Origin of the sequence: Nitrosococcus halophilus Nc 4, from assembly GCF_000024725.1 — a bacterium.
GTDB lineage: Bacteria > Pseudomonadota > Gammaproteobacteria > Nitrosococcales > Nitrosococcaceae > Nitrosococcus > Nitrosococcus halophilus.
Genome location: NC_013960.1, coordinates 967,800 through 1,022,630, shown reverse-complemented (window position 1 = coordinate 1,022,630; position 54,831 = coordinate 967,800). Strand labels below are relative to the sequence as shown.

Sequence of the window (54,831 nt, the reverse complement as noted above, 5' to 3'; positions counted from 1 at the left end):
GAGCGGATCCACAAAGAGGAGGAACGCCAAGCTCCAACAATGGCGCAGCTTGCTGAACTCTACCTTGAGCGCTACGCTAAGGCAAAGAAGCGCTCCTGGCGCGAGGACGAGCGCCTACTCAAGAAAGATGTCCTTCCCCGCTGGGGCCATCGCAAAGCGAAGGATATTGTCCGGCGTGATGTGGTCGCGTTGCTGGATGACATCATCGACCGGGGCTCTCCCATTGTCGCCAATCGAACGCTTGCCTGCGTACGTAAGATGTTTAATTATGCCCTTGAGCGCAGTCTCATTGAGATGAATCCCTGCTCTGCCGTCAAAATGCCCGGTAAGGAACGAAAACGTGATCGGGTATTAAATGAAGAGGAGATTCGAACCTTTTGGCATGGACTCAAGGAAGCTCGAATATCACTCCCGATCCGGCTTGCGCTGCAGCTGCAGCTTGTCACTGCACAGTGCAAAGGAGAGCTTATCAGGGCGGAGTGGTCACATTTTGATTTTGCCTTAGGCTGGTGGACGATCTCCGCCGAGAGAACGAAAAATCACCTGGCACACCGAGTACCACTCTCCCCCCTCGCCCTTGAATCGATCGAGGGACTCCGGGGATTCCATTCTCTTTTCCTATTTCCCTCCAGAAATGGAGAGAAGCCTCTCTTGGATACCTCTATTGACCATGCGGTTCGTAAAAACCTTGATGTGCTCGGGATCGCTCCCTTTACCCCTCACGATCTACGCCGCACTGCCGCCAGCCACATGACCGGGATGGGCATTTCGCGTCTAGTCGTCTCCAAGATCCTCAACCATGCGGAAAGCGGCGTCACAGCGGTCTATGATCGCCATAGCTACGATTCGGAAAAGCGGCACGCGCTGGAAGCTTGGGGGAAAAAGTTAGAAGCCATTATCAGGGGTAAGGAAAGCAATCCTACCTCACTCGCCGCAGTGCGATGAATAATTGGTACAGTCATCGGTTCCGGCGCCAAGTATGGTTAACTAACCATGCCATTGAATCCATGGCCAAGCGCGATGTTGTACTTGATACGGTGCTTGATTTGATAGAAACGGGAGAGATTAAGCCTCAGGAGGGTGCCCACGCTTGGATATTCAAAGGCTATCCAGAGCGTACTGATAATTTGATCTGTGCTGCCGTAATCGTGGAACAAGCAGTCATTGTGAAAACCATCATGGTGAATTGGACGTTAAGAGAGAAAGCCCCATGAAGATTACCTACTACGAGGATGATGATATCCTTTTTATTGAGTTAAGCAAGGGGAAGATCATTAGAGATGAATCCGTAAACTGGAATGTCAATATTGGTTATACCCGAGACGGCATCGGTGAGATTACTATTTTGGAAGCCCGCAAGGCAGGCTACTATCCTGTCCAGTTTGATAAGGTCGACACGCACATCGCTTAGAGTCTTTTATCTAACCTATGTGCTCCTGAAAAGCCGCTTTTTCTGGTTTTTTCACTGATGTGGTGAAGAGATACCGCCGTTCAATTATGCCATGTTCTTAAAAATCGTAAACTTTTGCCGATATCTCCATCCACATGAACCATCTTTAATCCCATCTCCAAGATTGGCCTAATGCAAGAAAAATCGACCTTCCACTCTTCCGCCGATACCCTTTGGCGTAACGAGTCCCAATCGCTATCAGACCAAACTTTCTCTATTAAGCGAATCGTCGAAGCATGGGCTCGCGAGGTTCAGGGAGAGGCAGATATCATGACGGTCATACTATATCTAGATGCTCGGGGGGACTTTATCGAATACGACCCTAATGTGGCGCGCTTTTTTACTCCCATGAATAGGCCCGAATCGAATGCTCGCGTCAGGGGGCTTCATGAGACCGAGTTTTATTCTGCAAGACTCCTCCCAGATGGGTTCGCTCAACATGAAATCGCTCTAGAGCAGGTCCTCGATTTTTGCGAGCGCCACCAGGTGCCTTATCCGGCCTGTCTCCCTTCCAAAAGCACCTTCGAACGACAGGTACAGTGCCAGACTACACAGCCTCGAACCGGTTCGCCTCGCAATGCCGCCGCGCTTCAGGCCAAGCGAAGCATTAAGGCTGAGCGTAGACAACGGCTCAGAGAGTTCCTTGAGGAAGCCCAAAAGCGGGCTGAAAAGGAAGGATATTCTCTATTTCGAATAGATGCTATTCCCGTCACTAAGAGAGACTTCCATAAAGTATTCTTCCGTATCTACAAAGACATTCCTGGTTGTGCAGCCGCCACCCTCGCCGACGATTTACGTGAAATTGGCGCGCGCTTTCGGCGCGGCACACGATCCCGAAAAAACAATGTCTTAGAGCAACTTTTTCCCCGTTGAAAATAGGGGTAATCGGGCTACGATTTCCCCCTATTTTGCGCTCTATTTACCTGAATTTACCCCCATTTTCTTTTCTGCGGGCTCCTGTATTCTTATGGTTGTAGCTGATTGAAACAGCTGCAAACAACAGGACATCTATTGAAAAGGAGCTTCATATGCAACGATATCTTCGATTCCCGGAAGTCTCGAAACGGACCGCCCGCAGCCGCACCTCCATCTGGCGAGATGTGAGGGCCAACCGCTTTCCGGCGCCTCGGAAAATTGGACCCAATGCGGTGGCGTGGCTAGAGGAAGAAATCGAGGCCTGGTGCGCCTCTCGACCTATCGTCTCTTATCATAGTGAAGAGACGGTTCCCTTAAAATGTAATCAAAAGTAACACGGAGGTTTTTTCGTATGGATACGAAACTTAGTCATGCTATTACCTATGCTCAACAGGGCTATCGCCTGTTACCTGTGACGCCTAACGGCAAGGTGCCTCTCCTGAAGGAGTGGACGAAAAAAGCCACGCGGGATCCAGCCATTCTTGAAGACTATTGGCGACGGTGGCCCAAAGCTAATATTGGTCTGGCTACTGGGGAAGACAGTGGTTGCTTCGTCCTGGATGTGGACGTCAAGAAAGGTGCACCGGGGGAGCAATCTCTCGAGGAACTAGAATCGGAATATGGAGTACTCCCCGAAACGTTAAAAGCCAAAACACCGAGCGGGGGCTTCCATTACTTTTTCCAGCATCCGGGCGGGCGGCTCGGCAACCGCGCCAATTTTCGTCCGGGCCTTGATATTCGGGGTGATGGGGGATATGTGCTGGTGGCGCCCTCCGTGGTGGAAGGGAAAGCCTATAACTGGTTGAATGAAGGCACCCCCCCCGCAGAGGCCCCGGATTGGCTGCTGGAACTCCTCCACGAGGGGCCGAAGCCGACAGTACCAGGGGGCGCCGCCCAGGCCCTTAAAGGAGTCGCTGAGGGACAGCGGAATGACAGCGTATTCCGCTATGCGGCAAGCCTCCTTCACCGGGGGCTACGCTATGAAGAGGCCCAGACTCTAATTGGCAAGGCGGCGGGGAAATGTAACCCGCCCCTGCCAGAGGACGAGGCCCTTCGGTGCCTCGACTCGGCCTATGGGCGCTACTCTCCCACACCCCAAAGGCCACTGACGGAGTTAGGCAATGCGGAGCGGCTGGTGGACCGCTTTGGGGAGGTGGTTCGCTATCTGCCCGCCTACCACCACTGGCTCCTATGGAATGGTACCCACTGGCAAATATCCGAAAAGGGAGAAATTGAACAGTTGGTCCACGCCGTGGTCCGAGGGATCAAAGTGGAAGCCGACGCTGAGACCGACACCACCCGGAAAGAAAATCTGATAAAGCACGGGCGGAATTCAGAGCGCAAGACGGCGATCAGTAATATGCTCAGCCTAGCCGCTACCTTGGAGGGCATCGCCCTCGCGCCCCACCAGTTGGATGCGGACCCCTACGCTTTTGGTGTAGAGAACGGCGTAGTGGACCTCAGAACGGGGCAGCTGCGCCCGCCCAATACGGTCGATTACCTAACGAAATTCGGGCACGTGGGCTTCCAACCCGGGGCCCAATGCCCCCGGTGGGAGCACTTCGTTCTGGAAGTCATGGGCGGGGATAAGGACCTGGTGTCATTCCTGCAACGGGCAGTCGGGGCGACCCTGGTGGGCGGCAATAGCGACCAGGTCATCTTTATTCTGCATGGAGGGGGGGCCAACGGGAAATCCACCCTCCTTAGGATTATCCAGACCTTGATGGGCTCCTATGCGCGAGCAGCGGGGAACGCCCTGTTTACCGTCAACCGGTTCCAAAATCAGGGAGGCCCCCGGGAGGATATTGTCCGGCTCAAGGACGCCCGCATGGTGTTGACCTCCGAACTGGGGGAAGGCGAAATCCTCAATGAGGACCTGGTCAAGCGGATGACCGGCGATGATACCCTCACGGGACGGGTGCCCTATGGCAAAGCGAGCATTGAGTTTCGGCCTCAATTCACCCCCTGGATGGCGACCAACCATAAGCCCATTATTCGCGGGGATGACCATGCCATCTGGCGGCGAGTCAAGCTGATTCCCTTTGAGCAGACGTTTGCGGGAAAAAAGCAGGACAAGGGACTTAGCCATGCCCTGCTGCAGGAATTACCCGGGATTCTGAACTGGGCCATCCAGGGGTGCCTCGCCTGGCAGAAGGGCGGTCTTACCCCCCCGCAGGTGGTTGAGGAAGCGACGCGGGAGTACCGGAGCGAGATGGACCTCTTGGGAGAGTGGTTAGAGGAGCGTTGTGTGCAGGGAGCGGAGCATAAAGCCAAAAACGCTGACCTCTATCAGGATTACTTAGATTGGAGCGAGGCTCAATATGGGATTAGAGGGAAAAAACACTGCCTTGACCCTCGGGTCTTTGGGCGAAAACTCGCGGCCAAGGGGTTTACCCGCATTAAGATCCAAGGGGGGCGCGGCTTTCAAGGCATCGCCTGCAAAAACGTAGACCCCGGGGGGAGGAGCTTTTTCCGCAACGCCCGGAAGGAGGCGGCCTAGCCTCTTTAAGTTGTCCAGTCGGGGGGTTATTGCCCCCCATTGGACATTAAGGACATTAAACCCTCTAATTTAAAAACTTTCTCAAGTAAAATTAAAAAAGAAAAGTTCTAAAAAAGGTCCTTTTGATGTCCTTAATGTCCACAACCCCCAAAAGTAAAAGGCAAAATAACGGAATCCAATAGGGAAAAACACCGAACAGCATATCCCCCACCTAAGTCCAAGCAATTGGATTTAAGCACAGGCACACGCTGAGAATTCTGCTCTCTAGGATTGGGAGAAAATCTCCCTATTGGGCATGAGGGAATGCGCCCCAAGTGCTTCCCTAACTACTTTAAGAATTTCTTTTTATAAATTTTCTGTACCCAAAAAAGAAGAATAGTGCTAAAACTAATGTATGCGGCAAGGCTGCAGTAATGCAATATGGCGCAAAGCAGGCACCAAATATGAAAATTTGATTAGCAATAATTATTGCTGTCCAAAGCCATAAAAAATTTACTACGTTTTCAGACATATTCTTCTCCTTATTTTAGTATTTCAGATAATTCTAGAAAAGTTTATTGCCTAGCAATCAAAAATTACCAATTAATTTAAGAACGTTTCTAGATTTGCATTTAATTGGGTTCTAAAGGCAATTCTCTAATTTATTTCTTACATATAAAAATATTCTAATTTTGATAGATAACGGCACCTACATAGATAACTTAAGGGTACCTCTAAAATTTTTAAAATTTTTATACTCATTAAACCCATAAAAAAGCCTCCGAATTTTTGAATTTTTAGAGGTACCCTTAATTTTATCTACAATATTTTTATAAAAATTGAGTCTCCCACCGCCTCTGGGCCCCTCCCCCCGGCCTCCCAGAAAACCACCCCCCCTTCGGATTTTGCTTTTCAGATCTACGCCGGGGGGCCCCCAAGCGCCGCAAATTTTTCCAATTTTTCGCCAACCTCCCCCAGGCCACTCGTCCCTCGCCGCCCCATAGAAAAATACACCTAATCCAAACCAGAGGAGAGAGGAGATGAGGACCCATGTGCGTCGCGCGAAGTGCTTTAATCTCAGCATTCAAGACCTGGCACCCTGCCGCTCAAACCAACCTTTTTTCCCAAAGCAATAGCCCTTGTGGGTGTTCCAAGGAACTTCGCCCCTCGTACTCCGCCCTTGGCACTGGATACCGAATGACTTCGCTGCAAAGCACGAAGTGATCTCCCCTCTTTTTTCCATGGGCAATATAATTCGGTGGCTAGGAGGCGCAGGGCGATGTTCGATGTGATGTGACAACGTGGTAAGGTTGTCAAGAGTGCAGTCGTTTTGTCACTGGGCAAGAGTTATTGTTTACGAGGCACGCAGTGGCTTCGCTCAATGGCATGAAATGGCTAGGTACGGTGCGGCTTGGCAACGCGGTTCGCGGGGGCTTCGTTCAAGGGGCGTGGGAGCGAAGGACAGCTTGGCACGGTGATAAGCCGCGCTATTTATATTTGAATAAATATATTATGTTAATTTTTATGTAAAAAGATGGTGAATATATATATAAAATGGTGCTATTAATGATGCTATTCATAGGTGGTGGTTGCGCCAGAGAAATGGCAAGGAATCTGTCTGCTAAGGAAAGCACATGAGAATGCGAGGTGTTGGCCGGAGGACTCTCCTTTAATGTTATCTCTTAAAAAGGTAATCCAATTCTTCGTATACAATCTCTTTATTTGCGAGTTACTGGTTATATTTTAAAGTGACGGATTACGTTCTCTTCAAGTTTAAGAAGATTGATAAGACTCTACTCAAGTCCCTTGTGCACGGTGAAATCTATTTCGCGCAACCGGAGCGACTCAATGATCCCTTCGATTGCAGTGTGGATATCTTCAACGCCTTAGAGAAGGCCATTTCAAGATCTCAGTCCACTATTCGAACGAGACTGGAACAACTCCGCGCTATGAATTGTTTCATTGATAAGGTTCAGGCAGATTTACGGCATGTTGGGGTATGCTCATTTTCGCTCGAATTGATTAATCCGTTGATGTGGTCGCATTATGCGGATGGGCATCGCGGCGTCTGCCTAACCTATGCTTTCCCGGAGTCATTTTTTTACGTTGAGCCCATTATCGGGATAGACCAAGTCGACTATGGTCTTAACCCTTTGTCCAAGTGGTTTATCGAGGAAGCAGCAAATATTAATTCTTTCGAGCAACTGAGTATCGCTTTGATTAAAAAAGTGCTGACTGTGAAGTCCTTATCGTGGGGCTATGAAAAGGAAGTTCGGATAATACGCAGAAGCGATGGAGTCCAGCGACTCGATAGACGACATCTGAAACAGATCTGCTTTGGCATGAGTACTTCCGAGTCAGATATTCAATTGGTCAAAGAGCTGATAGAGAACTGTGGTTATGAAGTGACTCTGTGCAAGATAGTAAGGGATGAGTCCATGGATTTTGGTCTCAAGACAGTAGAATTATAATAAAGCCGTAAAACCCGCCAATCTAGCACGCTGCGTCCCTAGCAGTATGGTTTGCGGATGGTGTGAGCAGTTTAAGAACGAAAAGAAGAATCGAGCACAATGCCCCTATTTGAAATTACTGGCAATAGCCTCATTCCTGTTGAGCAGACGAATTTCTCCATCGAGAAGGAACTGCAAATTCTCATTGAGAAAAACCTTGCAGCTGTCTTCAATTGTCGCTTTGTGGCCTCAGAGTTTTCCACCGGCGCCCTGCATGCGGGACGCATCGATAGCCTTGCGTTATCCGAGGATAATAACCCCGTGATTATTGAATACAAGAAGGTCGAATCCTCTGAGCTCATTAACCAGAGCCTATTCTATTTACATTGGATTGAAGACCACAAGGGAGACTTTGAGATTGCAGTCCAGCGGGAATTAGGCAATGGTGTTGAGGTGGATTGGTCGGATGTCCGGGTTATCTGTATCGCCCCCAACTACAAGAAATATGACCTTCATGCCGTTCAAGTGATGGGGGCAAACATCGAGTTATGGAAATACCGCTTGTTTAAGAATGGTTCTTTGTATTTTGAAGAGGTGTTCCAGGCCGCCAAGATTCCTACCTCAGTGCAGGCGAACAGCAAAAACTCGGTCATGGTGGAAGCCGGCAAGAAGGCCGCTCAGGTGCGGGCAACGGCCACCTACACCTTTGAAGAACACTTGGAAAGAAAATCCAAAGCTATTCAGTCGCTCATACATAGCATTCGCGAATATATTCTGGGCCTTGATCCCGCAGTGGAAGAAGTACCCAAGAAATTTTATGTCGCTTATAAGATATCCCAGAATATTGTTTGCATGGAGCCCCAAAACAAAAATATTAAGCTTTTTGTCAAATTAAGGGCGAGCGATGTAGAGGCACCGCCAAAATCGTATCGTGATGTGACGAATGTGGGCCATTACGGGACCGGAGATACAGAATTTACGCTCTCCACGGAGACGGAGTTTGAGCAGGTTAAGCCTTTTATCGAACTGGCATACAATAAAGTGGGTGGATAACGCTTCCAAGCGTAAGCAGATTGCCAGCGGATTCTTTCTTCCGGCGCCCCAGTACTCTGGGTACAAACCCACACGGGGCATTTTCTCAGCGTTTTAAAGAACAAGGATAACCGCCTTCAAAACAGGTGATGGCAACTTACCGATAGGACTACTTTAATAGTCAGGTAAAAGTCGGCAAAGCCCCCGTTTGACAGAACAGGGTTGAAATGAAAGTAGAGGAGGTCATTCAAATGCTTGAGTACGAGGGTGGGTATCTCGTTCGGGTACGAGGTAGCCACTGCCAGTTCAAGCATCCCGAAAAGCCCGGAAAAGTCACCGTGGCGGGCAAACCCAGCGTGGATGTTCCGCCGGGGACGCTCAATAATATTCTGAAGCAGGCGGGTCTAAAGTGAGGTGCAGAGGATGAGATATAGGGTCGTGATTGAGCGAGGCCCCAAGAGCTGGGGCGCGTATGTGCCCGATCTTCCCGGCTGTGCCGCTGTAGGGGAGACGAAAGAGGAGGTTTTAGAGCTTATCCAGGGGGCAATTGAGCTTCACTTGGAAGAGCTTAGAGCGGACGGCGAACCCCTCCCCGAGCCCCATTCGGAGGTGGACTATGTGGAGGTATCCGCCATCTAGTGCTTTCCGTCCACCAGGAAACGGGAACCTCTTCTGTTTTCGCGGGCAGGTCAATCGAATTAAAGGGGCCAATAAATTCATTCTAGCCGCGATGTAGCGCTGCCCGTGAACGCTCTGTTCCATCACCTCTACTGAAGAAGCACCGTGTCCGTTAGGGGCGCGGGACCCAGCTCCTTCTAGTGGCAGAAGCTGTCAGCACCGAAAAGGCGCAACAAGGTAACCGAAGCCCTTCGCCGCGAAGCCGCGACGCTCCCAACACTAGGCAAGTGAGTACCTGGTGTAGCAAAGTAACCCACCTGCTCGATTCAGCTCGGTGCTGGTGCCGAGAAGCAAAATAGCGTAACGGCTCCACCCGCCGTGCTTCTCAACAGCAAACGCCCATCAACAAATCATAACGAAGATTGGCTACCGCCTTGAGACAAGGTGGTGACTGTCATTTCTATTGCCTATTCAAAGGCAATCCCCCAAAGACGCACCACGGCGTGCATCGAACGGCGCAGCGAAGTCGCGCGACTTCATGCTGCCCGAATGTACAAAGGTCTCCCGGGTGAAACAGCCAATGCCTCGGAAGGCTTTCTATTTTTTTACTCCCCAATGCCTGCCTTGCCCCCGATGGGCACTTCTCCAGTGCCTCTCGGGAGAATCGCGGCATTAACTCTGTTCCACCGTGATTTAGCACCTGAGGTGCATCCCTTTATTTTCATTCAACCAAAGGAAAAAACCATGTTAGTACTGACCCGCAGATCCCTAGAAAGCATTGTCATTGGCCAGGATATCCAACTTACCGTCCTGGAGATCCATGGCGGACAAGTGAGGATAGGGATTAAAGCCCCCAAAACGACTCCGATCGTGCGGGAAGAAGCGAAAAACAAACATCCCAAGAATCGATCCCGTTCCCCAGTGGCGGGGGCGATCCATTCCCCTCGTCCCCTGAAGAGGTCGAGAGCATGAGAGAGCCTCCATCAATGCTTGCTTTACACACCGACTCCCCCATTACGGGGGAAGTCGGCGTCGCTCATTCCCTATGGTCTAAAAACCACGATGAGGTCAATCCACTATGGCACGTCAGCCACTGATAATTAATAGTATCCCCTTTCATTCACAACAAGACGCCATCACCTATTTCCGCGCGATGCTGGGAAGGTATCGAGACGGGGAAGAGATCCTCGGCGAGGACTTTGAAATGTTGCTTGCCCTGCTTGAGCGGCATCCCCGGGCAGTGACCAAAATAGGCGGTGGGGTCAAGCGGCTTTATAAAGATAAAACTGCGAAGACCACGAGCTGCTTTTGGATAGAACGCCAGGATGGCAGCGTGACCGATTTCTCCTACCGAGAAGCAATTCGAGCCAAAGAGAAATCCTTGTACCAGGAGTTTGCTGAGGCTTGCCGCCAAGCGGTGGATGAAGACTTGCGCCTCATGAAGAAAAACCATTTTGCTATCCATGCCGATGCCGAGGGGAAAGTGAAATGTGATATCACCGGGGAGCGTGTCGCCTTCCATGAAAGTCACCTGGACCATAAAAAGCCGTTGACTTTTCAAACCTTGGTCCAAACGTTTATGGGGGCCCATGAGATTGAAATCACGCGGGAGATGCTGTCCATGCATCAAGACGGGCAGTTTCAAACAGCCTTCGTTGATGTCGACCTCAAGGAGAAATTTAGACGCTTTCATCACAAAATAGCGGACCTGAGAATCATTAAAGCAGGATTAAACCTCAGCCTGGGAGGCGCGGAGAGAATCACGCCCTCGCGCCGCCCCGTGGTGATTCTTCCTGAATTACTCTCCCCCGTACACTCTGGTAATACTACTCAGGAGGATGCAGAGAGATAAAAGGGGCCGTGTGCCAATGAAGGTTGATGCATACTGCCAAAGTAGAGGTCAGCCTTTGATGCCATGAAGTAGCGCAATACGCAGGGGGTCTCAAACGAGGCTCCCTGCTTTTTTCCCGCCTGGGTAAGTTAGCCAGTAGGTAGCTAATGCCAAGGAGCAACGGGACTGTGCCCTACACCATAACTTCACCCGCCGTCAGGCGCTTCTCAAGGCCGCATCGTCTTCACTCCAGTAAGGGACTGATTGGCGTCGGCTTTCCGCGCAAAGCTCTCAAACAGGAGCTCCAGGGAGGAAACCGCTACGCTCTGCACACCCCGGACCGCACTGAGACCGACCTCCCTCTCGGCTGGGAAGGCATTAAAGATCTCCCCAAAGGGGCCGTCAGAAAGACGTTTATGGACGATGCGCTGCCCGGCGGCCCGATGGAGAGAACCATTGCACGCGCCTTTCTACTGTCCGGACAGGGAAAACGACTATCGCATTGCCTGGACTTTTTCTTAAGGACAGTCCGAGAATTTTTTGAGGAGCATATATGTATAACTTGGGAGGAATGATCGAGGAGCAATTACGCCAGTGGTCTGCGCCCTTGGTGACCGATGGTGTTCTCTTCGTTCTGAACACTATATTTATAATCGCCTTCATCATTTTGATTGCTAACCGATTCAGGGTTGGGCTTGGGGGCGTTGGGTTTGTGCATTACACGCCAAACCTGTTGACCTCACTCGGTATCCTCGGCACCTTCGCGGGCATTGTCATTGGCCTGCTGAATTTCAATGTCAGCAACATCGACGGTAGTATCGACCCCCTGCTCGAAGGCCTCAAGACTGCCTTTATTACCAGCTTGTGGGGTATGCTGCTCGCCATATCTTTCAAAATGCTGGATAGCATCATTCCTCGGATGAGGAAAAAGAAGGAGGGCTCTGTTGAACAGGTGGGCCCTGGGGAAATTTATGCTGAATTACAGGCCCAGCGGGAATCCATGGAGCGGCTGGGCCGAGCCATCTCTGGCGATGAAGATTCCACCCTGATTAGCCAGATCCGCCTCTTGCGGAGTGACGGCCAGGAGCAGTCCAAGAGCGCATTGGAGCAGCTTCGCAAACAAAGTGACCGGCAGGAAGTTATTGCCGAGGCCATTGCCTCTCAACACGAGCAGTTCAACCAGTTCAGCACCGATCTGTGGAAGAAATTAGATGAGTTCGCGGAGATGCTTTCCAAGTCGGCCACCGAGCAGGTGGTTAATGCGCTGAAGGAGGTCATCGCCGACTTCAATCGGAATCTTACCGAGCAGTTTGGTGAGAACTTCAAGGCACTAAACGCCGCCGTGGAGAAGCTGGTCCAGTGGCAGGAGAACTACCGAGAGCAAATCGGCCAGATGATCGACCAGTACGACCAGGGCGTGCGGGCCATCACCCAAACCGAAACTGCCGTGACCCGCATCAGCGAGGAGTCCAAACAAATCCCGGTGGCCATGGGCGAACTCAAAACCGTGCTCGACACTACCCAGCATCAGCTCACCGAGCTTGAACGGCACCTGGAGGCCTTCCGGGATATGCGCGACCGTGCAGTAGAAGCCGTCCCCCAGATCCGCGAGCAAATGGACACCATGGTCAATGAGGTCTCCTCGGCGGTCAAAGGCGCGGGCGAGCAAATCGTGACCGCCAGCCAGGTGGTCAACCAGGCCATCGTGGAAGGCGCCAAGGAGTTCGAGGACCGGGTGCACCGAACCAACGAAGGCCTCACAAGCGCCTCGGACCAACTGGCTAACAATAGCGAACGCATCCGCGAACAGTTGGAGGACACGGTCAAGGAAATCAATGACCAGGTTCGGAACATGGCGGCGGGAGTAACAGAAAACACCAAGACGGTCGGTGACACCCTGGTGAATGCTAACAAGGCGTTAGAGACCAGCATCAAAGAGGTGCAACACCAAGTTACCGATTCGATGGAAACGATGCAAAAGCGTTTGGAAGAATCGGTTCAGAGTACCAATCAGCATGTTCGGGACACGATGGCAGGCGCGGCAGAAAACGTCAAAGAGATCACCACTACCCTGGGGAACGCCCACAAGGACCTCCAATCTAGCCTCAAGGAGTCACAGCGCCAGGTTACCGATTCTATGGAAACGATGCAGAAGCGCCTAGAGGGCGCACTAGAAGAGATCTTCCAGAAACAGCTCGAGGCCATCGATAGGACTATGCAACAAGAGGTGGAGCGGGTCATGAATGAGATGGGTAAAGCCCTGGCGGCGATCAGTAACCAGTTCACGGACGACTATTCCCGGCTCACCGACCAGATGGTCCAAGTGGTCTCCCAAGCGCGGGCTTTTAGCAATCAGCAAAGATTGAGTAACTGAGGCAAGCAATGGAAACCATATTCGGCAAACCACGGGTCAGTGGCGAGGGCGAGGGGGCTCACTGGCTCTCGGTCTCCGATTTGATGGCCGGGCTGATGATAGTGTTCATGTTCATTGCTATTGCCCTGATGCGAAATGCTTTTCTGGAGCGCGACCGGATCAAGGAGATCGCGGTGGCCTATCAGGAAAACCAGGTTGCTATCTATGAGGCGCTGATGAAGGAGTTCGAAAAGGATCTCGAGCGCTGGGACGCCCGAATCGATTCCGATACTCTGGCCTTTGAGTTCCAGTCCCCGGAGGTCCTTTTCGCCACGGGGTCGACGGAAATACGGCAGCGCTTCAAGGAAATCCTTGCAGACTTCTTCCCTCGCTATCTGGTCATTCTAAAACATTACAAGGACTCCATTGACGAGATCCGCATCGAGGGTCATACCAGCAGTGTCTGGAATAACCAAGTTAGCGAAACTGAGGCTTATTTCCTCAATATGTTGCTGTCTCAGGGCAGAACGCGGTCGGTGCTGCACTACGTGTATGAGCTACCAAAGGTGGAAAGCGATCGGGGCTGGGTCAAGCGGCACTTTGCCGCTGTCGGCTTCTCCTCTTCACGACTGGTGCTGGATGATCAAGGCAACGAAGACCGCGCCCGCTCCCGCCGGGTTAGCTTCCGGGTGATCACCAATGCCGAGATGCAAATCCGCAAAATTATCGAGGAGCCGTCATAGTGCGCTTGAATGTGGACTTGAGCGCTCTGCATGCTGCCGTTCGGCGCATGGGCGCGGAGCCTGTAGCATTTTCACTGGAGCATCAAGCCGAACCCCTGGACCCGATTGATATAAAGCTGGAAGAAGGTATTGAGCTACTCAACCTTAAGGAAGTTGAAAGCAATAACGGCCTGCTTAGCTACAAGGGACGGCAGATACTGTTATATATCCAAGACCAAGGCAATTCGATAAAGAAGGTACTAGAGGATGGTTCGCAAGGAAGAAAATTTCATGTCGCCGATTGCAAAACGCTTAAAAATATGAGGGCAAAAGGTAGATTCGAACGCTACGTGGTAACACATAGACTTAATGGCCAATTTTATATCGTCGGACGTGATTGGCACACTAGGCAGAACATGGAGGGGTACGTCCGGCTTCAGGTTTGTCAGAACTGTCTTGAGGCACTGAATTACAAGGGCGCTCAGCACAGGAGGAAAATCGAGATTGCCCAAAGCTTCGATATCCAAGAATTTTATTCGACCTACAGTTCATTCTTCAGCCACTTGCCGCGGCGTTGGGCTGGGCGGAAAGAGGAAGAAGATTACACTGCTGATTGGCCTCAAGTGACGGCTCGCTACAAGGACAGCAAAAAATTCACCTGCGAGTCCTGCGGCGTCAACTTAAGATCGTGCAAGGAGCTTCTCCATAGTCATCACCGCAACGGCGTCAAAAGTGATAACCGAGAAAGCAACCTTATGGCGCTGTGTGCGGCCTGCCATCGGCAACAGCCCCATCATGGGCATTTGTGTGTATCCCATGAGGGTATGCAAACGATCAATCGTCTGCGCCGAGAGCAAGGTTTGCTGCATAACGTCGGATGGAACAAAATATTTGAGCTTTGTGACCCTGGCCTGAGGGGGGTGCTGGATGCCTGCTGCCATTGGAAAACGAATGTCCCGGAGGTGGGCTTCGATGTACAGGATACCAAGGATGCAGTAGTGGCTAACCTTGAGCTCGCATGGCCTCAAAAGCGGGTGGGGCTCGCCATTTCAGACGAAGATAGAGACACTGCACGGAAAGCCGGATGGCGCATTTGGCGGATGCACGAGACGCTCGAAGACATAGGGCGGTTCGCCGCTGAGATCGAAGATTGAGTGATGACCTGTAGAACATGTAAAAATCAGTATTTAATTTATCAGGCAGTACCGGCAATGCCTGGATGAGATTTTCTATGTAAACCAATAATTGCCCACTGTTCCCAACGGTTGAGCCAACACACTACCATATCCCGGTACACCGCATAAGTCTGCGCAATCTCATCGATTTTAAAGCCCCGATGGCTCAAAAATAACCCGTGGGCATGCATCCGCCACCAGGCATGATTCTGTGAGGATCGTTACATCTACCCCTTTCTAACATCCTAGCAAAATCTACCAAAGTATACCCAAAAGTATACCCAAAAAATAAAAAAGGCCTACCAAATTATGGTAAGCCTTTGATTTCTTTGGTGGGCCATCAAGGACTCGAACCTTGAACCTACTGATTAAGAGGCTGTGAGTAAAGCGTTATAAATCAATAGCTTAAAGTCTTTTTTGCCAAATATCCAATATTTATGAATGCTTTATAAATCAATCGCTTAAAAATGAGTTTGGCGCGATATTTGGCAGATTTTTGGCCTGCTTGAGTGGCGATGGTTGACAGGCTCCACCCTTTCCGCTAGCGTTGAGTAACGGAGCTTGGAAACTCCCAAGGCGGATACGCCACCCGATAGTCATGGCGTTTTTTTATGCCCGCAGTTTTTAACAATTTGTTATCATTAACAAGGCTGTGGGAGTGTGCGTGAATACCCAATAGCGCGCGCCTGTCCTTGCAGGTTCCAAGCTCCTACAGCCGCCCATTAGGGTAAATATTTACTTGGAAAATCAAGGAGCCCGCCTATGAACGCCATTACCGTTCCCTTCCACGGCACCGATCTGTTTGTCGTCGAATACCAAGGCCAGCCCTACACGCCCATGAAGCCCATCGTTGAGGGTATGGGATTGGACTGGAAAAGCCAGCACGCAAAACTACAAGAAAATCAATCGCGTTGGTCAACCATGGTGATTTCCACCATAGTTGCAGGAGATGGAAAAATAAGGGAAATGCTCTGCATGCCCTTGCGCAAGCTTGTGGGCTGGCTGATGACGATTTACCCAAATAAAGTCAAGCCAGAAATCCGCGACAATATCATCCGGTATCAAAACGAGTGCGATGATGTGCTGTGGCGATACTGGACTGAAGGGCAGGTAACACGCGAAGCCACCCAACCCGAACCACTCCGCCTCACCACCAAAGAACAACGCGAACCCCTCATCAAAGCCGTGCGCCGTTTGGTCAGCGTCTCCCACGCCAAGGGCAGGCCCCTGACCTATGAGGACGCCCACAGCATCATCAACCTGAAAATGGGTGTGGATAGCGTGGAGGCCCTGACGCTTGAGCAAATCCCAAAGGCCATGACCCTGGTGGGCGAAATCCTGGAGCGGGTGGTCCTGGAAGGCGAGTACATCGGCAAGGATGATGCCCCTTACTATGAACCCGAACCGCGCATCTCCCACGACCAACGCCGGAAACTCCATGAAGCCATCGTCCGGGCACTAGGCGGGGCGCACCGTGAATGCGGCGAGAGCGGCCAACAATGGGTCCACAACCGCCTGCGGGTGAAACTCAACCTTCGCCACATCGAGGACATGCACCCGGACCAGTTTCCCGAGGCCATGGCGGAGATAGAACAGTTAGACCAAGACCTCGGCGGCTACTTCAAATTGCGCGCCGAGCTGCGGCAATTTGTTTGCCGGGAGATCATCGGCGCGGGCACCCCGTGGACTCCTCACCTGGCCAAGCAATGGGAGGCGGAGCTGAAGCAGGCCGTACCGCCCCGCCCGGATTGGTTGGTGATGCGCGAAAAACTGTTGAGCCAATAATCCTCATCGGGGTGCCTGGCTCATGGGCGCCCCGTTTCCTTCATTTTCCAGCCATGCTGCCGAATAGTCGGTGTACTACTGAACAACAAAATGAGGGTACAACAATGGGTAAAAAATCCCTTATCATCATTGGGTTATTTATTCCCGCCTTGGCGGTGGCCGACATTTACAAATGCATCGTCAACGGCAAAACCGTTTTCAGCGGCTCTCCTTGCGCCCAGGATGCGGAAAAGATCGAGCTTAAGGTCAACAAGCCCAGCACCGAAGATCGCGCCCTGATGGAACAGCAGGTGGATAAGTGGGGAAAGGGTATCGCCAGGCAGAAGCTCATCCAAAAGCGGGATGCCGTCTTGAGGGAAATCAGGCGGAACCAATTCCGGCTTGATTCTCTCAATGACGAGATGGAGGCGGAACTAAAAGCATTACGCTATGAAAAACGCTTCGCCAATAATAACCTGGCCGGGGCGACGTGGGAGCAAAGCATCTCGGAGGAGATGAATTCCATCACCCGGAAATATCAGATCAAACTCGATGGTCTTCATCGGGATATGGACCGGCTTCAACGCCAGGCGGATAGACTGGCCGAGAAGATACGAAAATTTGAAGAGCTATAATACTTTTATGGAGGACACGCCCATGCGTTACGCATTATTTGTTATCACCGCGATGATCCTGATGGAGCCTGCCATGGCTAGGGACTACAGCTACCAAATCCGGCAGGCGCAGCGCTCCTGCGAGATCGAGAAAACTTCCATGCTGAGGGATCGGCACGGCACGCCGAGCTGTCAACGGGTCAGGGATTTGATCGAGCTACAGCGGCTGGAGACCGAGGCCCGGGTGTCCCGGCAGACGGGGCAGCCGATGCCGGATCGAACCACGGTGATTATCAACCCACCCCGACACGACCGGGATAGGCTTCATCATCGGCGTTAAAATCAACTTTTTGCCAGTGCTCTCTCGCGAAATCTGAGTCAATTTGCTGGGGCTTGGTCCGCTACTTTTCGCGAGAGAGCGAGGCTAAACCGTAATATTCACCACCGTTAGATTAGGGGCCTGGCTGCGGATCTCGCCGCCTTGAATAAAAGCCTTTTCCCCCACCGCCACGGATTGCCCCCGCACCCGGATTTCCCGCCCGTCAGGAAGAGTTATCGTGCTGGTGCCATCCCCGTTATGGAGAATCACGTCCCCCACTAGCAGGGGATTGTTGGGCAGGAGCTGTTCCAGGCGCTTCCAGGGATTGGTCATGTGTGGGTCTCCAGGCTAATTGTTTGGCGCACGCTGCCGCTGCGGACCTCGATGCGGGTGGCGCGGACCATCCCGCGCAGGGGGTTGGGGCCGTATTCGATGAGCATGGTGGGAGTCATGAGTCCAATCCCGTAGGTCGCCGGGTCGAAGGGCATGGATAGCTCAAGCCGTTGCTGCTTGCCGGTATCCGCCAGGATGAAGAGGCCCCGCTGACGGGCGGCGGCCTGGGCGGTCACCAGGGGATGCACCACCATCTGGGCGGCGATGTCCCCCGCTGTGCCGCTGCGGGTGACGTGCCCTAGGATTCCCAGGCTCTCCCCGGAGACGAATACGGCGTTATAGGGCGGTTTTTCCAGCCACTCCACGCCCTCGGTGGTGACGATGGATTCCGGCACCACATAGGCGGGACCGGCGCTGCTCCAATCCCAGGGCGCGACCGGGTAGCGATGGAGAAGATGCAAGGTTTGGCCGGTGCGATCCGCTTGAATAATAGCGCCCGCCGCTTCGGCCACGGTCTTGACGCCTTCCAAATAGGTGCCCGCATGGGCCCAAGCGCCGGCGGTCACCAGCCAGTCCGACAACTGCCAATTAATGTTCCAGCCGATGGGAACGCCGTTTTCGGTGAGCAGGTCATCGAGGATTTGGGTGGCGTTGAGATCAATGGTGTTCTTGCGATTGACCGGCCCCACATAGGGGGCATCGAGGCGGGCGGCGAGGCTCCGGCCGGAAATGTTGATCCGGGAGCGTCCAAAGGAACGGGTGCGGCGAATTTGCTCGACGAGAAAACGCCAGGTGATGGTGTTGATCTGGGCTTCCACTTCCACCGGCTCGGCAACCGGCTGGACATTGGCCAATTGATCGGCGGGCAGCTCCGCCGAGAACTCCCAACCCCAGTTATCGGCATCGATGGCCACGCTCATGGCGAAAGTGGGCAACTCCAGACTGTCGGCAACGCGGATTAAATGAACGTCGTTACTCACAAAGTACACCTTGAGACGGGGAATATAACGGGTGCGGCTGCCGGGTTGATGCAGGCACTCCCGCAAAATGAGGGTGGAGGTGTCCCGAAACTGACGTAATACCAGATCGGCCTGGCCCACATTGCGGCACGGGTCCGGCGGTGGTGGCGGCGGCGGGATGATGATGAGTCCGCCCCAGCCATACTGGATGCGGCCCGTTTCCCAAATTCCACAATAGTCCAGCCGGGTTCTCAGGGCGTCGGTGTAGTCGCCACACCAGTCCTGAACCAACAGCACCGCTTCCTGGTAAGGGTTGCACTTGGCGGGTCTTTCGGTGCGCAGGAGGTCGATCCAGTCCAGGCAAGCAACCGTCAGGAGGGATCTGGCGGGTTCGTAAGCTGCGCAGCGGCCCAGATGCTGGCGGGTGAGATCGGCGAAGGTCCCACAAAGGCCGGTCATCAGCGGTGCCCCCGCCTCCGCTACCGCGCAGGTGCTGCCGGGCAAAGGCGACAAGGGACCAAAAGCAGACGCCGTTTCCCCTCGTATTTTTTCCCCGAGCCGCCAGGGAAAGCAGGCCTCTGTCCGGAGTTTCTCGGTCTGGGCGAATGTGGTGCATGTGGAGGGGGACTCTCCTAGGCCCGGCTGCCATACCCCGCAAGCCGGGGACTCGATCCCCCGCCAGACGGCATTGTCGTAGACGGCTTCCATGTTGCTGGCCAGAGCCGGTAGATTGCCGTGCAGCTTCCCATCCGCCGCATAGATTGCCGCGATTTGGGATTGAAGCTCCGGCAGTTTCCCATGCAGCTCGGCATTGTGGACCCCCTCGACCTGGGCGCTGATCTGGGATTGAAGTGGGGGCAGAAAGCCCTGGAGCGCGAGAGTCCGATCCGGCGGTCTCGCCAGGCGCAAATCCCCAAGGGCGCGATCTTGCAGCCATAAATCCGCGCCGGTCCGATCCCGCGCCAGGCGCAGGTCTCCCGGGGAGCGGTCGAGAAGCTTGAGATCGGCAGGCACCCACTACTCGCTCAAAGTTTTGGTGGTGAAGTTAATCAGTCCCCCGGTGAAGACGCTGGCGGGGGATATCGACAAATCGGCATTGGGATCATCGGCCGCATCCATGTCCATGATCCAATTGCCGTCCTTGTCGGTGATTCGGGCCCAGGTGACGGTGCCATCGGCGGCGGCGTTGATGCTGTCCGGCAGGGCCAGGGTTAGGACATTACCCGAGACCGTACCGGCGGGGCTGCCCAAGTCGACGATACCCAAGGCGTTGGTGGCGGCCCCACCGGCAGCGGGCCGGACACCGTCGTAGAGCGTGAGTTGCGCCGTGCCCGCGCCGGTGTCGATGGCGTCCCGCAGGGCAGTGAGGCGGGCGGTTTTGGCGCTGACGGTCACGGCAATGGTCATGGCATGGGCTCCGAATCCACGCGGACGATATCCGGGTGAAAATTGGTCTGGAGATCCTGCCCGGCCACGAGAAACGTCCCGGAGGCGATGTGCTCGAAGGCGTAAGTGCCCTCTTGGGCGGTGAAGGTCTGGGCGATGACATGGAAATTTCGTTTATCCAGCAGCAGCACCCGCCGGGTATCCGCCGGCGTGGCCTCCAGGCGCACCGTGCCGTGGATGCGGTGGTTGCCGGCATATTGATCGGTCCGCTTGACGATCAATTGCCCGCTGAGGACAACCGAGCTCACCGCCAGGCTCCGGTGAGGTTGAAGGCGGGTTGGTTCAGTGGAATATTAAAATTTAATTCTTTTACCACAAAAAAAACGTCAGAGGAGTTACTGGCGTCATCAATGATGTGAAATCCTACTCCCAGATCATTATGGGCCATCCCCAGGCCCGGCAGCATGCCCCGCAGATCGTTGTCGGCCGCAACCAAAATTGGGCTCTCGTTAATATAAAACTGGCCATCGGAAAGATTAGGGTCGGCGACTAATAGTTTTGGGCCATGCAAACTAACCTGAAAATTAAGGTTGCCGATATTAGAACTTCGCGCGATCCGCCAAACACTAGAACCATCATTCATTTTGGACGATGGGGTATGATTATGGGGTTGCGCGTTTGAATTATTTCCATTAGCGATCAAAACGCAATGATAGGCATCGGCGGGCTTGAAGCTCTGGATGTCGCCAAAGACAGCTATTCCCGTTTTATTCGTTCCCGCTTCAAAATACACATAAAACAACCGGCTGTCCCCCACCACCGCCCATTTTATGGGCGAATTTACCCCCGCGGCGAAATAACACGAATTGTCAAAGGGATTGGTGCCGGTATCCACATCGGTCATGGATTCATAACCGGAAACGGCCTTGGAACGAGCCGTTGTGCTGTCATCCAAACGCAAATAAAAGCCGGTGGCGAGCGGGTCGGTGCTGCGATAGGCGGCCTTATCCGTGCCCGAAAAGGCCTTTTCCCATTGGCCAATGGGCGCGGCCTTGGCGGTGATGGTTCCCGTAGCGGTAGCGGGCGGCGTTCCGCTGGGCGTAAACTTAAAAGTGGTAGAGTCTACAAAGGTCACCCGCTGCTCGCCATTAAATTCGGACTCATTGGCACCCTCGATGAGCGCCACTTGATATTTTAGAAAGCCATGCCCACCGGATACGGTAGCGGTGGCCTCGCCCGTCCCGGAGTCATAGGTGAGGCTATCCAGCCCCTGGGTATTGAAGCCGTTAAGCAAGCAGGCATCCAGTACGCTGATCATTTCGCCTGGGGCCACATCGTTCCCGCTAATTTGCGGCGCGCCCACCATATCACTATGAAACCATTTCACCGGGATGGTCATGCGTCAATGTCTCCTCTGATTTGAATACAGAATTTATCCGAGCCGCTGGAGCCCTCCGATTGCTGAATGGAACGGGCGATCCAGAGGGGATAATTGGCTCCGATGGTGTTAAACCTGAGCACATTGCCGGTGGCCCAGCCCGCGCCCCAACCGGCGGCGGGAATGGTGAAATAGGGCTCGTTGGTGGCCGGATTCACCGGCGCGATATCGCCGGCGATGGCCCAGCGGTTTTCCCCCGCCAGCAATAGCCCGCCGACGTTTTCCCCGAAGATTTCTACTTCGGTGGTATTTAAAAACCGGCAATACCAGCGCTCGGTCAAGGCCCCGTCGTTAGTGACGACAATGGGATTTTGCACCTCGTTGAAAGTGGCGGTGGCCTCGGAGCCAATCACGGTATCCGACCACTCGCCGGTCCAGGAGGCCTGATCGAACAGGTTGGTGAACCGGGCCTGCATATCCCCGATAAGCAGCGTGCTGGAGGCCAGGGACTCATCCACCGGGAAATCATGGGTCAACTGCCGGGTCAGGGTCAGGGTGCCGTCGATTTGCACATCGGAGACCATGGCCATGTCGGCGATGGTGTGGAAAATCGTCAGGGGCGCGGTATAGGGGGCCACATTCACCAGAGTCACCGTCCCGGCATCCAAATCGGCGGAGAAATCCGCTTCCGCCATCACTTGCCCGTTATCATCCTCAATGCGCACTTTGGTCAGCCGATTTCTCAAAGTGTCGATGACCTGCCCGTTGGTGGGTGAGTTTTCGATGATTTGCCCTGTGTGATGGACCACCACCACCCCGCCGGGGCGGTAAATGGGCACCCGGCCATCGGAGGGCAGGCGCACCGGGTCCAGCCCCAGAATATCCGCATCCAGGGGCAGGAACTTGAACACCACTTCGTTATGGCGGACGGTGTTGGGAAAGACAAACGTGGGCTTCCAAATGTTGCCGTCCCCGTCCACATTGGCGGGGTCGTACCAAGGTTCCGACTTTTCCTCCGTGGTCAGGCTGCTATCCGCCACCAGCGCCCCAAACCGGATTTGCACCACGCCCATTTCCTGTTCCACTTGACCCTCGGCGGTGGCGCTGGACATCAACCCATTGGGGTCCGAGCTTTCAGTCAGGGCGGTGCCGTCCAGGGTGGTGGCGTTAACGATGAGGGAGCCGGGCTGGAGGGGGCTGCCGGAGGTGCGGAAGAAAAATTCATCGTCATACCAATCCCCAAAAACCGAAACCAGGGAATTGATGGTGAGGGTCGCCCCGGCGTTGAAGACGCTCAGGGTCACCATCCCCGCGTCGTACTCCACTTCCCCCGCCACCGTGCCATCGTCCAGGTACAACACGCCGCCGCCGGCCCGGTCCGAGTAATTCTGGCCGCCATAGCTAAAGCGCAAGGTACCGGGAATAATGGAGTCCGACACGTTCGGGAGCAAATCAAATTGCAAGGAAGGCAGGGACACCGGAGTGCTGTGGGTCACGGGAGTCCCCGAGTCCTGGGCGTAGGTGGCGACGATTTGGCCTTGAAAGCGAATGATAGTGGAAGAGCGGGTCCAATCCCCTTCCGCGCTTTGATAGAAACTGGACTCGGCGGTAATGGTGTCGGCGGTGTTGAAGATGACCGCGCCGGTGCCGTAGTTGATGCCCCCGTTGAGGGCAAGAGAGCCTTTATTGTCCACGTCCGGGTTGGCGTGATCCACCAAAAGGTAGCCCTTCTCGTTCTTCTCCAGGCTTTCGATATTCACCGGTGGGCTCCAGCCCAGCGCCTTCTGCCGGTTGATATCGTCCACAATGAAAAAGAAGTGATAGCCCTTTTTCACCCGCTCGAAGGATTTCTGGGATTTGAGGCGGATGGAGATCTCCACCGAGCCGGGCTTGACCGGGGGATTGGCTAGATTAAATTGGACCTGGGGGCCGCCCGTATCGGGGTTGAAGGTCTCGTGAAAAAGATTGGGCGCCTCGTCCCAGTCCACGGTGATCTGGGTGCCGTTGTCCGGGTACTCGGTAAACTCGATGTAGCCTTCCCCGGTGGCATGGACGAAGTTGCCGCTGGCATCGCCGCTAATCACCCCATCATTGGCCACGGTGGCGGACTTGGCCAGTCCTCCCGCCGTCCAGGAGAGGGTGACGCTTCCAGGCACCGCGCCGCCATTGAGCTGGATGGGCGCGATGGGCAGATCGTTGATGGTGGTCCCGGCCCGATTGACGTAGTGGACCGTGGTGCTCCAGGTAAAGACCACCGAGCTGCCCACATCCGGCAGGGCCTGGAGGGTGACGCTCACCGAGCCCGTCTGGAAATTCACCGAGCCGGAGCCGGCCCCGTCGAGAATGCCCGTGCCGTCGTCTTCCAGCCGTTGCCACTGCCCCAAGGCCCGGTATTCCACCACCAATCGGCCTGGGGAGGGAATCGGCTTGAGGGAGGCCACGTAACTAAAAGCCCGGTTGCCCAAAGTCACCTCGATGGCGTGGGTATGGCTCGGGCCGATGATGTCGAAGGTCTCCGCCCCGGAAGTGATGCTCACGGGTTTGGTGGGCAGGGGCGTATCCACCACCGGCGTCTCGGAACGGGCCGAGGGCACCAACTGCCCGTAAACGGAGTCCACGGTCAATTGGGTCGCGCCGGTCAGGGCTTGCTGGGCCAAGGGCTTAACCCCGAAATATTGGCTGGCGTCCGCCACTAAAGTGGTGCGCACCCTGGCGTCCGGGTTGATCACATCCTCCCGGCTGATATTGGGGCCGTGGTAAGTGTCCCGGAGCGGGTCGGAAATCTGACAGGTAAACACCTGGCGGTGGAAGGTCCCCTGGGTATCGGTGAAAGTCTGGTCCTCGCTACTGACCTCCGTCACCCGCACAAACTGGCTATATTCATCCACCTGATCTTCATTTTCGATGAGATAGAGCACATCGCCCACATTGGGCAAGCCATCTCCGACCCGGGCGAACATCAATAGCTGCTTTTGCCCCTCCACTTGGGTGTCGAACAAAAACCAGGGACCGATGGGACCGGCCACCACGTAACGCTCAATCACATCCCTGGCTTGGGTGCGCACGTCGTTCCAGTCCTCGGTGCTGAATAGCAGCACGTCGATGTTGTCGTCCTGGGGCGGCTGCTCCACGATGACATGGGCGCCGAAGTAGACATCCGTGTTTGGCGTCAGCACCGCCGGGAAGGTTTTGCGCAGGTTGACCCGGCCAAAGGTGCGATCCAGTTCGGACACATCGGGGAAAATATTATTGCTCTGCCCGTCCACGATGACGTTGCCGGTCATCCGGCCGCCGCCGTCGTCGAAGTCGGTCATGCGCTGGGATTCAAGGAGTTTAATATCGTCTTTAGTGATGGGCATTTAGATTTCCAGCAAGCGTAGGGTTAGGTCATAAAGGGTGTCGGTATCCGGATCGGCCAGGCCCTCCAACACCGGTGCGGCTTCCAGCGGCGTGTCCCCATGGCGCCAGCGGACCGTGAAGGCGCGGCCATCATGGAGGGTCAAGGTCATGTCGTTATTGGCCAAGAGCTTGGCCCGCAAGGCCTCCGCCGTGGCGCGGGTGGTCCACGCGCCGCCGGCGGGGGATTGCAAGGTGATGGGCCGCCCGGCCTGTTGGGTTCCCTCTTCCAAAATGAGGGCACCGGTTAAGGTGAACTCGGAATTTTGCACCACCGGCGACCAGCTATATTCATCGGTCCAGCTCAGGTCTTCCGGCAAGGTGATGGCGTCCAGGGTAATGGCCATAGATAACGCTTATGTCAACTCCAACATGGCAAGTTGAGAAAACTTATAAATAACTTATAATTTTTTCTCGTGAATAAGATTGATTGGCAGCCCAAGGCACTTAAACAATTGCGTAAACTGGACCGCCCCCGCCAGCAGCAAATCGTCACGGGTGTGCGCGTACTCAAGGACTTTCCCCATTGCGCTAACGTGAAGAAATTGATCCGGCACACTTACCCCTACCGGCTGCGGGTGGGCGACTATCGGGTGTTCTTCGAGTTCGACAGCCAGGTTTGCATTGTTCGCATTGAAGAGGTAAGAAAGCGCCATGAGCACACCTATTGAATACCAAACTATCAAGGATGAAGCGGGTAATCCGGCCTTTGTGGTGATTCCATATGCCGAGTTTCTACGGCTGCGCGAACGCGCCGAGCACCTGGTCCCCCAGGAGGTGGTGGAACGCGTGGTCATGGAAGAGATGACGCCCATTCGCGCCTGGCGTGAACATCTGGGGCTCACCCAAGGGGAAGTGGCTTCCCGCATGGCTATCTCCCAATCCGCTTTTGCCCAGATGGAAGCCTCAAGCGCCAAGGTGCGTAAATCTACCCTACGCAAGATTGCAGGGGCCTTAGGCCTCCATGTAGAGCAGTTGGATTTTTGACTGTCTGGAATGGCCATCAAGTCACCCGCTTGGCCCGTTCCAGCATTTCGATGAAGTCGATCAGGTTGTCCTCTTGATCGGCGGGAACGTCGAAGGAGCGGCCATTGCCGTATTCCACCCGGATCACCTTGGTCACTTGTTGGGGTGATGGCGCGGCGGCTGCCGTGGCCTGGGGGGTTCGCCGGGTGGGCGTGGTCCTCCGTGAGGTTTCCTCGGGCTCCTCATTGTTGTCCCTCTCCTCTCGCCTCTGCCGTTCTTCCTCCCGTTCTTTTTCCCGCTGGGCGCGCTCTCTCTCCCGTTGGGCCCGTTCTTCTTCCTCCTTGCGGATGTTGGCCAGCTTTTGTTCATGCAATTCTTGCGCGTTTCTCCGCGCCCGGGCGGCTTCCCGCCGGGCGGTTTCGCCGCCTTGGCGCTCCAGTTCGGCGATCCGTTCGAGCTGTTGCTGGAATCGGCGCTTTTCAATCTCTTCCTGGTTGCCGGCAATGCGATCCAGTTCGTCCTGAAGTTGATCGGCCATGCCTTCCAGGGATTCCCGCGCTTGCTCGGCTTGGTCTTCCAGTTGCTGCAAGCGTTGCCGGGCGCTTTCAATCTCGGCCCGGAGCCGATCCATTTTCTGTTTGCCGAGAATGGACAGTTCGTTGGTGGCCCCCTGGGCGACTTTCAGGAAATCGGTGGTGACGTTTTCCCCGCTCTGGAGCCGTTCAATGAGGCTGTCAAAACGATCATTGGCCCGGTCGATGGCGAATTGGGTGGTTTCCGTGGCCTCGATGAGCGCGCCGAAAAAGTCGGTGGTGTTGCGCCGGATTTTGGTGGCCTTCTCCAACATGCGGTCGTACATGGTGGCCGCCACTTCGCTGACCTTGCGAAATTCCTCCCGCTGGACAGCGAATAGGGAGGTGATGCTGGTGATTTTTTCTTCTTCTTCCTCGTGCCGTTGCTGCCGCCGCTCATGGATATCTTCCTCTTGTTCGTCGCCGCCCTGCTGGAGTTGTTGCAGTTCCCTAATACGCTGGGTGAGCCGTTCGGTGGCCTCGGAGGAAGCGTCCGTGCCGGCGGCCAGCTCGTTCATCCGGTCCCGCCCGGCGGCCAAGGTTTCCAGGTACTGCTCGGCGGTGATATGGCCTTCCTCGAATTGCTGACTGGCGAAGGCCAGGGCTTCTCCTAGCTGTCCAGAGGATTGGGCGGCATTGACCGATTGCAGGATTTGCTGGCTCAGGCCCTGGGTCAGTTGGGCCACCTTCTCGTTATAAGTTTTCGCGCTGATTTCACCCGCGTCATAGGCGGCCTTAAGCTTTTTCATCGCCAGGCCGACTTCCTCGGCGCTCTTGGCGTTTTCCACCAGTTTTTGCGCGGCTTGGTCGATGACGGGGCTACCGGACTCAAACCCCCGCACCACTTGCGTGAAGGAATCCGCTAGGGTGCTGAATTCGGTCCGAATGCCGGAGGTGGCCTGCTGGACATCGATCTCCAGGCGTTCAATGGCCCCTTGCACTTGCTCGGAGGACCGGTCCAGATCCTGACTCATCTCCCGGGCCGCCAGCGCGGTCCGGACCATTTCCTCGGCGGCCTTGCGGTAGGCGGTATTGAGGCGGGGCATTTCCTGGCTGGCCGTTTCCACCGATTGGGTCACCTGGTCGATGGCTTCCGCGCCGTTGCGATAGGTCCCGCTGGCCTCGTCGAAGACAATCCGTCCCTGTTCCAGGGCGCGATTGAAATCGTCCATGCTGTCCATGGCCACGCCGGTTTGGGCAGATATCTCGGCCAGTTTATCCTGTAGCCGGGATTGGGCGGTCTCCAGACTCTCCAGGGCTTCCGCCTGCTGGTTGCTGACCTTGATCCATTCTAGGGACAAGGAGATAAGCTGCACGAGTTCATTGGCGATGAGCGTGAAAGAAATGCCCCGCATGGCCGCGCTCAGTCCAACCACCGCTCGGGTGGCGCCGGTCGCCACGGTCCCGATCCGGCCGATGGATGAAATCACGCTGGCCATTTGGCCGAGAAACCTTTGCGCCACGATGGCGGCGAGCGCGCCCGCCAACAGCTTGGACGCGCCGATGACCGAATCGATATTGCGGGTCAAAAAGACCATCGCTTCGGACAGATTGCCGTAAAATTGTTCCAGCTCGGGATTGATGGCCTGCCCGGTGGCAATCCGCAGTTCCTCGAAGCGCTGATCCAAGGTGTCGATGACCCCGGCCAAACCCTCCGCCGCCGCGCGGCCCGCGCCGCCCACTTGACCGGCCACCGCATCCAGGATGACCGCTTGGGCTTTCGCCACCTCGCCGGTCTCCACCAAAGCGCGGATGACTTTTTGTTGATCCCGTGAAAAGGTCAGCCCCGAGCGGCGCATGGAATTAAGACCCAGGATGGGATCTTCCAGGGCTTTGCCCAGTTGCTTGGCGTTGCCCTCCAACGTCCCGAAGCCCGCTTGGGCCAAATCCTGGGAAAGCTCCAGCGCCCTCCCAAAGGACTCCTCTGAAATGGACTTGAAGGTGAGCAGCTCCGTGGCGGCCCGTTCGAATCCTTCCACGCTGCCGAGAGTCGCCAGGGCCAACTCCCGTGACATTTCCCGGATTTCCTTGGCGGTGAGCCCCGCCGCGCCGCCGGTGGCCTCGATGACCTGCTCCAGGGTCTTGAAACGGGTCTCGAACTCCGTCGCCTCCTGGCTGGAGGACTGAAGTATGGCCCCGATGGCGGTCAGGCCCCCGATCTCGGCCAACAAACTGCCGATATTGCCCCGCAGGGAATCGAATTGCCGGCCGGTTTCCTCGCCCGCTCGGCCCATCTCTCGGGTGGACCGGCCCGCCAATGACAGGCGGGTGCGCAGTTGGCTAGCCTCTCCAGAAGCTTCCCGCATCCGCTGGTTGAGGCGGATTTGCCCGTCTGCCAGGTTACGGGTGGAAAGCCCCGCTTGCTGCAATGAACCGCGCAGGCGCTGTAATTCCACCCGCTGATCCTGTTCCGCCTGGGACAGGCGGCGGACCGTTTGCCGGGAACGCTCGAATTGATTTTGCAGGCTCCGGCTGGGGTTTTCCGTGTTGCGCATCTCCAAGGCCAATTGCCGGGTCCGTTCCTTGGCTTTATCCAGGGCCTCGGTCGCGCCTTGCAGGGCCGTTCGCTGCCGCCGAAATTGGTCGATGAGATTTTGCTGCCGGGCGATTTCCGTTAATCGGGCCGAGAGCAGGGACACTTCCGGGGCGCTTTCCTTGGACTCCCGGCCTAGGGTATCCAGCTCCTTGGCGAGGCGCTCCAGGTCTTTCAATCCCTCGACCTGGGCGCCAATGTTGAATTCTACGTCACGACGAGCCATAGCGGATGCGATCCTCTTAATGAGCGGCGGTTAGCTCAACACCACGTCGGTTTGGACGATGTACGGCTCGGATTTGCCGCTCGGAGTCGTCATGGAACCACCTAGCTCAATCGGGGCAAAATCCTCGGAAAGGAAATCGAACTCACTAGACGGGGCCAAAGTCCCTTCCCACACATCCACAATCACCAAGGAATCATCGGCGAAGTTGCGCCCGTCCAAGCGAAACGCGCCCCGGATGAGGGGCTCCGCCCCGCCCTGGACTTGATTGCCGGAGATGGCGCCGTAGTCGTAATCCACCAGCAGCGCCGCCCCGTCGGCGATATTGCCGGTAGAGAGGATCTTCAACATGCCTAGCCGAGTATTCACCTCGTAGTCGGTGCCTTCCACATAGGTCTCGCTCATGGGATCGTCGGTGAGGACTACCGATGAAACGTTGCGGTTGGCCAGATCGACGTAAACGTCGTGTTTACCCGTCACCGATTCGTCGGTCACCGAGCCGGAGGATTGGCTGTAATCGCTGACGATGCCCATAAAGGCCAAGGCCAAGTTATCCTTGTTGATGTCGTCCAGGGTGACGCTAATCTGGGCCGGTTGCTTGATGGGGACCGTGTCCAGAACCTGACCATAAGTGGCCCGCATTCTGGAGGGCCGCTCTTTGATTTCGGATTGTTCTTGGATAGCGAATTTGGTGGCGTTGCCGAGCAAGATCCAGCCTTGATCCACGCCGCTCACTTTGCGGTTGAAATATAAATCTCCTGAGCCTAGAAACCCTGCCATTTTCTTTACCTCGTTGTTTGGTCTTGATGGGTTTCGCTACGCTCTACCCATCCTACGGTTGGCTTAATTGAATTATTCGATGATGCCGTGGGACTTGAGCCATTTGACTTGGTCCTCTCGGACATCCATCGTGTCGCCCGGCTTGAGCATTTTTCCTTTATGGGTGTGGTTTTTCTTGAGTTTCACTTTCACCCGGTTCATGGGCTTTTCCGTTTTTTGTGTGTCTTCTGCCATGGTTTGATTCCTCATTTATAACCGCATTGAATTGCACTGAACCGCATTACATCGCATCAGGGTATCTGCTCGGCATGTTCGCTAATAAATCGCACTTGCACCGCCGCCAGGCGGCTGCCTTCTTCCGGCCCGGCAAGCTGCCGCCCGGTATAGCGCAGGCTACGCACCAGGCCATCCAGATCGGGATTGGGGTCATGGACCGCCCGGATCACATCGGCCTCCATGTCATAGAGGGTTTCCTGGGCGGAAGGGCCGATTTCCGTGAGCGCCTCTACAGTCCATTCAATCTGTATCCGTAAATTTCCGCCCCGCTTGGCGTCGCCCAAAATCTCGTAGCCGGTTTCCACGACCGTCAAGTTGGGCAGAGGAAAGGAGTCATCCTGATGACGCCAACCCAGGGCCACGTCCTGCCCCGCATCGGTGCGATAGCCGTTGGCGGTGAGAATGTTGTCCAAGCGCGCTTTAAGGGCGTTGCCAATTTGGCCGGAAAGGGTCATCGGATCTGCTCCAATTCTTTGGCCCATTCTTCGTCAAAGGTCCGAGCCAGGTCCTCGCGGATGAACGCCTCGATGGCCTCCTCGTGCCACCCAACCACCTGATGCACGGAGGGGCCGTGCAGCACTTTGTACGCCTGCGGACCGCGTCCGGTGCGCACGGCCAGACCCACCGCGCCAGAGGTTTTAAGCTCCAAGAGAAAGCCGCCAGGAAGTCGCGCCCGGCTCCCGCCCCGTTTGACCTTGACGCTGACCCCGGCGAACTTACGCCCTGGCGGGATGCCGAAACGGGGAAAGCCCTGGGACCGCTCGGGATGTTTCACCCGTTGAGTTCTCGCCCGGGCCCCGAACCGGGACAGCAAGCGGGGACGGAAACCGGCAGTCAATTTAGCCTCGGGTCTTGATCGCGTGGCCTTTTCCACTTTCAGCCGTTTATTGATATCGGACTTTTTCAGATTCACGCTCTCAAACACTTTCTGGGCGGTGAACTTTTTGCCCTCCCTGGCCGTGCGGTTGATGGCTCGGGTTCGGGTCCGCGCCAAGCGGGTAGGCATTTGCCGTACCGTTTGCAGCGTCTCGCCCAGTCCTCGGCCTTGAAGGGTGATGGCCATCAGCGCAACCACACCGCCCGGGAAACGCCGTCGTCCGTGTCCCTGGCGTCCACCGTCCGTTCCACGTCATCCAGGACCACTCGATCCCCGATTTCCACCAAAACCTGGTGGTTCAGGAACCAGAGCCGATCCCGCCGGTCTATTCGTTGGCCGTATTCGCCTACAATCTCCACGTTCTTCTCCACTACCGCTAGGACTTCGATCTGGCTGTCATCTTTTTTGATGACCGTCACCGGCTCGCCGAAGACCGCCATGGCCGAGGTCATGGCGTTGACCAGGATGCCGCTGAACTCAGCCACCGTGATGGATCCACTGGTTCACCAGCCAAGCGCCGATGATGCACATCAGCCACAACCCCCGCTCCAACCAAGCGATGGAGACAGAGGATTGTCCATGTTCCGTATTGAGTTGCTGAATTTGATATTCCAGGCGCTCGATGCGCACGCCAAAGCGGGCGAAGGTGTCCGAGTGGGCTTGCTGGCGCTCCTCGATGCGCACCAGCCGCTCCACCAAACCCCGCAAGGCCCGGATTTCTTCCCCGTGGTCATCGAGGCGGGAAAGAATCTGCGCATGGAAGCTATCATCAGCCACGGCCATTAGGTGACCGTGCCGGGAACGCCCGTGAATTTGACCAGCAAGGTCGTGTCTCCATTACCCGCCGCGGCGAAGGCCACCGCCGGCGGTCCGGTCACATCCCCGCTGGCTGGCGTGGCGGCGTTATCATCGAAGGCCCCGGCGGACACATCCCAAGTGAGGCTTTCGCCCTGGGCAATGACCGCCGCGCTGACCTTGGGGCATTTGAAAACGCCGGTAATTTGCACCGAGCCGGTTTCGCCGGTGGCGATGTCGGTCTTGGCAACCCCGAGCATGTTGCCGATGACGACCACATCCCCGGAGGCAATGTCGCTGCCGGCGGTGTAGTCGATGACATTGCCCGGCTGAATATAATTATTGGACATGATCTTTAGCTCCTAACCTTACGTTCTTTCAAAATAGCGGTGATCTTCTCCACGCTGCGCCCGGCGAAATAGAAGCCGAAGGCGGCCATGAGCATTTCCTTGAGCATCCCCACATAAACCGCATCCACCATGCCGCCGGAAATGGACAGCACTGAAAACACCGTCCAGGCGATCATCAGATACACCAGCACCAAGGGGCGGATGTTTTTGGACAGCCAGGAATCGCTGGCCATGTCCGCGCCGTGGCGCTGGGTGCGCTCCCGCTCTTGGGTGAGCTGGTGGGCGGCCAGGGCTTGGGTCAGGTCCCGCTCCAACCGCGCCTTTTCCTCCGGCGGCATGTCCGGCGGGAAGTAGGACTTCACCACGTCCAGGGCCGCGTTGACGCCGCCTTGGATGAGATCACCGATAACAGGGGTCATGCCGGACTAGGCTCCCGGATTTTTAAATGCGCCCCGGTAATCGATGGCCGCCACCCCAAAGGGCAGCTCCACCTTCCAGGCCAGGCCGCTGGTGCGGAAGTTTTCTTCCATTTCAAGACGGGGCTCCCGCTGGCCGTTGAGGAAGACCACTTCCAGCACCGGGGCGATGGCCGGGTCCGCGAACAGATACCAGGGATTGGCGGCGACCCGTGGGGTGTCCACGATGTCCTGGACGATGCCGTTGACCTTGTTGGGCTTCTGGAGCTTGTTGGCGGTATCGGGATCGAACACCGCGTCCACCAATACCCGCATGTTGCCCCGCAGAGATGTATTCACCAGGGCCACGGCGGGACGAATGTCCAGGTATTCGGCGTCATCGCCGGGCGCCTTTTGCTGGGCCATGGCCACGGCGGCGCTGTCGAGTAGGTCCACGGTGGGCGCGGCTCCGCTGGCGGCCAGGTTGCCGTGATTGGCGTGGAACAGGGCCGTCCCGTCGCTCATGGTGGGATTGCTTTCCAGTAAGGTATACACCGCCCGCTCGATTGCCCGGCCACCGGCCCCGCCGAGACCGTTGGCCATGTCTTGGACATAACCCAAGTCGTCGTTGACGATGGTTTCCGGCGTGATCTGAATGATGTTGCCGTGGCGGCTGACCTGGATGGTGTTTTTTTCCGCGTCCGGGATGTTCTTGTTGAGATATTCCCCGGCTTGATTGACCCCATCCAAATTGCCGATGAGGCCCGGCACCAGTCGATTCCAGGCCCGGAAATCGGTCACGTCCCCCACTTTGCAGATCCGGTCCCAGGTGGTGGCGATGGCCATAAAGCCGGTGAGGATCATCTTATGGAGGGTGTTTTCCAGGATGACCGGGAAATCCGAGGTGGTTTGCGCGCCGCGAATCAAACCATGGCTGAGGGCCTTGGCGGCGTATTCCTCCGGCGTTTGGCCGTCCACGTTGAGCCCCGCATCCTTCAAACAGGACCGGGCGATCTCATGGAGCCGCATGCCCCGGTAGGGATTGGCCCGGTCGTGCTTCTCCGCGCCCATGCGGGCCAGCAGGGCCGAAGTCGCACCCCGGACGAATTTGTCCCGGCTGTCTTCACCGGAGACGAAGTTACGCCCCTGGATGGGCTCGACGCCCTGGCCCATGTGGGCCAAGAGCTGATCGGAGGCGTCCTGGGGCTGAATGCTGGGATCGTCCAGGCATTCCTCCAGCAAGGCGGCCACGCCCTCCCGGTTCATGAACCGCTGGAAGCGGTTTTTAATGTCCTTGCGGCGATTGGCTTCCAGGCGGAGGGCGGCTTGCACCGCTTCCGAGTGGCCCTCGCCGGCGCTGCCTTGGGGGGTGGCCAGGCGACGAGTCCCGAAGGCGGCGGGATTGCCCTCCTCGCCAAAGTTCACGCCATCGGCTTCGGCGGCGCTGCGCAGGTCTGCCAGGGGCATCTCCAGGGTTTGGCTAAAGCCTTCCAGCCGGTTGAGGGGCGGGCAGTCGATTGACCCGTTCAAAATTTGATTGACCGTATCCTCTCGAATGCCCGCCTCGCGGGCCATCTCGGCGATGATATCGCTGCGGGAGGTGTCCTCGTCGGTCAGGGCGTCAATGCGACCATTGAGCACCGCCGCCAACCGGGTCCCGGCCCGTGGCGCGGGTCGAGTTCGGGATTTTTTCTTGCCAAACAACATGTGTTGATTCCTTTTGTTTGAGTGAAAGGAGGGATAACGCCGGGCCAGCATCGCCGTCAGGTCCTCCGGCACGGGTTGCTCGCTCCCGACGGAATGGACGAAACCTAGGGCCTGGGCTTCCTCGGCGGTGTAGTAGTGATCTTCCCCGTCGGTCAACAGGGCCAAAATATCCTCGGCGGATTGGCCGGTGGCCTCGGCATAGGCCGCCGTCATGGCCTCGGAATGTTTGTCGAGCATATCCGCCATTCGCCGGAATTCTTCCGAGTTGCCTATGGCCAACGTCCACGGGGCGTGAACCATCAGCAGGGCATTGCTGGCCATGGTCCGCTCCTCGCCCGCCATGGCAATCAGGGAAGCGATAGACGCGGCGATGCCGTCGATAGTCGTAGTGACCTGGGCCGGATGGCGGACCAGGGCGTTGTGAATGGCCAGGCCGTCGTAGACGGAACCACCGATGGAGTTGATCCGCGCCGTGATCAGACGAGCTTCCAAACTGGCCAGGTCCTGGACGAAACGGCGGGCGTCGATGGATTCCTCGTCCCATCCGCCGATATCGCCGTAGATGTAGATCTCCGCCGAATCGTCGGCCAAGGCCCGGAGGCTGAAGGGGCCCCGGCGAATCTCGGTGGCTCTGGAGCTTCGCCTGCCCCGGTTGAACAGTCGAAATGGTTTTAATCGCATAGGTTTTACCGTGTGCTGCTTGAGACGGAAGCGTCGGAATCCAAGGTCAAATCCCGCTCCTTGGCTCGCTTGCGGAAATCGCTGATTTGCTCCAGCACGTCCTTGGGGTTGCGGCCCCGCTTGCGGATCACCTCCGCCTCGGAGGCGAAACCGGCCCGCACCAGACGCAGATAGCCCATGGCTTCCTTGAGAGGGTCGATCCAAGGCATGGATTGACCGATGTAACTGGCGTCGTTTTCCGTGCCGGGCACCACATCGGCGGGCACCGGCGCGACGCTAAGCGCGGCCACATTGACGAATTCCTCCCAAATGGGCTGGATGAAATCCCCCACAAAGTCATCGGTCAGGACCGCGTAATGGACCCATTGCTCCACCAGCTCCTGCCGCTGGGCGGAATAGGTACCATCGTAATCCCGGCTGACGCTGGAATAGCTGGCCCCCAAACCGGCGGCGAAGGCCTTGAGCTGGCCTTGGCGGAAGGTGACCACGTTGGGATTGGGCCGCTTGGAGTCGATGAGCCCGATCTCTTCTCCCATGTTGAGGGTGTCAATGACCATGCCGGGCTGGAAGTTAATCTCCCGAGGCAGGGGGTTGCCTTCTTCGTCCCGGGGCAAGGCGTTGGGGTCGTACAGGTCCGGATTGCCCCGCTTGACGTAGGCGGTGAGCATGGCGGCGATCTTGGCGGCCACCCGCTCGGACTCTTCGTAGTCCTTGATGTCCTCCAACCGGGTAATCACCGAGGCGAACTCGGACACGCCCCGCACCTGGCCGATACGGTCGATAAAGGCGGGGTGAAGCATCCGGCTGGCGGGAACGAATTTCAAATCCCGCTGGCTGACGAACCGGAGCCCATCGGTGGGATGGGATTTATAGACCCAATAGCCGATAGCGCGGCCCCACTGGTTGAGCTGGACTCCTTGCCGGATACCGCGCCCTTCGTCGGTAAACTCGAAGGGCACCATATCCGCCTCGATCAATTCCAGAGAGAACGGGACTCGAGTACCGTGATCGAGAAACGGCACCCGCCCGGGGAGTATTTGGGCGAACATTTCACCATCCCGTATCCAGGAGCGGGCGGCAATACGTTGAACCTTGGAAAAATGATGGCGATGGGTGACTTCCGGTTTGCGTGACCAGTCCCGCCAGGCTTCCAGCAAGATATTGGCGTATTCTTCGTGAATGCTGCCATCCGCCCGGCGGGGCTGAGGCTCGATGCCAATCCCGCCCGGACCAACGACATTATTCACCAGAGTACGGATGGCCCCGCGAGTGAGATCGTGGTTTTGCTCCAGGTGCCGGGCCTGAATGCGAATGGGGACCGCGCCCTGTTCCGTCTGGCGGTTGGGTCCGGCGTTATCCCGATAAAACTTGCGCTTGCGGGAGGGCCGGGCGGCCTCGTAATAGGCCAGCACCTGCCGGGCGGCGTGGCGCTTGAGGGCCGCCTGAGGGGCAAAGTATTCGACGAGCCTATCGATGGGGTTCAAAAGGGAATCCTCCAGCCCAGGCGCATTTGCTCGGCCAGCTCCGCGGCGCGGTTCCCCACTTGTTTCGCCCAAAGTGAATCCACCATTTCACAAGCCGCCAGGGTGTAATTGCGATCTCCCAGGGCGGCGATCATGCGCTTGAAGCTGAGCAGACCGCCCATCCCCAGGTTATAGGCCATGTTGATAATGACCCCCTGGCGGGTTTCGTTCATGACCAGGAACCAGGAATATTGTGATAGCCGGGACTGAAAATGGAGAACGTCGTTCATCAGCATCAGCTCCGCTTCTTGCTCGGAGATGCCCCGGTCCTCCAAATTGCGGCCATAACCCACGGTCATCTTGCCTACCGTGTCCCGGTAAGGCTTGAGCCGCAGGCCCTCATGGCGCTTGAGTTGCTGGAAGAGGTCTTCCATCAGCCGTCCAACCGGGCCACGGCATAGCCTAACCCGCCGATGGTGGGCGCTCCGGCGGCCTGGGCCTCCTCGGCGGCCACCCGCCGTTCCCATTCCTTGCGGCCTTTGCGGATTTCGGCTAGATCTTCACGGGTGAGCTGGCGGCCATCCACCCAACTGATACTTTTGCCTTCCGTTAAGGCGGATTCAGCGGCCAGATACTTGGCGAGCATGTCGGTGGCGGTACTCACGGCGATTCCCCCAAAAGTTGATTGGGGGCATTGTCCGCTAGGATGGAGTCTCATTTCAGGCCCAAAATGAGACTATTTTTTAGGGTGGGAAAATTATCCGCCGAATGGGTTTATGAGATGATTTGTCAAGCAAGCGGCCCCGCCACCGAAGCAGCGGGGCCGTTAGTGCCGCAAGTGCGCTTTAGTCTGGAAGATACTCCATGTCCTGCACCTGCTCCCAGGTCCAGCCCGTTTCCTCGAAGGTGGCGGGGAAGGTGGATTTTTCTAGGTTTGTTTCCCTTGCCGCCACGATGACCGCGATAGGATACGAGTCTTCCTCGCCCAATTCGGGCAGACGTGGCCGCAAACTCGGACTTTTCTTCAAACGTCTCGCAATTCGCTGTCTCTGCTCTTCAATGGTCAGGCGCCAGCTTCGGCTCCTACGCTCCGGCTGGTATCGCCACTTAAGCAAATGAGCCAGTAGCACCACAAGTCTATTCTCTAGCTCGTTGCGCTCACCGGCCCCCATATCTTCAATCTCCTCGATCAAGTCCTCCATATTGACCTCATTCCATTTGCCCTGACGCAGCTTCTCAATAGTCTCTTGAGTCCAGGCATAATAGTCTTGGGTAGGATTCGGCATAAACCCTCCAATCAGTTTTTACGCATTACACAAGTATAACGGTTATATTAGCCCCGCCACCTTGGCGGCGGGGCCGGAGTGGAGGGCTTCTAGTTATCCTCGGCTTGGCGCAACAGTTTCTCGCGCATGGCCAACCAATCCGGGCGGGGCGGCACGGTCTGCTTCAGCTCCGCCTTCCATTGCTTGGCCAGATGAGGAGTCCAGGGCGTGCCCGCGCCGATAATCTCCCGACAAAGAAAGCGCCGCTCCTTTGCCCTAAATTCAAAAAAAGCGCTGAGATCTTGTTTCAGCCGCTCCAGCTCCGCCAGCGCCAAGGGGAGTTGGTCGGGATGCATGTCCTCGATGCGGCGTAGATGAAGCATGACTCGAAGCCGGTTACAGACCCACTGCCTGCCCGTTTCGTCGCTGCATTCGTCCCAGAGACCCGTAAGGGCGTGTTTAATCGCCTGATCCAATTCGAGGCGCTGGGCCGGAGAAAGGTAACATTCGGGATCAGGGTAAGGGGCGTCATCCTTGCCGATGTACTCCCCTTCCAGGACGACCCGCTCCAGGATTTCGCCCACCAGGGTCATGGCCTTGGGGATTTGCTCCAGGGTGAGAGCTTCCACGCTGTCCACGCCCATTTTCAGGTTGATGATGCTGTGGGCGTCTTCATGGGTCAGGGGCCTACCCTTGGCGTTGGAGACGCTGACCAGACGGCGCACGGCTTTGATGAGGGGTTCGCGTTGTTCTTTGGTGGCGTAGGGAAGGTGGGGTGGTTCCTGCTCAGTGTTAAGGTTGTCTCGGCCAATGGCCTTGAAGTACCCGTTCACTAATTGCCGCTGGACTTTCCAAGCTAGATCGTCCGTGAAACTCTTAACTAAAAGCAGGTAGCCTGATTCGGTGAGGAGGATGATTCCTTTCGGTGGGATTCCCAATGTACGAATTTCGTCCAATGTCCGTTTTTCGGGCATTGGGGTTTTCCGGGTAACGTGAAAATAATCCTCCCTTTCAATCAGCTTATCTTTGTTGGTGTTGAAGTTGCGGCGGGCTGTACCTTCAGGGCGCTCATGAACCTTGTCCATCATCGCTAGGGTGATGACTGGCGTGTTGTTAAAAACGATAGGGGAAAGCGGAGTGTTGTTAATGGTGATGGGCGCTATAGTGTTCATAGCAGTCTCCTGTGATTTCGTTCATTTGTTGCCCCCTGTGTAGGAGGCGGCCGGGCGCTTGAACACGGTCACAGGGCCGCCCGCAGATTTTCCCTTTCGGGTCTTGTATAGCTGCGCGCCACCCGGCCATAAGTACTCGATAATCTGTGGGCACAAAAAAACCGCAAGTCTGACGGGTGCGGTTAGCCGCCTGTGAGGTGTGTTCAGCACCTAAATTAACGGTAGCGGAAGGGGAGCGGGTTGTCAACTGCCTTGGAGGGTTAAGGACAAGAATAGGATGCCGATAGGTGACTATAGCTCGCTTAAGCAGTATTGAATATCACATAAAAAAGAGAGGCGATGTGGCGGTTGAAACCAAATCAGCTCAAGTAAAAGTAGGAAGTCTTCTGCTTGATCCGAAGAACACTAGAATTCCTTCCGATAGGCGTTCGGATAACCAGAGGCAGCTTCTACAAGAGCTACTTGCCCATGAAAACGTTAAAAGCCTAGCATCTTCTATAGCTAAGCTAGGATTATTTGCGAACGAACGCCTGGTAGTAGTCTCGAACGGACCGCGATTTACTGTTCTGGAAGGTAATCGACGCCTTGCAGCAATAAAATTGCTGTTGAAGCCTGAACTAGCCCCTACTGACACACAGGTCAACTACTTTCGCAAGCTGTCCTCCGAGACTGACCTATCAGAGCTAGAGAGAATTGATGTTGCAATTGTCCCAGATAGGCTGTCAGCAGTGCCTATAATCGCTGCACTGCATACTGGAGATGCCAAACGTAAGTGGTCTTCTCTTCAACAAGCTCGATTTTATTATGAGCTAGTTGAGGAAGGACTCACTCCGTTAGAAATTTCTGAAAGAATAGGTGTTTCATTGGCACAGGTTCGAAATTTTCTGCGTTCTGAGAAACTTCATCGAATTGCCTTATCGCTTGACCTGGATGCAGAAATCCGTCAAAAGATAGAAGATCCAAGGTTTCCATTAACCACCTTGGAACGGTTTATAGAGTCGCAGGTAGGAAGAAAGTTTCTTGGTATAGAACTCAATGATGAAAAAGGCTTTCGGGGAATTGTTCATCCAGATAGGTTTAAGGCAGTTCTTTCCCAAGTTGTGTCAGATGTAGCGACAACAAAAGGGATGACTCGGAAGATAAATGATGAATCCGGGTTCAAAGGTTATATTAAGGAGGTAGAGGAAAAACTTCCGAAAACGAATAAGCGGGGCTCTTTTGATCCAGATGAATTTTTGGGAAGGAAAGATGACTTTATTGTACCTGATGCTGGGACAAAAAGATCTGCCGCGCAGAGGAAGTACTCTCCGAAGCCGTCTCCTTCAGTTGTGCCTCGTGGGTTTGTATGTAGATCTAGAAATAGCAAGATCAGCACGCTCTTCAAGGAGATAAAATCTTTTAAGATCATAGAACAAAGAAATTCCACTGGAGTGATGCTCCGAGTTTTAATTGATATAGCATTGTGGGAGTATATAAAGAAAGAGGGTCATGCGAAAGCAGTTTGCAATCATTTTGATAAAAATGGAAAGCAGCGCACTCGTAATCCAGACTGGACACCCCGATTAAGGGATATGATCAGCTATGCGGTCGATAAGCGCATTTTCCCTGGAATGACGGCTGATGGTTATAAATCTGTTAGATCGCTGGCATCTAGGGATACTTTGTATTTTATTACCATTGATGGCTTTAATGAGTTTACACATAATCCTTATGTTACTCCGACGGAAGGAGATTTAAGAGTACTTTGGCAACGAGCGGAACCAATGTTAGAAATCATATTAAATTAATAAGAATAATTCTTAAGAACAGATATGGCAGAACATTATAGTCCATTGCGCTATCCTGGTGGAAAGGCTGCTCTTTCCTCTTTTTTGATTGAAGTTATGAGAAGCAATGAATTAATTGAGCCTCATTATATAGAGCCATATGCTGGTGGTGGGGGCGCAGCACTTCGCTTGCTTTTTGAAGGATATGTTGAGTCAATAACGATAAACGATGCGGATCCTAGAATCTCATCTTTTTGGCGAGCTGTGACTGAATACAATGATCATTTTATTAGCCTTATTTATGATGCAGAGTTGAGTGTTAGAGAGTGGCGGCGACAAAGAAAAATATACGAAGCTTGTGATTGCAAAGATAAACTTAGCCTTGGATTCGCAACGTTTTACTTAAACAGAACAACTCGTTCCGGAATTATCCATAATGGCGGGCCAATTGGGGGCTACAAGCAATCAGGAGACTACAAGATTGATGCCAGGTTTAATCGTGATACACTCGCGCGAAGAATTAGAAGAATAGGAATGTACTCTGAAAGGATTAATATTTATGAGAAAGATGGAATCGAGTTGTTAAAGGGTATCGGTAAGAGAGTGAGAGCGAGCGGAAGGCTATTCATTTACTTGGATCCTCCTTACTACGTTAAGGGGGCTAAACTGTACATGAATAGGTTTTCTCACGAGGATCATAGATTGCTTGCTCAATATCTAGAATTACAGGCGCAATTTCCATGGATCATGACGTATGATGATGTCGAATCTATCCGACACCTTTACTCAAGTATGAGGCAGAAGGAGTTTTACCTAAGTTATAGTGCTTACAAGCGTCGTAGAGGGAAAGAGATTCTTATTTATCCAGACACGCTCGAAATTTCTGATAAGGCAACTTCCGCTTTGCCTATGGCAGTTTAACAAGTGAAGGAAGCATCTATATTAAAAATGGGTTAAACGTCTAGGAATTAGGTCTTGTCTATTGCTAACTAAAAGCCAGCCCCCAAAGAAGCACTGAATAAGGCTAGACCCTTTACCTATGCAGAGTCCAAGGTGTGCCCGCGCCACTACACCCCAAACTGGTTGCAAGCAGGGAGCTGTCAACTCAAAAACTAAATCCCTGACCTAAGCAGCAAAAACAGCACGGCGGCCGTCAACGCCAGGTTAAAGCCCAGCATCCACTGGAGCAGCCGTTGCACCCCTTTAGATTTTTCGAACTCCACATCCACACGATTAAAGCGCTGATCCACCTCATTGAAGCGGTGATCGACCTCATTAAACCGGCGGTCCATTTCCCGCGTTATCTCATTGAAGCGCTGATCCACTTCGTTGAAACGGCGGTCCATCTCCCGCTCCAAATCATGGAACCTGTCGCCATAGCCGGTAAGCGCCTCCGCCGCGCTTCGGGCGCTTTCCTCGCTGACCCCCGCTTCCTTGAAAGCCGTGTACACCTCTTGGACAATGACCGTCATCACAAAACCACCTCGCAAACCCCTTAAAGGATTAGAGTTGCCGAAAGGGTAAAGGTTGTCAATTAAATACTGCTTTTAACCTTATGCAAATCGATATACATGACCGGGGAGGGGCTACTACGATTACCCGATGTATCCAGTATCGTAAACCCGGACCGCTCATAAAACTTAACGGCAGAAGGCTTTGAGTCAACCACCAGAAAGCGGCAACCGGTATGGGGCATTATATTTTCAGTCACATGCGCTATGCACCAGTCAATCATGCCTCTACCATATCCCGCCCCTTGAATGTCTTTATGTATGGCAAGGCGAGCTAACTTTATAGCAGGATAATTATATTTACTTGCCTGTGGGCACTCTTGGAGTTCAATGCAACCTTCATGGGAAATCTCGCTACAAACGAGCGTCAAATAGCCTTTGATACGTGGTTGGGGGATTGCTTCAACCAATACGAAAGTTTTTGAGATATTCTCTGAATGGTATACCTTCGCATCTTTCCGAAGAAACGCCTTTAGTGGAGCGGCTTCTTCTGAGCCAAGAGAAAAGCCCGAGGGTTTATCCTCGGGCTTTATAGGTCTAAGTATTAGTTCCGGTATATTATCTGACAATTCTTTATTCTAAATATTCTGCTGCCAGCTATTTTTTCCGTGGGGTTATTGTTGAATAACCCTTCTTGGAATATTCTTCTACAAGGAGTTTTCCTCGCTCATATCCTTCTTTTGCAGCTTTTTTAGGACGACCATAGGTTACTTGTCGCTCAAACTTTTCTGCATCCTCACCTGAGAGGTGGATTCCACCAAAAACCGTTGTTTTGACACTCATAACTTTTCACTCCCATTTCCCATCTCCTAATATCTCAATAGCTTAGAATAGGCAGCCTTCTATTGCTGGTTCATCCCCACACCCGTGGGTAACATGCAGCTACTATGCCACAATGCTATTTAAGTCACTTAAGCCTACAAATGTCAATTGGGCAAATATCGGGCCATTTTATGGCCCTATTACGGGCCTAAAATAGGCCCCAACTATCTATATATCGATCTCAAACCTATTTTCTGAGAGAGAAACAACGAAAAAGGTTCCATGTTGGCAGATACCTCTCAACGCCCGCCTACCCCAAAATCCGATAGAACTGGGCTTTAGAAATCCCATACCGGCCACACAGCTCGGCGGCATTACGGCCATTAAACTGTTCCAGAATGGCGGCATTGCGCTGCTGCCGGTCTAGCTTAGGCACGTACAGCTTGCTACCCCCCGCGAGGGTGAACAAATGCTCGGCGATCCGCTCAGCCAGGGGCAGGGCCACGTTCTCGTTCATGTCGAAGGCCTGACCGATGGCGGCGGTGAGGATGTTTCGCAGCTCCACGGCGGCGTCGTCTTGGGTGTTGTCGGTCCTCATGGGCTTTCCTGTGTTTGTTGGAATTGCCGATTAGTCTGAATGTTTTTCTTGCTCGCATTCCCCTGCCAGCGCCGCATAAGACGCCAAATCCACGTAGTCATCCCGATTAAAACTGCCTGCCCTTGACCTTGACATCTTGAGGCAGCACATGAACATCCAGCCTTCGGTCTCTGTCAAATCCTTGCCGGAATACGCGTTGAAAAGCGCGACCGCCCTGGCCATGCTGCGCTCCTGCTCGGTATCACGTTCAGCGGCGCGGTTGTCGATATTTTCAAAAGCCTCTTTCAGTATCCGTTGCGATTCGCTTTTCATTCGATGTCCTAAAGTTTGCTGTTCCAATCGGAGTTCCCCAGCGAAGGTGTCACCGGACGGGGCGCGGATCTTCTGGGCCGCTGGGTCGGCTGGGTTGGCGTGGGGTTCCTGCTCTCGACTTTGTTTTTACCCTGCTGGGCCTGGATGAGCCGCTGGTAGCGATCCCAGTCGGCGTGGGTGGCCCGGTGGAGACGAAGTTCCGGATGGTGGGCGGCGGCGAATGAATAAATTGTGGTATCAAGCGGTTCGTTCCTCACGTTGCGCTTCAGTTCAAAACGGTTTTTGGCCGGGTTGTAGGTCTCGGCGGTGAGGCCGGGGAAGAACTCCGGCGGCAGTTCGCTGGAGAAATGGCAAAGGCGTTGCTCCGGTTCCTTCTCGGTATCTCGGGACAGGCGGGCATAAAGCCAGTGTTTGGCGGCCACGGTGCCCACTTGGTAAATCATCACCCCTCGCTTGTCGTAGCGGCCCCGCCAATCCACGTCGGCCATGGTGGGCTTGCCCAGGATCGGGGCGGTGTTGGCGCTGGCCCCTTTGATGGCCATGGGGCGGGCGATGCGCCGGTCCCGGACGTAGGACTTGACCGCTTCGGTGCGGTGGCCGCCCATGTCGATGGCGGTGGCCAGCACCTGAAGAAGCGCGCCGTTTTCGTGTTGGAGGGGCCGGTTGAGCAGATCGGTCAGAGCGGTCCAGACGCCCTCCTCCGCCGGATCGCCGTAGAGGACGGCGTAATCCAGCACCCAGAAGCGCATTTTGCGGCCCCAGCCGATGATGACCGCTTCCAGGCGGTTGTCTTGGGTGTCCACCCCGGCGGTGACCGCCAGGACGCCCTCGGGGGCCGTGCGCAGGGGGTAGGGTTGGGCCCGCTCGGCGATGGCGTTGTGACGGAGCAGGCGGGTGGTGGGATCTTCCCAGGTTTCGGCCAGGCGGTCGTTGACGAAGGTTTTGAGCCGGGCGGGATCGTCCTGGACTTCCAGCCAGTTCTGGGCCAGTTGCTTCCAGTTGGGGCCGAGGCCCACGGGATAGTAGAGGCAATTGGCGGTATAGCCCCGCCGCCAGTGGCCGGGATTTTCTGGGACCCAACGGGCGTTGGCCAGCATTTGGGGCTTGTGGCTTTCGTCGATGAGCGCGCCACAGTCCCGGCAGACGTAGGCGACGCTGATAATCTTTTTCTTGGTCTCGTCGATGAGCCATTGCAGACCCTTCCACTCCAGGGGCTGCTGGTGGCCGCAGTGGGGGCACGGCACGTAGGGGCGGCGCTGGTCGCTGTCTTGGTATTTTTCGTCAATCCGGGAGAGCCCTAAAATGGTCGGCGTGCCGATGTAAAGTTGCTTGGCGACGGAGATAAAGGCGGAGACCCGCCCTTCCAGGAGGGCGACGGGATCGTCGCCGCCCTTGAGATTGGCGGCGAATTCGTCCAGCTCGTCGACGATGAGCAGCTTGACGCTGGTGGACTTGAGCCGGGCGGGGCTGCCGGCGTGTTCCAGGTAGAGCTGGCCGCCGGCGAATTCCTTGAATTCCCGGCGATTGGCCCCGTCCCGACTGGCGGTGCTGGTGAGCACGTCCTGCAGGACGGTGGTGGACTCCAGCATGGGATTGAGCTTTTGCACGATCCATTTGTTCATGGAGACTTCCGCCGGCAGGGCGACCATGATGGGGCCGGGCCGTTCGGTCATGGCGTAGCCGAGGACGTTTTGGGCCACGCTCGATTTGCCGAACTGGATGGGGAATTTGAGCACGACTTCCTGAACCGGCGAGCGGGCCGAGAAGCAGTCCATGGGCTCGCGCAGCAGCCCGTTCCGCGAGGTCCGCCAGCGTCCCGGCTCGGCGCTTTCCTTGGTGGACAGCACCCGGTGGCCGTCCGCCCATTGGGAGACGCTGATTTTGCGCCGGGGGGCAATGCCCCGGGCGAAGGCTGAGTAGAGGGGTGAAGCGTCAAGTTTTCCTTGACGGTTGGCGGATGGAGTCATGTTAGGCGTTGACCCATTGGTGGCGTAGGCTATCCATGACGGACAGGGCTTGCTCCGACCAATAGCTATACCATTTCGAAATCCCGGAATGGGGCACGTCTATTCCAGGAAGGACGAAGACCCTTTGCTGATTGCCATATTCTCCGGTTTCCAGATCCATCATCTTTGCGCGCACCCGGCGCGCCAGCCCGTAGCCGACCATGGCCGCGTTCAAGGCGCGTTGCGATTCCGGCCAGCGCTGGGAGGATTTGCACCAGTCCCGGTAGAACTCGAACAGGTCCTGGGATCTCATCGGGTATTCGTGGAGCGACGAGAATTCCCCCTGGGTCAAGGCCCGAACGAATTGGAAGGCGCTGCTGTGCTCGCTCCAATCCGGGCCTTGAACGTCGTCTCCCGTGACACAGCCGGTTTTCTCTAGGATGTCGATGCCGGTCTGGCGAACGACTTCCAGGTTGGCCCGCTTCAAAGCCGTCGGCGTCGGCAAGCCCGCCGCGCGGCCCGCGCGCAGCATGGCCCGGAAGACCCGATCCGCCGCGACTAGTTTGTCGGCCTCGTGGGCGGGAACGCGGGGTCCGCTCGGTTCAGCGCCGAGCATGGCGTAGTGGCCGGTTTTGCGGAGGGTGGGCAGAAGTTCGGAAGTGACCCAGCGTCTGAAACGTCTTGCTTCTGGTTTTCTGCTGGCGAATATTAGGTTGTATACCCCAGATTCATTTACCACGTTAAAAAACTGCGCACCACCACGTTTACCAGAATGGCTCTCGGTATTAATTTTTTGACCCTCAGTATTACTGAGGGTCATTTTTTCATCATCGTCCAAACGCTTCATGGCTTCAGATGGATTTCCAATTTCCAGTACATCACACAAATCCTTGGCGACAAACCAAGGCTCGCCATCAATCATCACCACACGGATATCATGTCCATCAAAATTGAAAGGAATTAAGTCGTTCATTTTTTTCTACCTTTTTCCCCAGCAACTATGGTCATAACGACCTCAGTTGAACTTAACTTTGTAGATTCGCGTGAAGTGGGGTAGCTATTCACTACTCCATTTCCTAATCTAATCCTGATTCAGCAGTTTCTTGCGCATTTCCAGCCAATCCGGGCGGGGCGGGACGGTTTGCTTCAACTCCGCCATCAATTGCTTAGTCAGGTGAGGCGTCCAAGGCGTGCCCGCGCCGATGATCTCTCGGCAAAGAAAGCGCCGCTCCTTTGCCCGGTACTCAAAAAAAGCGCTGAGGTCCTCCTTCAGCCGCTCCAGCTCCGCGAACGCCAAGGGCAGTTGGTCGGGATGCATGTCCTCGATGCGGCGAAGATGAAGCATGACTCGAAGCCGATTACAGGCCCACTGCCTGCCCGTTTCGTCGCTGCATTCGTCCCAAAGACCTGTAAGGGCGTGTTTGATCGCTTGATCCAATTCAAGGCGTTGGGCGGAAGAGAGGCGGGGTTCGGGTTCAAAGTCGTGGGCGTCGTATCGGCCCGTTTTGCGGATGGCCGGGAGGACTTCTTCAAAGACCCAGTCTTGAAACTGGCGGGCTTCTTTTTTGTTGCTGCGGAAAATGACCCGGTAGAGGTTGGGTTCGGAGATAAACCATGTTTCTTGGTTTCTTCCTAGCGAATCGGTGACGTGAATTTTATTCACCCCATCCTCATTTAGCTGGGTAGAAACGACCTTTGTTGGCTGCTTAATCTCCAATACGTCGCACACATCACGCAGGCAGAACCAGGGTTCTCCCTCGAGGACGATGACGCGGACGGGATAGGATTGTTGGAACTGAAAAACGGCAGGCGCAGTGGTGCCTTGAGTGATAGGTGTCATGATGGACTCCTTGCGGTTAGTTTTGGAGCCATCACCCCCTGTCAATAGGGTGACGGGCCATAACGGGTTGACAGACCGGCCCACAAGGACACCGGCAGACCCGAAGGTCTCCCGAAATGGCCCGCCATAGATAATCTTGCGGGCATAAAAAAACGCACCCAACGGATGTTGGCGGCGCGTTTGCGCCTCATGGTCTTTCGGGCTGTCAATCCCGGCCACGGATTTTGCCGCGGCAGGGTCAATATAGGCCCGAGCGGGCGCGACTGTCAAATGCAGGGAGGGGTTGGTTAATAACATACCCATCTACTGCCCCCCATCCCTAGCCAGCTTCTCAAACGCCCGTGACAAATCCCCCAGGGCGTGTTCGACTTCCTCCATCACCACTGCCCTCCCCTCGGCTTCATCCGGGGCGGCCTGAACCCGGCCGGCGATGTTTTCGGCCATTTGTTCGAGCTTGGCGCGGAAGGTGGTGGTGGCGTTGAGAATGACTTCCCGCACCAGGTCGATTTCCACCAGTTGACCGATGGCCTTTTCGTATTCCAGCCGGGCCATTTCGGCGTTGAAGTGTTCGCGCTTGGCCCGGGCGGCTTGGTAGCCCACAGGGGCGTCGCTGGTGTCCTCTAGGTCGTCTTGCCCTTCCCTATCGGAGTCATCGCCTGAAAACGACGCCTGGACGGTCTGGGGCGGTCTTTCCACCGCGGCCTTGGCCGCCATCCCCTCCCGAATGGCCTGGGCTTCCGGGGTCGGGATGCCGCTGGCCGGCTTGGGGGTGATTTTGGAGGGGTCTCGGGTCTCTTCAATCCGCTCCAGGGAGGCGCGGAAGAGGACCTTGCGCCCGTCCATCACCAGCCGGCCGTTGCGCTTGAGCTGGGAGGCGTAGCTTGGCCGGAAACCGGCCCGCCGGGCGAATTCGGTGAGGGTGAGTTTTTCTTCGGTCATCATGGGTATGGTGATTTCTTGATTGCCGTCAGGGAGTCACTATTTGTTACCCCTTTGTCATCGCCAAAAAGTCTCGGCAGGGCGCACATATGCCCCCCACCAGTCGAGGGGAGTATTCGCCACAGGTCTCGCAATCGCCGGGCTTGCCGGGGGGTATCGCCGCGGCGGCCCGCCGGATGGCCTGGAGGCTGGCTTCTCGTTCTCTGGTTTCCCAATCGCTGGCTTTATCTGCCGTATCGGCCATGATTTTTCCTCTTTTTTCTAAATAGTTGGGTTTATTGATCAGTAGCGGGAACAGTAGTAGGGTTTTTTTGGTCAAAATTATTTAAAAATCAATACAGTAGTAGGAATAGTGGGAATAGAGGGGTCTTACGCGCGGGAGAAATTTATATCGGTTAATACCGGAAGAAATTTTTCTTTTCTCACGCGCCCGCGCACGTAGAGCCCCACTATTCCTACTACTTTTAATAAGTTTCTGATTGTGCTGAATATTTCCATCAAAAAACCCTGCTACTGTTCCTGCTGCGAACCCTACTATTCCTACTACTTTGTTATAAAGTTTCATTTATTTGACGACACGGAATGGTCTGGACTCCTTCCAATCGGAAATCAAGTACCGGACCTTCTCCACACATCGGCCATACCAAACGGCCTCGCTCTCATCGGGGGGCTTATCAACCGCGTCCCTGAAGATCAAAAAAGTCCTTTGATTGCTGCGCCCAGCGGGAGTCATGATCTGCTTGCGAAGCTTTTGGGCGCCGTGCTTGCGTATCAGGATGTCATTGAACCGCCTTTGGCTGGCCGGGGATCGGTGTCCCCGGAGGGAGCACCAGGACCGGTAGAGGTCGAACAGGTCGTCGGACAGCACCGGCCATTGATGAAGGTCGCCGAACTCCCCGTCTGCAAGATCGTGGTAGAACTCGGTGCAGGTATCCATGGACAGCTCGATGAGTTCCTGCTTGGCCTCGGTGTGGGGCGGCCGGGTGTGTTCGTTGAAGCCGGTGAGATCCAGATTGAGCAGATAGTGATGGAGCGCCTCGACGCCGCCGTCGCGGATTTCCGCCGCCACTTCGTCATAGACTGCCTTGGGGAGCTTTTCCGGGGTCCAGATGATGCAATGGCGGCGGTCGTCTTCCTCGAGGACCACGGGCATGCGCTCGTTCGAGAGGAACACCATGTTGACATGGTTGCGTTCCTCGTACGCGCCGATGTTTTTGGGATTGATGCGAATCCATTCTCCCGTAATGAGCCCCTTGAGTTTGTTTTTGATGTGGAAGAGTTCGGAGCGGGCGATCACTTCGTCGGCGATGAGAAAGAGCTTTTTCGAGGCCCAGTCGTTGAATTTATCTTCCACCGCCGACTGGTCGATGATGCGGCCGTAGCGGCCGTAAATTTGCATGATGCACTCGAAAAATAGGTTTTTGCCGGTGCCCTGGGGACCGTGGATAACCAGGGCCGTTCGCATTTTTGCGCCTGGGTTTTGAATGGGATAGGCCAGCCATTTCAGCACCCAATCAAGCAGCGCCTGAGAGTTCTGGTTTTCCCGGCCACACATGTACTCGAGGAGCTCCAGAAGAGACTGGCAATTGCCCGCTTTCGGCTCTGTCGGCCAACCCTCCCAAAGATTGCATTTGATTTGCGTGTCTCGGCCCGCCGGGTCAAATCCTACTTCGTCCACCCGCACGATTTTGCGATCTGGATGCTCCATCCAGGCCCGGTAGAGTTCCCGGCGGATGCACAGATCCCGAACGTCGGACATGGCCACAAGCATATGTTCCCGGTGATCGAAGGCCGTGCCCCCATGGCCATAAACCATGGAAAACCGGTCTAGGAGTTCGTCCAAACCTTGAACGGGAACCAGAGTCCCCTCTTCCCCCGGCGATTCGTCGCCGCTGCGCGCGGGCCCGGCAATGCGTTGCCGCCATTTGCGTGACTCGATGATTTCCTCGATTTGCCGGCGAACAGACTGGAGGCCTTCGGCCAGGTGGAGATCGTTGAAGTCGGTGGTTTTCTTGCCGCGTTTTTCGAAGGCCTGCCAGCGGCCTTCTTGGTCTTCAAAACGAGGGACCGCCACCGCGCCGTCAATCGCCAGGGCGGTGGCGTAGGCGGCATCGACACCGGCGTTTTTCTTCCCATGGGGCTCGCCGCAATGGGGGCAGTCGTCGCCGTCCGAAACTTTGACCGGCAGCTTGCACTCCCGGCATTTCTGGAAATTGTCGTCATCCGCGGCGATGAGCCATTTGACGGTTTTGTAGCGCTTGGCCAGCGCCAGGGCGACCGGCTGGAGGTTGTGGGCATCGAAGGCGACGAAGACCGGCAAGCCGGTGGCTTCATAGATCGATGCGCCGGTGGCGTAGCCCTCGACGATGACCCCCACGCCATTGGGCACCCCGCCGACCTGAAAAAAATGGCCTTGCTTCTGTAACCCAGGGGGCCAGTATTCTTTGTCTCGCTGGAATTTGTCGATCCGCTTGGCGTGGGCCTGGCGGCTGAGAATGAACTGCAAGCCATGAATCCGCCCGGCAATATCCATCATCGGGATCACCAGGGCGCCGCTCGGCGTGAACCGCACACCGTGGGCTTGGATGCCTTTGCGGCTCAGGTAATCCTGGGTGCCGCTCTGGTCGGTGGGCAAACACTTGGCCCACATTTTCTGGGCTCGCAGTGCGGCCCGTTCGGCTTCCCGTCGGCGTGCCGCTTCCGCCTTTTTCCGATCCGCCCGGATCCGTTCCGCCAACGCTTTTTGCTGCTGCTCAGAAATCTCGGAGCGCTCGATCTGGATCTTCTGGGCGTTGTTATCATTCCCCCGCCAAATCCCAAAGGAGCCCACAATCAACGGTCCGGAATCTCCGGATATTTCATGCAGGATGTACCAGCCCCGCTTCTCTCGATCCCCTTCCACCTTGCAGCGTTTGAACCGCCCGGAGGTATCCAGGTGCCGGATGATTAATCCGGCGTCGCGCAATTGCGCCAGGACGCTATCGTAATTCTGTAGCATATTGATTATTGATTTTGAGCCGTGCTATTTACCCAAAAACCGAGCCTCTTAGTACCCTTGCTCAGGCCCGTCAGGAGGACCCATTGACCGGTTTTTTCTGAACCGTGTTTCAACTGATGCAGGCGCAGCCGGTTAGGATTCCCCAGGGGGAAAGGGTTACAGTGGGCCGGTTGGATTATTCGTCGCGCCATAATTTCCAAAGCATCACGCCAAGCCCAACCAAGACGATAACGGTGATCGCTTTTATGCCCCACAGCTCTAGCTGTTCAAAAATCGCTTCTTGTATTCCGATATTGCCCACGTTTAATCCTCTTGTTTCGCTTCATCGATCAGGTAGGCGCGCCGTTGAATTCTTCGCCTCATCAGTTTCCTAGCCTCTCTCTCAGCTTCTTCTCTGGATAACCCTCCCTCGTATTCCATGATTGCGGCCCGCTCCTCGAAAAACTCTTTGTCGTCTTCGGTGATCTCCATGGCTTAAAAAATCAGCTTGAAAACGGCTATCCAACACAAGACGCAGCCCAGAAGCAGCGCCAATAAAATTCGTTTTCCCTCTCGGTCCCTTGCTGCTTGTACGGGCCGACGACAGTCCTGGGTCTCTTCCAGGCGCTTGTCCCAGCCGTCGGCAAACTCCCGGCGTGCGAGATCGTTGAGGTTGGGTCCTAAGGCGTAGGAAGCCTCCCATCCTGCGGGGGGTTCAGCACTGGCCGGGATTTCCTCTCGCCACATCCCTTCCTGCCATTGCTTGCAGGTGGTGTAGCCCACATGGCGCATAAAGTCGTTGCCGTAGATCGACGGGTTAGCGGGGCGATGTTCCGCTAGCATGGGTAACCCTCCAAAAAAACGGGCCGGATCAGGAAACTCCCGGCCCAAACGGTCCCGGTGATACGCCTCGGCATTGCCGCCCCGAGGTTATGGCGGTGCTGTAATCTGTTCATCCCAAGGCCTTCCTTGCCAAAATACGTATGGCTTCGTATTCCTCCCTGGGCACGCTGACCCTATCCCCTTCTCTTTCGATAACCTCGTAGCCGATGGCGTGGAGAAAGGGCACCACTTTGCCCAAGGTCAGCCCCGATTGACCGGAAACGATCCGGTTGACTTGGCTGTCGCTCAAGCCCGTGCGCTCCGAGATGACGTTTTGCCGAGTCATGGCGATCCGCCGCAGCAAATCCGCCTCGGTTAAAAATCCCGCGCGATCCCCTGTCATCCCCCCCAACCATGCGCTTTAATCCGTGCATGTGACTTACCAGGAGAATCCGATGGCTTTCTTTCAAATTGCCCGCACTGCCGCTCAATGTCCCAGGCATAGCCCCGCTCGCCTTTGGCCAGGCATTCCACGGAAATTCCGCCATGGACGAACCAAGGCTTGGCATGGAGGCAATGTTGGCAGGAGACAGTCATGCGGCGGCGCTTTCTTTTTCTCCGAAGATGTCGGGCCTGAGTTCATAACGAGTGACACGGCGTTTGGTGGCCTGCTCGATTGCGATGGCCCGCCCTGGAGGGACTCTCCCTTTTTTAACCCATTGATTCACAGCCTGGAGGGTGACTCCAACTTCACGCGCTAAGGCCGCCTGGCTTCCGAGGATTTCAATAGAAATATCAAGTGGAGTTTTCATAATGCCATTTAATAAAGCACAACTTTATCAAAAGGTCAATCCCAGTTTGCTTGGAGAAAATGTATACAACCTGAATAATCAAGTTATGCTTGATGACAAAGATGTAGCCAAACGACTCCGCCAGGCGATGGACGAGACCGGCGTCTCGAATGCCAAGCTTGCGACTAATCTTGATATGTCTTTGCAAGCAATAGGTGGGTGGCTGAAAACAGGAAAAATTGCTAGAGATAGACTTCCAGGTATTAGGGCAGCGTTAGGCATATCAATTGATTGGCTACTGACCGGCCAAGGATCTATGAGGCTTTCAGATACTGAATCGCTGTTAACCCCTCAACAGAGAGAGGTCCTGAACCTTTTCGAAAGCCTAACGGATAGGCAACAAAAGGATTTTCTGGAGTCTATGCGGGAGGCGAAGCGAAAGAACGAGGAACTCTACTTCGAGCTAAAAAGCAAATACGAACAGGATCAAAGGCTAACGAAAAAGAAATCCTCTAAACCCAATGCCTCCCAGGAACGCCGTAGCGGTAAGGAGCGCCGGCGGAATGTCCAAGAAGTGGATTTCGAGCGCAGGAGTGGATTAGATCGAAGAAAAGATAAAGGCGTGATCCTAGGCCCCGGTGAATCTATAGAAGATTTTTTTAGGGACGAGATAAAAAAAAGAGATGATGGAGACGATGGCCCCACAAAGTAATCATATCTCTGCGGGGACAGTAGACACTTTAAAAAAACTCCTAGAAGATGCACAAAAAGGGCAGCTTATAGGAGTTGCTTTTGTGGGAGTTATGAGAGGGCGACGGGTTACTAAAGGCTGGTCTGGATATGCCGGGCAAGACCCTCACTTTGCTTTGGGCGCTCTCCGGCAACTTGACCATGAATTAATCATGTACGCCAAGAGAGAGCACCAGTAAGGGGTATGCCCCCCTGCTAGGGAGCGTGGGTATTTATAAATTAGGGAGGTATTTGGTGACCAATAAGAAACCACAAAGCGGCGGTAAAGCACCATCCAAAAAAGATAGTGGCTCTGCTAGAATAAATCATCATCTCCCTAAAAAAGGGAATGTCAAAGGAGCATCAGTTAGGCCAGGCCCAATAACCCGTTACCGCCGTTCCTCGCGTGCTTTCATATACGCCTTCAGCACCGCGTTGATGCGCGTCTGGTAACCCTTCCCTTGGGCTTTAAACCACTCCAGCACCTCGGCATCCAGGCGTAGCGTCACAATTTCCTTGGGGCGGCGGATAACTTCGGCGTGCGCCATCATCTCTTCAGTGATTTCCGGGGAATCCTCATCAATGGCGATATCCTCGTCGCGCATCTTC

The 54,831-nt window shown here is 55.2% G+C and carries 66 protein-coding genes (2 of these 66 running past the window's edge); 24 read left to right on the top strand and 42 right to left on the bottom strand.

The window, feature by feature from the left end; genetic code table 11:
* The 6 genes from NHAL_RS05090 to NHAL_RS19680 form a co-directional block, all read left to right on the top strand.
* On the top strand, positions 1-945 hold the 3' portion of the coding sequence (locus tag NHAL_RS05090) for a tyrosine-type recombinase/integrase (protein ID WP_013032101.1). 258 nt of this gene lie to the left of the window's left edge; 945 of the gene's 1,203 nt are visible here — the last part of the coding sequence; its start codon lies off the left edge, out of view; its stop codon occupies positions 943-945.
* Positions 942-1,214, top strand: a complete 273-nt coding sequence (locus NHAL_RS05085; RefSeq protein ID WP_013032100.1) for a DUF4258 domain-containing protein — start codon at positions 942-944, stop codon at positions 1,212-1,214. Before NHAL_RS05090 ends, NHAL_RS05085 begins: the two co-directional genes overlap by 4 nt.
* On the top strand, positions 1,211-1,411 hold the full coding sequence (locus tag NHAL_RS05080; RefSeq protein ID WP_013032099.1) for a DUF2283 domain-containing protein: 201 nt from the start codon (positions 1,211-1,213) through the stop codon (positions 1,409-1,411). Before NHAL_RS05085 ends, NHAL_RS05080 begins: the two co-directional genes overlap by 4 nt.
* Positions 1,412-1,582: 171 nt before the next feature.
* The gene (locus NHAL_RS05075; RefSeq protein ID WP_013032098.1) at positions 1,583-2,323 is read left to right on the top strand and encodes a hypothetical protein; all 741 of its coding nucleotides are present in this window, start codon (positions 1,583-1,585) and stop codon (positions 2,321-2,323) included.
* 155 nt (positions 2,324-2,478) lie between these two features.
* A complete protein-coding gene (locus NHAL_RS05070) occupies positions 2,479-2,700 on the top strand; it encodes a helix-turn-helix transcriptional regulator (protein ID WP_013032097.1) in 222 nt (73 codons plus the stop codon).
* Between the two features lie 17 nt (positions 2,701-2,717).
* Positions 2,718-4,865 (top strand): phage/plasmid primase, P4 family, encoded by a 2,148-nt coding sequence (locus NHAL_RS19680; protein ID WP_013032096.1) that lies wholly within the window; start codon positions 2,718-2,720, stop codon positions 4,863-4,865.
* Between the two features lie 331 nt (positions 4,866-5,196).
* Here the strand turns inward: NHAL_RS19680 and NHAL_RS20165 are convergent, their stop codons facing one another.
* The gene (locus NHAL_RS20165) at positions 5,197-5,376 is read right to left on the bottom strand and encodes a hypothetical protein (RefSeq protein WP_083761359.1); all 180 of its coding nucleotides are present in this window, start codon (positions 5,374-5,376) and stop codon (positions 5,197-5,199) included.
* Positions 5,377-6,592: 1,216 nt separating this feature from the next.
* Here NHAL_RS20165 and NHAL_RS05050 point away from each other — a divergent pair.
* The 10 genes from NHAL_RS05050 to NHAL_RS05005 all read left to right on the top strand — a co-directional run bounded on the left by NHAL_RS05050 (position 6,593) and on the right by NHAL_RS05005 (position 15,004).
* Positions 6,593-7,315: a DUF2971 domain-containing protein gene (locus tag NHAL_RS05050; RefSeq protein WP_013032095.1), complete on the top strand. Its 723-nt coding sequence runs from the start codon at positions 6,593-6,595 to the stop codon at positions 7,313-7,315.
* A gap of 99 nt (positions 7,316-7,414) precedes the next feature.
* Positions 7,415-8,347: a DUF5655 domain-containing protein gene (locus NHAL_RS05045; protein ID WP_013032094.1), complete on the top strand. Its 933-nt coding sequence runs from the start codon at positions 7,415-7,417 to the stop codon at positions 8,345-8,347.
* A gap of 206 nt (positions 8,348-8,553) precedes the next feature.
* Positions 8,554-8,739, top strand: coding sequence for a type II toxin-antitoxin system HicA family toxin (locus tag NHAL_RS05040; protein WP_013032093.1), 186 nt, complete (start codon positions 8,554-8,556; stop codon positions 8,737-8,739).
* 10 nt (positions 8,740-8,749) lie between these two features.
* Complete coding sequence (locus NHAL_RS05035; protein ID WP_013032092.1) at positions 8,750-8,965, top strand: type II toxin-antitoxin system HicB family antitoxin; 216 nt, start codon at positions 8,750-8,752, stop codon at positions 8,963-8,965.
* A gap of 426 nt (positions 8,966-9,391) precedes the next feature.
* A complete protein-coding gene (locus NHAL_RS22400; protein WP_049780582.1) occupies positions 9,392-9,916 on the top strand; it encodes a carbon storage regulator in 525 nt (174 codons plus the stop codon).
* Positions 9,917-10,022: 106 nt separating this feature from the next.
* Positions 10,023-10,796, top strand: coding sequence for a DCL family protein (locus NHAL_RS05025; protein WP_013032089.1), 774 nt, complete (start codon positions 10,023-10,025; stop codon positions 10,794-10,796).
* Positions 10,797-10,963: 167 nt separating this feature from the next.
* Positions 10,964-11,350, top strand: a complete 387-nt coding sequence (locus NHAL_RS05020) for a hypothetical protein (RefSeq protein WP_013032088.1) — start codon at positions 10,964-10,966, stop codon at positions 11,348-11,350.
* Positions 11,329-13,149, top strand: a complete 1,821-nt coding sequence (locus tag NHAL_RS05015; RefSeq protein ID WP_013032087.1) for a hypothetical protein — start codon at positions 11,329-11,331, stop codon at positions 13,147-13,149. Before NHAL_RS05020 ends, NHAL_RS05015 begins: the two co-directional genes overlap by 22 nt.
* An 8-nt stretch (positions 13,150-13,157) precedes the next feature.
* Positions 13,158-13,871, top strand: coding sequence for an OmpA/MotB family protein (locus NHAL_RS05010; RefSeq protein ID WP_013032086.1), 714 nt, complete (start codon positions 13,158-13,160; stop codon positions 13,869-13,871).
* The gene (locus NHAL_RS05005) at positions 13,871-15,004 is read left to right on the top strand and encodes an HNH endonuclease (RefSeq protein WP_013032085.1); all 1,134 of its coding nucleotides are present in this window, start codon (positions 13,871-13,873) and stop codon (positions 15,002-15,004) included. Before NHAL_RS05010 ends, NHAL_RS05005 begins: the two co-directional genes overlap by 1 nt.
* A gap of 41 nt (positions 15,005-15,045) precedes the next feature.
* Here NHAL_RS05005 and NHAL_RS20815 read toward each other — a convergent pair whose 3' ends face one another.
* Positions 15,046-15,216 (bottom strand): helix-turn-helix domain-containing protein, encoded by a 171-nt coding sequence (locus NHAL_RS20815; RefSeq protein ID WP_013032084.1) that lies wholly within the window; start codon positions 15,214-15,216, stop codon positions 15,046-15,048.
* 571 nt (positions 15,217-15,787) lie between these two features.
* Between NHAL_RS20815 and NHAL_RS19670 the strand changes: the two genes are divergently transcribed.
* The 3 genes from NHAL_RS19670 to NHAL_RS04990 all read left to right on the top strand — a co-directional run bounded on the left by NHAL_RS19670 (position 15,788) and on the right by NHAL_RS04990 (position 17,743).
* Positions 15,788-16,810 carry a phage antirepressor N-terminal domain-containing protein gene (locus NHAL_RS19670; protein WP_013032083.1) on the top strand — a complete coding sequence of 341 codons (1,023 nt, stop codon included), beginning with the start codon at positions 15,788-15,790 and terminating at the stop codon, positions 16,808-16,810.
* Between the two features lie 104 nt (positions 16,811-16,914).
* Positions 16,915-17,424, top strand: coding sequence for a DUF4124 domain-containing protein (locus tag NHAL_RS04995; RefSeq protein ID WP_013032082.1), 510 nt, complete (start codon positions 16,915-16,917; stop codon positions 17,422-17,424).
* A gap of 22 nt (positions 17,425-17,446) precedes the next feature.
* On the top strand, positions 17,447-17,743 hold the full coding sequence (locus tag NHAL_RS04990; protein ID WP_013032081.1) for a hypothetical protein: 297 nt from the start codon (positions 17,447-17,449) through the stop codon (positions 17,741-17,743).
* 84 nt (positions 17,744-17,827) lie between these two features.
* On the opposite strand, the gene NHAL_RS04985 is transcribed toward NHAL_RS04990, so the two are convergent.
* Genes NHAL_RS04985 through NHAL_RS04955 form a run of 7 tightly spaced genes read right to left on the bottom strand, consistent with a single transcriptional unit; the run spans position 17,828 to position 25,521 of the window.
* Positions 17,828-18,055 (bottom strand): hypothetical protein, encoded by a 228-nt coding sequence (locus NHAL_RS04985; protein WP_013032080.1) that lies wholly within the window; start codon positions 18,053-18,055, stop codon positions 17,828-17,830.
* On the bottom strand, positions 18,052-20,028 hold the full coding sequence (locus tag NHAL_RS19665) for a hypothetical protein (RefSeq protein ID WP_013032079.1): 1,977 nt from the start codon (positions 20,026-20,028) through the stop codon (positions 18,052-18,054). Before NHAL_RS19665 ends, NHAL_RS04985 begins: the two co-directional genes overlap by 4 nt.
* A gap of 3 nt (positions 20,029-20,031) precedes the next feature.
* Positions 20,032-20,421 carry a hypothetical protein gene (locus NHAL_RS04975; protein WP_013032078.1) on the bottom strand — a complete coding sequence of 130 codons (390 nt, stop codon included), beginning with the start codon at positions 20,419-20,421 and terminating at the stop codon, positions 20,032-20,034.
* Positions 20,418-20,708: a hypothetical protein gene (locus NHAL_RS04970; protein ID WP_013032077.1), complete on the bottom strand. Its 291-nt coding sequence runs from the start codon at positions 20,706-20,708 to the stop codon at positions 20,418-20,420. The genes NHAL_RS04975 and NHAL_RS04970 overlap by 4 nt, the downstream gene beginning before the upstream one ends.
* Positions 20,705-21,799 carry a hypothetical protein gene (locus NHAL_RS19660; protein ID WP_013032076.1) on the bottom strand — a complete coding sequence of 365 codons (1,095 nt, stop codon included), beginning with the start codon at positions 21,797-21,799 and terminating at the stop codon, positions 20,705-20,707. Before NHAL_RS19660 ends, NHAL_RS04970 begins: the two co-directional genes overlap by 4 nt.
* Entirely contained in the window at positions 21,796-25,137 is a 3,342-nt protein-coding gene (locus NHAL_RS04960; RefSeq protein ID WP_013032075.1) for a hypothetical protein, read from the bottom strand. The genes NHAL_RS19660 and NHAL_RS04960 overlap by 4 nt, the downstream gene beginning before the upstream one ends.
* Positions 25,138-25,521, bottom strand: a complete 384-nt coding sequence (locus NHAL_RS04955; RefSeq protein WP_013032074.1) for a hypothetical protein — start codon at positions 25,519-25,521, stop codon at positions 25,138-25,140.
* A gap of 69 nt (positions 25,522-25,590) precedes the next feature.
* Here NHAL_RS04955 and NHAL_RS20155 point away from each other — a divergent pair, with 69 nt between their 5' ends.
* On the top strand, positions 25,591-25,845 hold the full coding sequence (locus NHAL_RS20155; RefSeq protein ID WP_013032073.1) for a type II toxin-antitoxin system RelE family toxin: 255 nt from the start codon (positions 25,591-25,593) through the stop codon (positions 25,843-25,845).
* The gene (locus NHAL_RS04945; protein ID WP_013032072.1) at positions 25,829-26,161 is read left to right on the top strand and encodes a helix-turn-helix domain-containing protein; all 333 of its coding nucleotides are present in this window, start codon (positions 25,829-25,831) and stop codon (positions 26,159-26,161) included. The genes NHAL_RS20155 and NHAL_RS04945 overlap by 17 nt, the downstream gene beginning before the upstream one ends.
* 16 nt (positions 26,162-26,177) lie before the next feature.
* On the opposite strand, the gene NHAL_RS04940 is transcribed toward NHAL_RS04945, so the two are convergent.
* The 15 genes from NHAL_RS04940 to NHAL_RS19655 all read right to left on the bottom strand — a co-directional run bounded on the left by NHAL_RS04940 (position 26,178) and on the right by NHAL_RS19655 (position 39,229).
* Entirely contained in the window at positions 26,178-29,471 is a 3,294-nt protein-coding gene (locus NHAL_RS04940; RefSeq protein WP_013032071.1) for a phage tail length tape measure family protein, read from the bottom strand.
* Between the two features lie 30 nt (positions 29,472-29,501).
* A complete protein-coding gene (locus NHAL_RS04935; RefSeq protein WP_013032070.1) occupies positions 29,502-30,248 on the bottom strand; it encodes a phage tail tube protein in 747 nt (248 codons plus the stop codon).
* Between the two features lie 72 nt (positions 30,249-30,320).
* Entirely contained in the window at positions 30,321-30,482 is a 162-nt protein-coding gene (locus NHAL_RS20935) for a DUF7210 family protein (protein ID WP_013032069.1), read from the bottom strand.
* 56 nt (positions 30,483-30,538) lie between these two features.
* Entirely contained in the window at positions 30,539-30,979 is a 441-nt protein-coding gene (locus tag NHAL_RS04930) for a hypothetical protein (RefSeq protein ID WP_013032068.1), read from the bottom strand.
* Positions 30,976-31,587 carry a phage tail protein gene (locus NHAL_RS04925; protein WP_013032067.1) on the bottom strand — a complete coding sequence of 204 codons (612 nt, stop codon included), beginning with the start codon at positions 31,585-31,587 and terminating at the stop codon, positions 30,976-30,978. Before NHAL_RS04925 ends, NHAL_RS04930 begins: the two co-directional genes overlap by 4 nt.
* Positions 31,587-31,886, bottom strand: coding sequence for a hypothetical protein (locus NHAL_RS04920; protein ID WP_013032066.1), 300 nt, complete (start codon positions 31,884-31,886; stop codon positions 31,587-31,589). The genes NHAL_RS04925 and NHAL_RS04920 overlap by 1 nt, the downstream gene beginning before the upstream one ends.
* Complete coding sequence (locus tag NHAL_RS04915) at positions 31,879-32,184, bottom strand: hypothetical protein (protein ID WP_013032065.1); 306 nt, start codon at positions 32,182-32,184, stop codon at positions 31,879-31,881. The genes NHAL_RS04920 and NHAL_RS04915 overlap by 8 nt, the downstream gene beginning before the upstream one ends.
* Positions 32,184-32,546 (bottom strand): DUF2190 family protein, encoded by a 363-nt coding sequence (locus NHAL_RS04910; RefSeq protein ID WP_013032064.1) that lies wholly within the window; start codon positions 32,544-32,546, stop codon positions 32,184-32,186. The genes NHAL_RS04915 and NHAL_RS04910 overlap by 1 nt, the downstream gene beginning before the upstream one ends.
* 5 nt (positions 32,547-32,551) lie before the next feature.
* Positions 32,552-32,965, bottom strand: coding sequence for a hypothetical protein (locus NHAL_RS04905; RefSeq protein WP_013032063.1), 414 nt, complete (start codon positions 32,963-32,965; stop codon positions 32,552-32,554).
* Between the two features lie 6 nt (positions 32,966-32,971).
* Positions 32,972-35,239, bottom strand: a complete 2,268-nt coding sequence (locus NHAL_RS04900; RefSeq protein WP_157862483.1) for a ClpP-like prohead protease/major capsid protein fusion protein — start codon at positions 35,237-35,239, stop codon at positions 32,972-32,974.
* A gap of 95 nt (positions 35,240-35,334) precedes the next feature.
* Positions 35,335-36,813, bottom strand: coding sequence for a phage portal protein (locus NHAL_RS04895; protein WP_013032061.1), 1,479 nt, complete (start codon positions 36,811-36,813; stop codon positions 35,335-35,337).
* Positions 36,810-37,226, bottom strand: a complete 417-nt coding sequence (locus NHAL_RS04890; RefSeq protein WP_013032060.1) for a glycoside hydrolase family protein — start codon at positions 37,224-37,226, stop codon at positions 36,810-36,812. Before NHAL_RS04890 ends, NHAL_RS04895 begins: the two co-directional genes overlap by 4 nt.
* On the bottom strand, positions 37,226-37,456 hold the full coding sequence (locus NHAL_RS04885) for a hypothetical protein (protein ID WP_203434359.1): 231 nt from the start codon (positions 37,454-37,456) through the stop codon (positions 37,226-37,228). Before NHAL_RS04885 ends, NHAL_RS04890 begins: the two co-directional genes overlap by 1 nt.
* A gap of 181 nt (positions 37,457-37,637) precedes the next feature.
* Positions 37,638-38,078, bottom strand: a complete 441-nt coding sequence (locus tag NHAL_RS04880; RefSeq protein ID WP_013032058.1) for a DUF29 domain-containing protein — start codon at positions 38,076-38,078, stop codon at positions 37,638-37,640.
* A gap of 89 nt (positions 38,079-38,167) precedes the next feature.
* The gene (locus NHAL_RS19655) at positions 38,168-39,229 is read right to left on the bottom strand and encodes an ORF6N domain-containing protein (RefSeq protein ID WP_013032057.1); all 1,062 of its coding nucleotides are present in this window, start codon (positions 39,227-39,229) and stop codon (positions 38,168-38,170) included.
* Between the two features lie 287 nt (positions 39,230-39,516).
* On the opposite strand from NHAL_RS19655, the gene NHAL_RS04870 reads away from it, so the two are divergent.
* Positions 39,517-41,016 (top strand): hypothetical protein, encoded by a 1,500-nt coding sequence (locus NHAL_RS04870; RefSeq protein ID WP_013032056.1) that lies wholly within the window; start codon positions 39,517-39,519, stop codon positions 41,014-41,016.
* Between the two features lie 24 nt (positions 41,017-41,040).
* Entirely contained in the window at positions 41,041-41,916 is an 876-nt protein-coding gene (locus NHAL_RS04865; RefSeq protein WP_013032055.1) for a DNA adenine methylase, read from the top strand.
* A 191-nt stretch (positions 41,917-42,107) separates the two neighbouring features.
* On the opposite strand, the gene NHAL_RS04860 is transcribed toward NHAL_RS04865, so the two are convergent.
* The 17 genes from NHAL_RS04860 to NHAL_RS04790 form a co-directional block, all read right to left on the bottom strand.
* On the bottom strand, positions 42,108-42,467 hold the full coding sequence (locus NHAL_RS04860; protein ID WP_013032054.1) for a hypothetical protein: 360 nt from the start codon (positions 42,465-42,467) through the stop codon (positions 42,108-42,110).
* A 62-nt stretch (positions 42,468-42,529) separates the two neighbouring features.
* Positions 42,530-43,075, bottom strand: coding sequence for a GNAT family N-acetyltransferase (locus NHAL_RS19650; protein ID WP_013032053.1), 546 nt, complete (start codon positions 43,073-43,075; stop codon positions 42,530-42,532).
* A gap of 28 nt (positions 43,076-43,103) precedes the next feature.
* Positions 43,104-43,289, bottom strand: coding sequence for a hypothetical protein (locus NHAL_RS04850; RefSeq protein ID WP_013032052.1), 186 nt, complete (start codon positions 43,287-43,289; stop codon positions 43,104-43,106).
* Positions 43,290-43,578: 289 nt separating this feature from the next.
* Positions 43,579-43,866, bottom strand: coding sequence for a Mor transcription activator family protein (locus NHAL_RS04845; protein WP_013032051.1), 288 nt, complete (start codon positions 43,864-43,866; stop codon positions 43,579-43,581).
* Between the two features lie 30 nt (positions 43,867-43,896).
* On the bottom strand, positions 43,897-44,205 hold the full coding sequence (locus NHAL_RS04840) for a DUF6378 domain-containing protein (protein WP_157862482.1): 309 nt from the start codon (positions 44,203-44,205) through the stop codon (positions 43,897-43,899).
* Positions 44,187-46,145 (bottom strand): phage terminase large subunit family protein, encoded by a 1,959-nt coding sequence (locus tag NHAL_RS04835; RefSeq protein ID WP_013032049.1) that lies wholly within the window; start codon positions 46,143-46,145, stop codon positions 44,187-44,189. The genes NHAL_RS04840 and NHAL_RS04835 overlap by 19 nt, the downstream gene beginning before the upstream one ends.
* Position 46,146: 1 nt before the next feature.
* Positions 46,147-47,097, bottom strand: a complete 951-nt coding sequence (locus tag NHAL_RS19645; RefSeq protein WP_013032048.1) for a BRO-N domain-containing protein — start codon at positions 47,095-47,097, stop codon at positions 46,147-46,149.
* 108 nt (positions 47,098-47,205) lie between these two features.
* Positions 47,206-48,267 (bottom strand): BRO-N domain-containing protein, encoded by a 1,062-nt coding sequence (locus NHAL_RS19640; protein WP_049780581.1) that lies wholly within the window; start codon positions 48,265-48,267, stop codon positions 47,206-47,208.
* Positions 48,268-48,807, bottom strand: a complete 540-nt coding sequence (locus NHAL_RS04820; RefSeq protein ID WP_157862481.1) for a hypothetical protein — start codon at positions 48,805-48,807, stop codon at positions 48,268-48,270.
* 142 nt (positions 48,808-48,949) lie between these two features.
* The gene (locus tag NHAL_RS04815; protein WP_013032045.1) at positions 48,950-49,147 is read right to left on the bottom strand and encodes a hypothetical protein; all 198 of its coding nucleotides are present in this window, start codon (positions 49,145-49,147) and stop codon (positions 48,950-48,952) included.
* A 321-nt stretch (positions 49,148-49,468) separates the two neighbouring features.
* Complete coding sequence (locus NHAL_RS04810; RefSeq protein ID WP_013032043.1) at positions 49,469-51,901, bottom strand: DUF5906 domain-containing protein; 2,433 nt, start codon at positions 51,899-51,901, stop codon at positions 49,469-49,471.
* Between the two features lie 175 nt (positions 51,902-52,076).
* On the bottom strand, positions 52,077-52,202 hold the full coding sequence (locus tag NHAL_RS22210; protein ID WP_013032042.1) for a hypothetical protein: 126 nt from the start codon (positions 52,200-52,202) through the stop codon (positions 52,077-52,079).
* A gap of 2 nt (positions 52,203-52,204) precedes the next feature.
* The gene (locus tag NHAL_RS20930) at positions 52,205-52,372 is read right to left on the bottom strand and encodes a hypothetical protein (protein WP_013032041.1); all 168 of its coding nucleotides are present in this window, start codon (positions 52,370-52,372) and stop codon (positions 52,205-52,207) included.
* 3 nt (positions 52,373-52,375) lie between these two features.
* Positions 52,376-52,723 carry a hypothetical protein gene (locus NHAL_RS04805; protein ID WP_013032040.1) on the bottom strand — a complete coding sequence of 116 codons (348 nt, stop codon included), beginning with the start codon at positions 52,721-52,723 and terminating at the stop codon, positions 52,376-52,378.
* 109 nt (positions 52,724-52,832) lie between these two features.
* Entirely contained in the window at positions 52,833-53,105 is a 273-nt protein-coding gene (locus tag NHAL_RS04800; RefSeq protein WP_013032039.1) for a hypothetical protein, read from the bottom strand.
* Positions 53,102-53,299, bottom strand: a complete 198-nt coding sequence (locus tag NHAL_RS04795; protein ID WP_013032038.1) for a hypothetical protein — start codon at positions 53,297-53,299, stop codon at positions 53,102-53,104. Before NHAL_RS04795 ends, NHAL_RS04800 begins: the two co-directional genes overlap by 4 nt.
* Positions 53,296-53,514 (bottom strand): transcriptional regulator, encoded by a 219-nt coding sequence (locus NHAL_RS04790; RefSeq protein WP_013032037.1) that lies wholly within the window; start codon positions 53,512-53,514, stop codon positions 53,296-53,298. Before NHAL_RS04790 ends, NHAL_RS04795 begins: the two co-directional genes overlap by 4 nt.
* Before the next feature lies 1 nt (position 53,515).
* Here NHAL_RS04790 and NHAL_RS04785 point away from each other — a divergent pair, with 1 nt between their 5' ends.
* Entirely contained in the window at positions 53,516-54,205 is a 690-nt protein-coding gene (locus tag NHAL_RS04785; RefSeq protein WP_041354648.1) for a helix-turn-helix domain-containing protein, read from the top strand.
* A gap of 406 nt (positions 54,206-54,611) precedes the next feature.
* On the opposite strand, the gene NHAL_RS22320 is transcribed toward NHAL_RS04785, so the two are convergent.
* Positions 54,612-54,831, bottom strand: the 3' portion of a protein-coding gene (locus NHAL_RS22320; protein WP_013032034.1) for a BrnA antitoxin family protein. The gene runs 107 nt beyond the window's last position; 220 of the gene's 327 nt are visible here — the last part of the coding sequence; its start codon lies off the right edge, out of view — the gene reads right to left on this strand; the stop codon is at positions 54,612-54,614.

What these genes read in the sequence shown, in the direction of transcription:
- NHAL_RS04820 (WP_157862481.1), bottom strand. Translation starts at nt 48,807, where the DNA reads ATGGACGGGCGCAAGGTCCTCTTCCGCGCCTCCCTGGAGCGGATTGAA.
- NHAL_RS05010 (WP_013032086.1), top strand. Translation starts at nt 13,158, where the DNA reads ATGGAAACCATATTCGGCAAACCACGGGTCAGTGGCGAGGGCGAGGGG.
- NHAL_RS05080 (WP_013032099.1), top strand. Translation starts at nt 1,211, where the DNA reads ATGAAGATTACCTACTACGAGGATGATGATATCCTTTTTATTGAGTTA.
- NHAL_RS04955 (WP_013032074.1), bottom strand. Translation starts at nt 25,521, where the DNA reads ATGGCCATTACCCTGGACGCCATCACCTTGCCGGAAGACCTGAGCTGG.
- NHAL_RS20935 (WP_013032069.1), bottom strand. Translation starts at nt 30,482, where the DNA reads ATGGCAGAAGACACACAAAAAACGGAAAAGCCCATGAACCGGGTGAAA.
- NHAL_RS05015 (WP_013032087.1), top strand. Translation starts at nt 11,329, where the DNA reads ATGTATAACTTGGGAGGAATGATCGAGGAGCAATTACGCCAGTGGTCT.
- NHAL_RS05025 (WP_013032089.1), top strand. Translation starts at nt 10,023, where the DNA reads ATGGCACGTCAGCCACTGATAATTAATAGTATCCCCTTTCATTCACAA.
- NHAL_RS04845 (WP_013032051.1), bottom strand. Translation starts at nt 43,866, where the DNA reads ATGAGGACCGACAACACCCAAGACGACGCCGCCGTGGAGCTGCGAAAC.
- NHAL_RS20165 (WP_083761359.1), bottom strand. Translation starts at nt 5,376, where the DNA reads ATGTCTGAAAACGTAGTAAATTTTTTATGGCTTTGGACAGCAATAATT.
- NHAL_RS04930 (WP_013032068.1), bottom strand. Translation starts at nt 30,979, where the DNA reads ATGACCCTTTCCGGCCAAATTGGCAACGCCCTTAAAGCGCGCTTGGAC.
- NHAL_RS05075 (WP_013032098.1), top strand. Translation starts at nt 1,583, where the DNA reads ATGCAAGAAAAATCGACCTTCCACTCTTCCGCCGATACCCTTTGGCGT.
- NHAL_RS04960 (WP_013032075.1), bottom strand. Translation starts at nt 25,137, where the DNA reads ATGCCCATCACTAAAGACGATATTAAACTCCTTGAATCCCAGCGCATG.
- NHAL_RS04850 (WP_013032052.1), bottom strand. Translation starts at nt 43,289, where the DNA reads ATGAGTGTCAAAACAACGGTTTTTGGTGGAATCCACCTCTCAGGTGAG.
- NHAL_RS04975 (WP_013032078.1), bottom strand. Translation starts at nt 20,421, where the DNA reads ATGACCATTGCCGTGACCGTCAGCGCCAAAACCGCCCGCCTCACTGCC.
- NHAL_RS04795 (WP_013032038.1), bottom strand. Translation starts at nt 53,299, where the DNA reads ATGACTGTCTCCTGCCAACATTGCCTCCATGCCAAGCCTTGGTTCGTC.
- NHAL_RS19655 (WP_013032057.1), bottom strand. Translation starts at nt 39,229, where the DNA reads ATGAACACTATAGCGCCCATCACCATTAACAACACTCCGCTTTCCCCT.
- NHAL_RS04800 (WP_013032039.1), bottom strand. Translation starts at nt 53,105, where the DNA reads ATGACAGGGGATCGCGCGGGATTTTTAACCGAGGCGGATTTGCTGCGG.
- NHAL_RS04940 (WP_013032071.1), bottom strand. Translation starts at nt 29,471, where the DNA reads ATGGCTCGTCGTGACGTAGAATTCAACATTGGCGCCCAGGTCGAGGGA.
- NHAL_RS04860 (WP_013032054.1), bottom strand. Translation starts at nt 42,467, where the DNA reads ATGACGGTCATTGTCCAAGAGGTGTACACGGCTTTCAAGGAAGCGGGG.
- NHAL_RS04815 (WP_013032045.1), bottom strand. Translation starts at nt 49,147, where the DNA reads ATGGCCGATACGGCAGATAAAGCCAGCGATTGGGAAACCAGAGAACGA.
- NHAL_RS04915 (WP_013032065.1), bottom strand. Translation starts at nt 32,184, where the DNA reads ATGGCCGTGGCTGATGATAGCTTCCATGCGCAGATTCTTTCCCGCCTC.
- NHAL_RS19660 (WP_013032076.1), bottom strand. Translation starts at nt 21,799, where the DNA reads ATGACCATCCCGGTGAAATGGTTTCATAGTGATATGGTGGGCGCGCCG.
- NHAL_RS04990 (WP_013032081.1), top strand. Translation starts at nt 17,447, where the DNA reads ATGCGTTACGCATTATTTGTTATCACCGCGATGATCCTGATGGAGCCT.
- NHAL_RS05085 (WP_013032100.1), top strand. Translation starts at nt 942, where the DNA reads ATGAATAATTGGTACAGTCATCGGTTCCGGCGCCAAGTATGGTTAACT.
- NHAL_RS04865 (WP_013032055.1), top strand. Translation starts at nt 41,041, where the DNA reads ATGGCAGAACATTATAGTCCATTGCGCTATCCTGGTGGAAAGGCTGCT.
- NHAL_RS05070 (WP_013032097.1), top strand. Translation starts at nt 2,479, where the DNA reads ATGCAACGATATCTTCGATTCCCGGAAGTCTCGAAACGGACCGCCCGC.
- NHAL_RS04985 (WP_013032080.1), bottom strand. Translation starts at nt 18,055, where the DNA reads ATGACCAATCCCTGGAAGCGCCTGGAACAGCTCCTGCCCAACAATCCC.
- NHAL_RS04910 (WP_013032064.1), bottom strand. Translation starts at nt 32,546, where the DNA reads ATGTCCAATAATTATATTCAGCCGGGCAATGTCATCGACTACACCGCC.
- NHAL_RS04880 (WP_013032058.1), bottom strand. Translation starts at nt 38,078, where the DNA reads ATGCCGAATCCTACCCAAGACTATTATGCCTGGACTCAAGAGACTATT.
- NHAL_RS05045 (WP_013032094.1), top strand. Translation starts at nt 7,415, where the DNA reads ATGCCCCTATTTGAAATTACTGGCAATAGCCTCATTCCTGTTGAGCAG.
- NHAL_RS04785 (WP_041354648.1), top strand. Translation starts at nt 53,516, where the DNA reads ATGCCATTTAATAAAGCACAACTTTATCAAAAGGTCAATCCCAGTTTG.
- NHAL_RS04925 (WP_013032067.1), bottom strand. Translation starts at nt 31,587, where the DNA reads ATGGCCATCACCCTTCAAGGCCGAGGACTGGGCGAGACGCTGCAAACG.
- NHAL_RS04945 (WP_013032072.1), top strand. Translation starts at nt 25,829, where the DNA reads ATGAGCACACCTATTGAATACCAAACTATCAAGGATGAAGCGGGTAAT.
- NHAL_RS04835 (WP_013032049.1), bottom strand. Translation starts at nt 46,145, where the DNA reads ATGACTCCATCCGCCAACCGTCAAGGAAAACTTGACGCTTCACCCCTC.
- NHAL_RS05040 (WP_013032093.1), top strand. Translation starts at nt 8,554, where the DNA reads ATGAAAGTAGAGGAGGTCATTCAAATGCTTGAGTACGAGGGTGGGTAT.
- NHAL_RS04805 (WP_013032040.1), bottom strand. Translation starts at nt 52,723, where the DNA reads ATGCTAGCGGAACATCGCCCCGCTAACCCGTCGATCTACGGCAACGAC.
- NHAL_RS04790 (WP_013032037.1), bottom strand. Translation starts at nt 53,514, where the DNA reads ATGAAAACTCCACTTGATATTTCTATTGAAATCCTCGGAAGCCAGGCG.
- NHAL_RS19680 (WP_013032096.1), top strand. Translation starts at nt 2,718, where the DNA reads ATGGATACGAAACTTAGTCATGCTATTACCTATGCTCAACAGGGCTAT.
- NHAL_RS04810 (WP_013032043.1), bottom strand. Translation starts at nt 51,901, where the DNA reads ATGCTACAGAATTACGATAGCGTCCTGGCGCAATTGCGCGACGCCGGA.
- NHAL_RS20815 (WP_013032084.1), bottom strand. Translation starts at nt 15,216, where the DNA reads ATGCATGCCCACGGGTTATTTTTGAGCCATCGGGGCTTTAAAATCGAT.
- NHAL_RS20930 (WP_013032041.1), bottom strand. Translation starts at nt 52,372, where the DNA reads ATGGAGATCACCGAAGACGACAAAGAGTTTTTCGAGGAGCGGGCCGCA.
- NHAL_RS04905 (WP_013032063.1), bottom strand. Translation starts at nt 32,965, where the DNA reads ATGACCCCTGTTATCGGTGATCTCATCCAAGGCGGCGTCAACGCGGCC.
- NHAL_RS19670 (WP_013032083.1), top strand. Translation starts at nt 15,788, where the DNA reads ATGAACGCCATTACCGTTCCCTTCCACGGCACCGATCTGTTTGTCGTC.
- NHAL_RS04890 (WP_013032060.1), bottom strand. Translation starts at nt 37,226, where the DNA reads ATGGAAGACCTCTTCCAGCAACTCAAGCGCCATGAGGGCCTGCGGCTC.
- NHAL_RS04995 (WP_013032082.1), top strand. Translation starts at nt 16,915, where the DNA reads ATGGGTAAAAAATCCCTTATCATCATTGGGTTATTTATTCCCGCCTTG.
- NHAL_RS05035 (WP_013032092.1), top strand. Translation starts at nt 8,750, where the DNA reads ATGAGATATAGGGTCGTGATTGAGCGAGGCCCCAAGAGCTGGGGCGCG.
- NHAL_RS19640 (WP_049780581.1), bottom strand. Translation starts at nt 48,267, where the DNA reads ATGGGTATGTTATTAACCAACCCCTCCCTGCATTTGACAGTCGCGCCC.
- NHAL_RS04935 (WP_013032070.1), bottom strand. Translation starts at nt 30,248, where the DNA reads ATGGCAGGGTTTCTAGGCTCAGGAGATTTATATTTCAACCGCAAAGTG.
- NHAL_RS19645 (WP_013032048.1), bottom strand. Translation starts at nt 47,097, where the DNA reads ATGAACGACTTAATTCCTTTCAATTTTGATGGACATGATATCCGTGTG.